Origin of the sequence: Paenibacillus plantarum, assembly GCF_013141695.1 — a bacterium.
Classification (GTDB): domain Bacteria; phylum Bacillota; class Bacilli; order Paenibacillales; family NBRC-103111; genus Paenibacillus_E; species Paenibacillus_E plantarum.
Window position 1 is genome coordinate 1 of sequence record NZ_WHNY01000034.1, and the last position, 55,323, is coordinate 55,323.

The 55,323-nt window shown below is 44.3% G+C and carries 68 protein-coding genes; 55 read left to right on the forward strand and 13 right to left on the reverse strand.

What is annotated here, in order from left to right; all coding sequences use genetic code 11:
* Positions 1-960: 960 nt before the first annotated feature.
* The 8 genes from GC096_RS10265 to GC096_RS10300 all read left to right on the forward strand — a co-directional run bounded on the left by GC096_RS10265 (position 961) and on the right by GC096_RS10300 (position 8,274).
* Positions 961-1,551, forward strand: a complete 591-nt coding sequence (locus GC096_RS10265) for a transposase (RefSeq protein ID WP_171630153.1) — start codon at positions 961-963, stop codon at positions 1,549-1,551.
* A 111-nt stretch (positions 1,552-1,662) separates the two neighbouring features.
* Positions 1,663-1,887: a membrane protein insertion efficiency factor YidD gene (yidD, locus tag GC096_RS10270; protein ID WP_216626085.1), complete on the forward strand. Its 225-nt coding sequence runs from the start codon at positions 1,663-1,665 to the stop codon at positions 1,885-1,887.
* 408 nt (positions 1,888-2,295) lie between these two features.
* Positions 2,296-4,296, forward strand: coding sequence for a methionine--tRNA ligase (gene metG, locus GC096_RS10275; protein ID WP_171630154.1), 2,001 nt, complete (start codon positions 2,296-2,298; stop codon positions 4,294-4,296).
* Positions 4,297-4,380: 84 nt separating this feature from the next.
* Entirely contained in the window at positions 4,381-4,845 is a 465-nt protein-coding gene (locus GC096_RS10280; protein ID WP_216626086.1) for a hypothetical protein, read from the forward strand.
* 165 nt (positions 4,846-5,010) lie between these two features.
* The gene (locus GC096_RS10285) at positions 5,011-5,925 is read left to right on the forward strand and encodes a metal ABC transporter substrate-binding protein (protein ID WP_171630156.1); all 915 of its coding nucleotides are present in this window, start codon (positions 5,011-5,013) and stop codon (positions 5,923-5,925) included.
* A gap of 39 nt (positions 5,926-5,964) precedes the next feature.
* Complete coding sequence (locus GC096_RS10290) at positions 5,965-6,744, forward strand: metal ABC transporter ATP-binding protein (RefSeq protein ID WP_171630157.1); 780 nt, start codon at positions 5,965-5,967, stop codon at positions 6,742-6,744.
* A 12-nt stretch (positions 6,745-6,756) separates the two neighbouring features.
* On the forward strand, positions 6,757-7,557 hold the full coding sequence (locus tag GC096_RS10295) for a metal ABC transporter permease (protein ID WP_056614758.1): 801 nt from the start codon (positions 6,757-6,759) through the stop codon (positions 7,555-7,557).
* A gap of 3 nt (positions 7,558-7,560) precedes the next feature.
* Positions 7,561-8,274, forward strand: coding sequence for a cytochrome c biogenesis CcdA family protein (locus GC096_RS10300; RefSeq protein WP_171630158.1), 714 nt, complete (start codon positions 7,561-7,563; stop codon positions 8,272-8,274).
* A gap of 5 nt (positions 8,275-8,279) precedes the next feature.
* Here the strand turns inward: GC096_RS10300 and splB are convergent, their stop codons facing one another.
* The gene (splB, locus tag GC096_RS10305; protein WP_171630159.1) at positions 8,280-9,341 is read right to left on the reverse strand and encodes a spore photoproduct lyase; all 1,062 of its coding nucleotides are present in this window, start codon (positions 9,339-9,341) and stop codon (positions 8,280-8,282) included.
* Between the two features lie 271 nt (positions 9,342-9,612).
* Here splB and mntR point away from each other — a divergent pair, with 271 nt between their 5' ends.
* Together mntR and GC096_RS10315 are read left to right on the forward strand one after the other, a co-directional pair.
* Positions 9,613-10,038 (forward strand): transcriptional regulator MntR, encoded by a 426-nt coding sequence (gene mntR / locus GC096_RS10310; protein ID WP_056614749.1) that lies wholly within the window; start codon positions 9,613-9,615, stop codon positions 10,036-10,038.
* 111 nt (positions 10,039-10,149) lie between these two features.
* Entirely contained in the window at positions 10,150-11,127 is a 978-nt protein-coding gene (locus tag GC096_RS10315; protein WP_171630160.1) for a patatin-like phospholipase family protein, read from the forward strand.
* Here GC096_RS10315 and GC096_RS10320 read toward each other — a convergent pair.
* Positions 11,124-11,381: a hypothetical protein gene (locus GC096_RS10320; RefSeq protein WP_171630161.1), complete on the reverse strand. Its 258-nt coding sequence runs from the start codon at positions 11,379-11,381 to the stop codon at positions 11,124-11,126. The genes GC096_RS10315 and GC096_RS10320 overlap by 4 nt on opposite strands.
* Positions 11,378-12,268, reverse strand: coding sequence for a DUF1385 domain-containing protein (locus GC096_RS10325; RefSeq protein ID WP_171630218.1), 891 nt, complete (start codon positions 12,266-12,268; stop codon positions 11,378-11,380). The genes GC096_RS10320 and GC096_RS10325 overlap by 4 nt, the downstream gene beginning before the upstream one ends.
* A 199-nt stretch (positions 12,269-12,467) precedes the next feature.
* Here GC096_RS10325 and GC096_RS10330 point away from each other — a divergent pair, with 199 nt between their 5' ends.
* The 5 genes from GC096_RS10330 (at position 12,468) to GC096_RS10350 (ending at position 16,566) form a co-directional block, all read left to right on the forward strand.
* Positions 12,468-12,959: a YqhR family membrane protein gene (locus GC096_RS10330; RefSeq protein ID WP_171630162.1), complete on the forward strand. Its 492-nt coding sequence runs from the start codon at positions 12,468-12,470 to the stop codon at positions 12,957-12,959.
* Between the two features lie 79 nt (positions 12,960-13,038).
* Positions 13,039-13,470, forward strand: a complete 432-nt coding sequence (aroQ, locus tag GC096_RS10335) for a type II 3-dehydroquinate dehydratase (protein ID WP_171630163.1) — start codon at positions 13,039-13,041, stop codon at positions 13,468-13,470.
* 61 nt (positions 13,471-13,531) lie between these two features.
* Entirely contained in the window at positions 13,532-14,605 is a 1,074-nt protein-coding gene (locus GC096_RS10340) for a M24 family metallopeptidase (RefSeq protein WP_171630164.1), read from the forward strand.
* 15 nt (positions 14,606-14,620) lie between these two features.
* Positions 14,621-15,184, forward strand: a complete 564-nt coding sequence (gene efp / locus GC096_RS10345) for an elongation factor P (protein WP_171630165.1) — start codon at positions 14,621-14,623, stop codon at positions 15,182-15,184.
* Positions 15,185-15,309: 125 nt separating this feature from the next.
* Complete coding sequence (locus GC096_RS10350; RefSeq protein ID WP_171630166.1) at positions 15,310-16,566, forward strand: aspartate kinase; 1,257 nt, start codon at positions 15,310-15,312, stop codon at positions 16,564-16,566.
* Between the two features lie 10 nt (positions 16,567-16,576).
* On the opposite strand, the gene GC096_RS10355 is transcribed toward GC096_RS10350, so the two are convergent.
* From GC096_RS10355 to comA, 3 genes are all read right to left on the reverse strand, one after another.
* Positions 16,577-17,041, reverse strand: coding sequence for a DUF441 domain-containing protein (locus GC096_RS10355; RefSeq protein WP_056616992.1), 465 nt, complete (start codon positions 17,039-17,041; stop codon positions 16,577-16,579).
* Between the two features lie 78 nt (positions 17,042-17,119).
* Positions 17,120-17,839, reverse strand: coding sequence for a 2-phosphosulfolactate phosphatase (locus tag GC096_RS10360; protein WP_171630167.1), 720 nt, complete (start codon positions 17,837-17,839; stop codon positions 17,120-17,122).
* Positions 17,840-17,842: 3 nt separating this feature from the next.
* Entirely contained in the window at positions 17,843-18,646 is an 804-nt protein-coding gene (comA, locus tag GC096_RS10365) for a phosphosulfolactate synthase (RefSeq protein WP_171630168.1), read from the reverse strand.
* 202 nt (positions 18,647-18,848) lie between these two features.
* Here comA and GC096_RS10370 point away from each other — a divergent pair, with 202 nt between their 5' ends.
* The 26 genes from GC096_RS10370 to spo0A all read left to right on the forward strand — a co-directional run bounded on the left by GC096_RS10370 (position 18,849) and on the right by spo0A (position 40,451).
* Positions 18,849-19,112 (forward strand): YqhV family protein, encoded by a 264-nt coding sequence (locus GC096_RS10370; RefSeq protein ID WP_171630169.1) that lies wholly within the window; start codon positions 18,849-18,851, stop codon positions 19,110-19,112.
* A 72-nt stretch (positions 19,113-19,184) separates the two neighbouring features.
* Entirely contained in the window at positions 19,185-20,153 is a 969-nt protein-coding gene (spoIIIAA, locus tag GC096_RS10375; RefSeq protein ID WP_171630170.1) for a stage III sporulation protein AA, read from the forward strand.
* A gap of 21 nt (positions 20,154-20,174) precedes the next feature.
* Positions 20,175-20,693, forward strand: coding sequence for a stage III sporulation protein SpoIIIAB (gene spoIIIAB, locus GC096_RS10380; RefSeq protein WP_171630171.1), 519 nt, complete (start codon positions 20,175-20,177; stop codon positions 20,691-20,693).
* A gap of 58 nt (positions 20,694-20,751) precedes the next feature.
* A complete protein-coding gene (spoIIIAC, locus tag GC096_RS10385; RefSeq protein WP_056614718.1) occupies positions 20,752-20,955 on the forward strand; it encodes a stage III sporulation protein AC in 204 nt (67 codons plus the stop codon).
* Positions 20,956-20,964: 9 nt separating this feature from the next.
* On the forward strand, positions 20,965-21,354 hold the full coding sequence (gene spoIIIAD / locus GC096_RS10390; protein ID WP_056614713.1) for a stage III sporulation protein AD: 390 nt from the start codon (positions 20,965-20,967) through the stop codon (positions 21,352-21,354).
* Positions 21,355-21,379: 25 nt separating this feature from the next.
* Positions 21,380-22,579, forward strand: a complete 1,200-nt coding sequence (gene spoIIIAE / locus GC096_RS10395; RefSeq protein WP_171630172.1) for a stage III sporulation protein AE — start codon at positions 21,380-21,382, stop codon at positions 22,577-22,579.
* Between the two features lie 13 nt (positions 22,580-22,592).
* A complete protein-coding gene (gene spoIIIAF / locus GC096_RS10400) occupies positions 22,593-23,339 on the forward strand; it encodes a stage III sporulation protein AF (RefSeq protein WP_171630173.1) in 747 nt (248 codons plus the stop codon).
* Between the two features lie 4 nt (positions 23,340-23,343).
* Positions 23,344-23,985: a stage III sporulation protein AG gene (gene spoIIIAG, locus GC096_RS10405; RefSeq protein WP_171630174.1), complete on the forward strand. Its 642-nt coding sequence runs from the start codon at positions 23,344-23,346 to the stop codon at positions 23,983-23,985.
* A 39-nt stretch (positions 23,986-24,024) separates the two neighbouring features.
* Complete coding sequence (locus GC096_RS10410; RefSeq protein WP_171630175.1) at positions 24,025-24,762, forward strand: SpoIIIAH-like family protein; 738 nt, start codon at positions 24,025-24,027, stop codon at positions 24,760-24,762.
* Positions 24,763-24,919: 157 nt separating this feature from the next.
* Positions 24,920-25,417 (forward strand): acetyl-CoA carboxylase biotin carboxyl carrier protein, encoded by a 498-nt coding sequence (gene accB / locus GC096_RS10415; protein ID WP_171630176.1) that lies wholly within the window; start codon positions 24,920-24,922, stop codon positions 25,415-25,417.
* A 66-nt stretch (positions 25,418-25,483) separates the two neighbouring features.
* Positions 25,484-26,842, forward strand: a complete 1,359-nt coding sequence (gene accC, locus GC096_RS10420) for an acetyl-CoA carboxylase biotin carboxylase subunit (protein ID WP_171630177.1) — start codon at positions 25,484-25,486, stop codon at positions 26,840-26,842.
* A 157-nt stretch (positions 26,843-26,999) separates the two neighbouring features.
* Positions 27,000-27,413 (forward strand): Asp23/Gls24 family envelope stress response protein, encoded by a 414-nt coding sequence (locus GC096_RS10425; protein WP_171630178.1) that lies wholly within the window; start codon positions 27,000-27,002, stop codon positions 27,411-27,413.
* 85 nt (positions 27,414-27,498) lie between these two features.
* On the forward strand, positions 27,499-28,059 hold the full coding sequence (gene amaP, locus GC096_RS10430) for an alkaline shock response membrane anchor protein AmaP (RefSeq protein WP_171630179.1): 561 nt from the start codon (positions 27,499-27,501) through the stop codon (positions 28,057-28,059).
* A gap of 14 nt (positions 28,060-28,073) precedes the next feature.
* Positions 28,074-28,301, forward strand: a complete 228-nt coding sequence (locus GC096_RS10435) for a DUF2273 domain-containing protein (RefSeq protein WP_171630180.1) — start codon at positions 28,074-28,076, stop codon at positions 28,299-28,301.
* Positions 28,302-28,420: 119 nt separating this feature from the next.
* A complete protein-coding gene (gene nusB, locus GC096_RS10440; RefSeq protein ID WP_171630181.1) occupies positions 28,421-28,882 on the forward strand; it encodes a transcription antitermination factor NusB in 462 nt (153 codons plus the stop codon).
* 68 nt (positions 28,883-28,950) lie between these two features.
* Positions 28,951-29,817, forward strand: coding sequence for a bifunctional methylenetetrahydrofolate dehydrogenase/methenyltetrahydrofolate cyclohydrolase FolD (gene folD / locus GC096_RS10445; RefSeq protein ID WP_171630182.1), 867 nt, complete (start codon positions 28,951-28,953; stop codon positions 29,815-29,817).
* Between the two features lie 7 nt (positions 29,818-29,824).
* Positions 29,825-31,195, forward strand: coding sequence for an exodeoxyribonuclease VII large subunit (xseA, locus tag GC096_RS10450; protein ID WP_171630183.1), 1,371 nt, complete (start codon positions 29,825-29,827; stop codon positions 31,193-31,195).
* Complete coding sequence (xseB, locus tag GC096_RS10455) at positions 31,182-31,433, forward strand: exodeoxyribonuclease VII small subunit (protein ID WP_056614667.1); 252 nt, start codon at positions 31,182-31,184, stop codon at positions 31,431-31,433. The genes xseA and xseB overlap by 14 nt, the downstream gene beginning before the upstream one ends.
* Positions 31,429-32,343, forward strand: a complete 915-nt coding sequence (locus GC096_RS10460) for a polyprenyl synthetase family protein (protein WP_376769489.1) — start codon at positions 31,429-31,431, stop codon at positions 32,341-32,343. Before xseB ends, GC096_RS10460 begins: the two co-directional genes overlap by 5 nt.
* 114 nt (positions 32,344-32,457) lie before the next feature.
* Positions 32,458-34,350, forward strand: coding sequence for a 1-deoxy-D-xylulose-5-phosphate synthase (dxs, locus tag GC096_RS10465; RefSeq protein WP_171630184.1), 1,893 nt, complete (start codon positions 32,458-32,460; stop codon positions 34,348-34,350).
* A 33-nt stretch (positions 34,351-34,383) separates the two neighbouring features.
* Entirely contained in the window at positions 34,384-35,214 is an 831-nt protein-coding gene (locus GC096_RS10470; protein WP_171630185.1) for a TlyA family RNA methyltransferase, read from the forward strand.
* A 98-nt stretch (positions 35,215-35,312) separates the two neighbouring features.
* Positions 35,313-35,765 carry a hypothetical protein gene (locus GC096_RS10475; RefSeq protein ID WP_171630186.1) on the forward strand — a complete coding sequence of 151 codons (453 nt, stop codon included), beginning with the start codon at positions 35,313-35,315 and terminating at the stop codon, positions 35,763-35,765.
* A 2-nt stretch (positions 35,766-35,767) separates the two neighbouring features.
* A complete protein-coding gene (gene ahrC, locus GC096_RS10480; protein ID WP_056614653.1) occupies positions 35,768-36,217 on the forward strand; it encodes a transcriptional regulator AhrC/ArgR in 450 nt (149 codons plus the stop codon).
* 15 nt (positions 36,218-36,232) lie between these two features.
* Positions 36,233-37,960, forward strand: coding sequence for a DNA repair protein RecN (recN, locus tag GC096_RS10485; RefSeq protein WP_171630187.1), 1,728 nt, complete (start codon positions 36,233-36,235; stop codon positions 37,958-37,960).
* A 118-nt stretch (positions 37,961-38,078) separates the two neighbouring features.
* Positions 38,079-39,419, forward strand: a complete 1,341-nt coding sequence (gene spoIVB, locus GC096_RS10490) for a SpoIVB peptidase (RefSeq protein ID WP_171630188.1) — start codon at positions 38,079-38,081, stop codon at positions 39,417-39,419.
* Positions 39,420-39,653: 234 nt separating this feature from the next.
* Positions 39,654-40,451, forward strand: a complete 798-nt coding sequence (gene spo0A, locus GC096_RS10495) for a sporulation transcription factor Spo0A (protein ID WP_056614643.1) — start codon at positions 39,654-39,656, stop codon at positions 40,449-40,451.
* Between the two features lie 239 nt (positions 40,452-40,690).
* Here spo0A and GC096_RS10500 read toward each other — a convergent pair whose 3' ends face one another.
* Positions 40,691-40,792, reverse strand: coding sequence for a YjcZ family sporulation protein (locus GC096_RS10500; RefSeq protein WP_171630189.1), 102 nt, complete (start codon positions 40,790-40,792; stop codon positions 40,691-40,693).
* Positions 40,793-41,037: 245 nt separating this feature from the next.
* On the opposite strand from GC096_RS10500, the gene GC096_RS10505 reads away from it, so the two are divergent.
* From GC096_RS10505 to GC096_RS10515, 3 genes are all read left to right on the forward strand, one after another.
* The gene (locus GC096_RS10505; RefSeq protein ID WP_171630190.1) at positions 41,038-42,138 is read left to right on the forward strand and encodes an MBL fold metallo-hydrolase; all 1,101 of its coding nucleotides are present in this window, start codon (positions 41,038-41,040) and stop codon (positions 42,136-42,138) included.
* Between the two features lie 85 nt (positions 42,139-42,223).
* Positions 42,224-42,649, forward strand: a complete 426-nt coding sequence (locus tag GC096_RS10510; RefSeq protein ID WP_171630191.1) for a hypothetical protein — start codon at positions 42,224-42,226, stop codon at positions 42,647-42,649.
* A gap of 73 nt (positions 42,650-42,722) precedes the next feature.
* The gene (locus GC096_RS10515; RefSeq protein WP_056614631.1) at positions 42,723-42,953 is read left to right on the forward strand and encodes a hypothetical protein; all 231 of its coding nucleotides are present in this window, start codon (positions 42,723-42,725) and stop codon (positions 42,951-42,953) included.
* Between the two features lie 53 nt (positions 42,954-43,006).
* Here GC096_RS10515 and GC096_RS10520 read toward each other — a convergent pair whose 3' ends face one another.
* The gene (locus GC096_RS10520) at positions 43,007-43,273 is read right to left on the reverse strand and encodes a hypothetical protein (RefSeq protein WP_028554204.1); all 267 of its coding nucleotides are present in this window, start codon (positions 43,271-43,273) and stop codon (positions 43,007-43,009) included.
* A 144-nt stretch (positions 43,274-43,417) separates the two neighbouring features.
* Here GC096_RS10520 and GC096_RS10525 point away from each other — a divergent pair, with 144 nt between their 5' ends.
* Positions 43,418-43,675 (forward strand): hypothetical protein, encoded by a 258-nt coding sequence (locus GC096_RS10525; protein WP_171630192.1) that lies wholly within the window; start codon positions 43,418-43,420, stop codon positions 43,673-43,675.
* On the opposite strand, the gene brfA is transcribed toward GC096_RS10525, so the two are convergent.
* Positions 43,633-43,878 carry a ribosome rescue factor BrfA gene (gene brfA / locus GC096_RS39695; protein ID WP_512699182.1) on the reverse strand — a complete coding sequence of 82 codons (246 nt, stop codon included), beginning with the start codon at positions 43,876-43,878 and terminating at the stop codon, positions 43,633-43,635. The two genes, GC096_RS10525 and brfA, sit on opposite strands and share 43 nt — an antisense overlap.
* 105 nt (positions 43,879-43,983) lie before the next feature.
* Between brfA and GC096_RS10530 the strand changes: the two genes are divergently transcribed.
* A complete protein-coding gene (locus GC096_RS10530) occupies positions 43,984-44,163 on the forward strand; it encodes a hypothetical protein (protein ID WP_171630193.1) in 180 nt (59 codons plus the stop codon).
* A gap of 60 nt (positions 44,164-44,223) precedes the next feature.
* On the opposite strand, the gene GC096_RS10535 is transcribed toward GC096_RS10530, so the two are convergent.
* Positions 44,224-44,409, reverse strand: a complete 186-nt coding sequence (locus GC096_RS10535) for a hypothetical protein (RefSeq protein ID WP_145655418.1) — start codon at positions 44,407-44,409, stop codon at positions 44,224-44,226.
* Between the two features lie 133 nt (positions 44,410-44,542).
* On the opposite strand from GC096_RS10535, the gene steA reads away from it, so the two are divergent.
* The gene (gene steA, locus GC096_RS10540) at positions 44,543-45,700 is read left to right on the forward strand and encodes a putative cytokinetic ring protein SteA (RefSeq protein ID WP_171630194.1); all 1,158 of its coding nucleotides are present in this window, start codon (positions 44,543-44,545) and stop codon (positions 45,698-45,700) included.
* A 39-nt stretch (positions 45,701-45,739) separates the two neighbouring features.
* Here steA and GC096_RS10545 read toward each other — a convergent pair whose 3' ends face one another.
* Positions 45,740-46,003, reverse strand: a complete 264-nt coding sequence (locus GC096_RS10545) for a DUF2627 domain-containing protein (protein ID WP_056614619.1) — start codon at positions 46,001-46,003, stop codon at positions 45,740-45,742.
* 287 nt (positions 46,004-46,290) lie between these two features.
* On the opposite strand from GC096_RS10545, the gene lpdA reads away from it, so the two are divergent.
* The 4 genes from lpdA to GC096_RS10565 all read left to right on the forward strand — a co-directional run bounded on the left by lpdA (position 46,291) and on the right by GC096_RS10565 (position 51,200).
* Positions 46,291-47,715 (forward strand): dihydrolipoyl dehydrogenase, encoded by a 1,425-nt coding sequence (gene lpdA / locus GC096_RS10550; RefSeq protein WP_171630195.1) that lies wholly within the window; start codon positions 46,291-46,293, stop codon positions 47,713-47,715.
* 108 nt (positions 47,716-47,823) lie between these two features.
* On the forward strand, positions 47,824-48,834 hold the full coding sequence (locus GC096_RS10555) for a thiamine pyrophosphate-dependent dehydrogenase E1 component subunit alpha (protein ID WP_171630196.1): 1,011 nt from the start codon (positions 47,824-47,826) through the stop codon (positions 48,832-48,834).
* Positions 48,835-48,836: 2 nt separating this feature from the next.
* On the forward strand, positions 48,837-49,817 hold the full coding sequence (locus GC096_RS10560; RefSeq protein WP_171630197.1) for an alpha-ketoacid dehydrogenase subunit beta: 981 nt from the start codon (positions 48,837-48,839) through the stop codon (positions 49,815-49,817).
* 48 nt (positions 49,818-49,865) lie between these two features.
* A complete protein-coding gene (locus tag GC096_RS10565; protein ID WP_171630198.1) occupies positions 49,866-51,200 on the forward strand; it encodes a dihydrolipoamide acetyltransferase family protein in 1,335 nt (444 codons plus the stop codon).
* Between the two features lie 4 nt (positions 51,201-51,204).
* On the opposite strand, the gene prli42 is transcribed toward GC096_RS10565, so the two are convergent.
* The gene (prli42, locus tag GC096_RS10570; RefSeq protein WP_157256922.1) at positions 51,205-51,309 is read right to left on the reverse strand and encodes a stressosome-associated protein Prli42; all 105 of its coding nucleotides are present in this window, start codon (positions 51,307-51,309) and stop codon (positions 51,205-51,207) included.
* Positions 51,310-51,381: 72 nt separating this feature from the next.
* Here prli42 and GC096_RS10575 point away from each other — a divergent pair, with 72 nt between their 5' ends.
* Complete coding sequence (locus GC096_RS10575) at positions 51,382-52,512, forward strand: M20/M25/M40 family metallo-hydrolase (RefSeq protein WP_171630199.1); 1,131 nt, start codon at positions 51,382-51,384, stop codon at positions 52,510-52,512.
* A gap of 67 nt (positions 52,513-52,579) precedes the next feature.
* Here the strand turns inward: GC096_RS10575 and mciZ are convergent, their stop codons facing one another.
* Entirely contained in the window at positions 52,580-52,771 is a 192-nt protein-coding gene (gene mciZ, locus GC096_RS10580; protein WP_171630200.1) for a Z-ring formation inhibitor MciZ, read from the reverse strand.
* Between the two features lie 94 nt (positions 52,772-52,865).
* Here mciZ and GC096_RS10585 point away from each other — a divergent pair, with 94 nt between their 5' ends.
* From GC096_RS10585 to spoIIM, 3 genes are all read left to right on the forward strand, one after another.
* Positions 52,866-53,420 carry an NUDIX hydrolase gene (locus GC096_RS10585; RefSeq protein ID WP_171630201.1) on the forward strand — a complete coding sequence of 185 codons (555 nt, stop codon included), beginning with the start codon at positions 52,866-52,868 and terminating at the stop codon, positions 53,418-53,420.
* A complete protein-coding gene (locus tag GC096_RS10590) occupies positions 53,421-54,602 on the forward strand; it encodes an endonuclease Q family protein (RefSeq protein WP_171630202.1) in 1,182 nt (393 codons plus the stop codon).
* 61 nt (positions 54,603-54,663) lie between these two features.
* A complete protein-coding gene (gene spoIIM, locus GC096_RS10595) occupies positions 54,664-55,305 on the forward strand; it encodes a stage II sporulation protein M (RefSeq protein WP_312886239.1) in 642 nt (213 codons plus the stop codon).
* Positions 55,306-55,323 lie beyond the last annotated feature (18 nt).

Below are 55,323 nucleotides of genomic sequence, written 5' to 3' on the forward strand. Positions count from 1 at the left end.
CCCTGACCCCCGAACCCGAACCCGACCCCGACCCCCGAACCCCGAACCCCAAACTCCAAGCCCCGACCCCCGACCCCCGACCCCCGACCCTCGAACCTCGAACCTCGAACCCCAAACCCCAAACCCCAAGCTCCAAGCTCCAAGCCCCGACCCCCGACCCCGACCCCGACCCTGACCCCGACCCTGACCCCGACCCCCGAACCCCGACCCCCGAACCCCGAACTCCAAGCCCCAAGCCCCAAGCCCTGCCCCCCCGAAACCATACTGACGCATCATCGAAATTCTTTTCTAAACTACCCTTAATTTTTTACGCGAATCCGTAATATCTACAATCTATTAAATTAAGAACAGATATCAGCAGAAAATTTAATTAACTTACTGTCACTAGTATCGGGGGGAGGGGGAGTATCCCGCCAAAATATAAATTCTGTGCTATCTACAAGTCGCAGTACAGCGGATTGAATTGTGCTATCTATGTAGTTTAACTAAAAATAGCTTATTTAAAAAAAGATTTATAATTTCATTTTTTCTTTATTTCTTCCCGAAATCCCCTAAAATCTAGAACCTTTGAACCATAAATCTTTAGACCCTTAAATCTCCTTAAATTCTTAGCTCTTTATTTCTATGTACTTTATTTCAATGTTTTTATTTCTATCTTTCTATTTTTCTGTATTTCTGTCTTTCTATTAAAATATCATCATAACTTTACATAATTTTTTACTTACTTTGTTTTACTCTTAGCATATTTCTGTATTTACTTATTTGTTTTCCTATTTACTTCCTTTAACTTCCTTGTTTTTTTGACTTGTACATATCACAGAATTTGTTTTATTGAGAATATATAGCCTCCAGATAACGACACTATATATGGAAAATATTATAAAAAAATATATACATGCGAACATTTGTTTGATATAATAGTCTTATAGAACATTAGTTCTCATGAGGGGTGAGAGGCGAATGAATATTAAATCACTTGCTAGTGAAGCGTCATCTTGTGAAACAGAAGTGGCGTGTGAGGATTTTCTTATGAGCTTGCGTTGGTCTAATGGATTTCATTGTCCTCGATGTGATCACCATGAAGCTTTTCAAATTCGTTCTCGTAGATTGTTGGAGTGCAAGGAGTGTAGAATGCAAATTTCGATAACCGCGGGCACAATCATGCATAAATCTAAACTCTCCTTGTTAACCTGGTTCAAAGCTATCCAGCTTTTATGTATGAACGGCGTTGAAGTTACTGCGTACGGATTGTCTGAAATGCTAGGTATTAATTATAGAAGTGCTAAGCTGTTGATTGATAAAATTTGTTATGCAATTAAGGTTGAAGAGAGCAGATTACTTGCATTGCGTAAAATGAGAAAGAAGGCTATTCGTTCTGAATCAATTAAATCAAAGTTTCCTACGCCGAAAATCATCGATGATTGGTGTGATCCATTTGATCTCAAAACATATATAGAAGTCAAATTATCTAAACTTACGCAGCAATCAGTGATGAAAACTTTTGTATCCATTCATTTATATTCAAGATTTCTGAAGTGTTTTCGGTTCTAAAGGAGTTGGAAGTCACAGTCACAGTCGTAGTAAGAGGATTTGACGGGATCCTTATTTTCAGTCAAGATGGTAGTGATAGTTACAACTTTACAAAGAATTAGGAGAATACTGATGAAAAGGGTTGTGCAAGCCCCTATCCATTTTTATCGGAAGTTTATTTCGCCACTCAAACCCCCAACATGTCGATTTTATCCAACTTGTTCGCAATATGCGTTAGAAGCCATTGAGGTTCACGGACCTATGAAAGGTTCTTGGTTATCCGTGAAACGGATTTGCAAATGTCATCCTTTTCACCCAGGTGGTGTGGATCATGTGCCAGCAAAGAGCGGAAATTAATATAGTGAATCTGTCGGCTTGACATGAGGCTGTTTTTTTCGATATATTGTGCTTAAAGATGCTAAATATTGTTTATTTCGATGAACGGATAAGTACAATCAGATGCCTATGAACAGAGAGCCGGGGCAGGTGAAAGCCGGTATAGGAGAATGTTTGGAATATGGTCCCGGAGAATAGGCCTTCGAGCTACTCAGCAGAAGAGTGTAAAGCAAGTGCTTACACAAACTTTGCTAGAGAGTAAGCTGGTCTCGTGTCCCAGCGTTAATGGGCAAGTCGTAATAGACTTACTGAGCCCCGAGCTTGTGAAAGGCGGGGGAACCTGGGTGGTACCGCGTGAGTTCAACTCTCGTCCCAAGATGGATGAGGGTTTTTTGTGTTTTCAACTAACCGCTATTGGAGGAATGAATAATGTCCGAACAAACAAAAACATTTTATATTACTACACCGATCTACTATCCAAGTGACAAGCTGCATATTGGGCATGCCTATTCGACTGTTGCTGGAGATGCAATGGCGCGCTACAAAAGGTTACAAGGCTATGATGTTAGGTATTTAACAGGTACAGATGAACATGGTCAGAAAATTGAACGTAAGGCGCAAGAAAAAGGAACAACACCACAGGCTTTTGTGGATAATATTGTTTCTGGGATTAAAGAACTTTGGGCGAAACTGGACATTTCTTATGATGATTTTATTCGTACAACGGAAGATCGACATAAGAATGCGGTAACTAAGATTTTTCAGCGTTTACTTGATCAAGGTGATATTTATTTGGGTGAGTATGAAGGTTGGTACTGTATTCCAGATGAATCTTTCTTCTTGGAGAGTAAGTTAGTCGATGGAAAATGTCCTGATTGTGGGCGTCCTGTGGAGAAGATGAAGGAGCAAACTTATTTCTTCCGGATGAGTAAGTATGCGGATAGACTCGTTCAATATTATGAAGAGAACCCTGATTTCATCCAACCGGAATCACGTAAGAATGAGATGTTGAATAATTTCATTAAGCCAGGTTTAGAGGATTTGGCAGTTTCGAGAACGACTTTTGACTGGGGAATTAAAGTTCCTGGAGATCCAAAGCATGTCATTTATGTTTGGATTGATGCGCTTTCCAATTATATTACAGCCCTTGGTTATGGTTCTGATGATGAGACAATTTTCAAAACGTATTGGCCAGCAGATGTGCATTTAATGAGTAAGGAAATTGTGCGGTTCCATACGATTTATTGGCCGATTATGTTAATGGCGCTTGATTTGCCTCTGCCGAGAAAAGTATTTGCACACGGCTGGTTGCTTATGAAGGATGGCAAAATGTCCAAGTCCAAGGGGAATGTTGTGGACCCTGTTACACTTATTGATCGTTATGGTTTGGATGCTCTTCGTTATTACCTCATGCGCGAAGTGCCATTCGGAGCAGACGGCACATTTACTCCTGAGAGTTTTGTGGAACGTGTAAATCATGATCTAGCTAATGATTTGGGGAATTTATTGAATCGTACGATTGTGATGATTGATAAGTATTTTGCAGGAAAAATTCCTGCCTATATTCCCGGTGCAACTGAATTTGACGAAAGTCTGTTGGAGACAGTTCGTACAACTGTTGCTAAGTATGAGGAATCGATGGAGAAAATGGAGTTCTCCATCGCGCTATCTGCGGTGTGGCAGTTGATTAGCCGCACGAACAAATATATCGACGAAACACAGCCGTGGTCGATGGTGAAGGACGAAGCCAAGCGTGAAACGCTAGGTTCGGTCATGTATGTGCTGGCGGAATCTCAGCGCATCTCTTCTGTTCTTCTTCGTCCTTTCTTAACGAAGACACCGGAACTGATCTGGGCGCAGCTAGGCTTAGCTGCGGACGATTTACCGCGCTTGACTGCGTGGGAGAGCGTGCAGTCCTTTGGGCATCTCCCTACAGGCACCAAGGTGCAGAAGGGAGAGCCGATGTTCCCTAGACTCGACGTAGCAGCAGAAGTCGCCTACATCGTCGAGGCCATGGGTGGCGGTGCTTCGGAGAGCACCGAAGAATCAAAGGCTGCAGCGCCAGCGTCCGCTGCAACTGCTTCTGTGCCAGCGCCGGAGCCCAAAGAAGAAATCGGGATCGACGATTTCGGCAAAGTGGAGCTGCGCGTGGCACAAGTGATTTCGGCGGAGCCTGTGAAAGGCGCCGACAAGCTTCTTAAGCTGCAGCTCGACCTCGGCTATGAGCAGCGTCAGGTTGTTTCGGGCATCGCGAAGTTCTACACGCCCGATGATCTTGTTGGACGCAAAGTTATTTGCGTCACGAACTTGAAGCCCGCGAAGCTGCGCGGCGAGCTGTCTCAAGGTATGATTCTCGCCGCTTCACATGGCGATCAGCTCACGCTAGCGACCGTTCCAGATTTAATGCCGAACGGTGCAATCGTGAAATAATACAGCCTTATGCACAAAGACCCTTTCCCAGATTTTCTGGGAAAGGGTCTATTGCTTTTTGTGACTAAGTTAAGGGTATTTTTGATGACAAAGGGCAAGCTAAAGGAAACTAACCACGGAGTGAATAAGATGCTTATACAACGTATAGGAAAAGGGATAACTTTAGTAATATTGATCATCACTTTATCAGCTTGTTCGTTATTCGGTGGAGGTCAGAAGAAAAAGGAAGAAGAAAAAAAACAAGCTGAAGCTAAAAATGAGAGTGTGATTGATCAAGAACTGAAAAAGCAGTATCAGATGTATAATGAAGTAATCAAATATCAAAAAGAGCAGGATGCTAAACTCATTAAGGAATCGGAAGAGCGTTATAAGAAGTTGAAAGAAGAATCAGATAAACCAATAAAAGGCAGCAGCGAGGAAAAACAAAAAGCCAGAGAAGCTAAGGTTGGGGAAGAAGGTTCTGGCGATTCGGGTTCAGGTGATTCTGGGGGTTCCGGAAACTCGAGTGATTCAGGAGATTCGAGCGATTCTGGAGGATCTGAAGAATAATCACTCTCGCATTATTATATAGGGAAATTAGAAATGGCCATGCTGTGAACGATGCAGCTGGCTTTTTTGAGTTTCCTCTCCAGATATATTGACTTCAATAAACCCACCTCGTATAATCAAAACGTTAATAAAAAAAATTACGATTTAGAGTGGGTGTTTATTCAAATGACAAGACATGCGAAGCGATATATCTACATAGCTTTATTGGTAATAGTTGCTTGCTGCATTGCGGGCTGCAGCAGTTCGAAAGCTGGATTAGTAGAGGGAAAAGTAAATGTTGTGACTAGTTTTTATCCCTTATATGATTTCACGAAACAAATTGGCGGCGATTATGTAAATGTAATAAATCTTGTCCCGGCTGGCGTGGAGCCACATGACTGGTCTCCAAAAAGCAGGGATATCAAAAATATGTCAGGGGCTCAAGTTTTCGTATACCAAGGCGCAGGCTTTGAAGGTTGGGTCAAAGATTTTCTAGGAAGTCTATCAAGTTCATCTAAAGTGCGTGTCGTAGAAGCAAGTCAAGGTGCTAATTTGATCACAACAGATGAAAATAAAAAAGAATTTGATCCACATGCCTGGTTAAGCCCGTTAAATGCACAAAAAATGGCTAATAATATTAAAACGGCTTTGATTGAAGCGGATCCAGCTCATAAGGATGCGTATGAGCAAAACTATCAGGCATACAACGCTAAATTAACAGAGTTAGACGGTAGATACAAAAAAGAACTCTCTACTACTACAAAAAAAGAAATTGCTGTATCTCATCATGCTTTTGCATATCTATGTAGAGACTACGGCTTGACTCAAATGTCTATCATGGGCTTATCACCGGATGCGGAGCCAACAGCGCAAGATCTCAAACAAATCAATACCTTTATTAGAGAGCATGAGCTCAAATATATTTTCTTTGAGGAGCTTGTCTCGGATAAGCTAGCAAAAACGTTAGCTAAGGATGCAAAGGTGGACACCCTTGTACTTAATCCACTAGAGGGTCTAACCGAAAAGCAAATGGATGCTGGCGAAGATTATATTTCGATTATGGACAAAAACTTGAAAAACCTACTTCTAGCGTTACAATAAAGTAAGTAGGACCATTCTTAGTAAGTCAGGGGTAATCAGATGGATACTAGTAATAAAATGTTATGCCATCAGAAAATCGTGTCAATCGATCAGATTTCATTTTCATATGAAAATAAGACAGTGATTAACAATCTCCAGTTTGATGTGTTTGAGCGTGATTTTGTTGGTGTGATTGGTTCTAACGGTGCTGGTAAAACGACACTTCTGAAAATGTTAGTTGGCCTATTGAAACCAACTAGTGGAGAAATCCGATTGTTTGATCGTCCATTGAGTCAATTCAAGGATTGGGAACGAATCGGTTATGTACCACAGAAGAATTCCTTTAATCCGTTATTCCCAGCGACAGTTAGGGAAGTTGTTCTTTCTGGCATGTATACCAAAAAGAACGTGTATCGCCGACTCTCCAAAGCTGATTTGCAAAAGGCTGAGGACGCGATGCTTGCGATGCGCATCGAGGATCTAGCCGATCGTCGTATTGGCCAACTCTCTGGAGGTCAACAGCAACGAGCCTTCTTAGCTCGTGCGATTGTGAACAACCCGGAGTTGCTCATTCTTGATGAGCCTACGGTAGGGATTGATGCCGAAACGCAGATCGGTTTCTTCCGAATGATCAAGCATATGCACCAGCATCATCATATGACCTTCATTATGGTTTCTCATGATATGGACATGATTCAGTCGTATCTGGGAACTGAGCCGCAGCAAGTGAGCGGCGGCATCAAGTTTTATGTGAAGCATACCCATGATCCCGAGGATTGCCGTGAGACGAATCTAACCCATTCACTCGGCCAGATTCGAGAGATGATCGGAGTTCAGTAAGGAGCGGGCATTTTGGACATATTTACAGAGTACTTTTTTCAACGTGCATTAATAGGTGGATTATTGATCGGGCTAACTGCGCCATTAATGGGCGTTTTTCTTGTTCTAAGACGACTATCTATGATAGGGGACACGCTAGCGCATGTTTCGATTGCTGGCGTAGCACTCGGTTTTTTGATCAATGTGTACCCACTCGGTGTGGGACTTGTATTTGCTTTATTGGCCTCATTTGCAATAGAACGACTACGCAAGGCATATAAAACCTACGCAGAGCTCTCCATAGCCATTATTATGTCAGGCGGCGTTGCGTTGGCAACGTTACTTTTTACCCTTGGCAAAGGGTTTAATATGAATGTCATGAGCTACCTATTCGGCAGTATTTACACGCTAGATTCCACTGATTTATGGGTGGTACTTGTTGTGTGTGTATTAGTTATCGGAGTTATCGCTTTTCATTTCAAAGAATTTTTCTTGATGTTTTTTGACGAGGATGCAGCGAGTGTAAGTGGACTTCCTTTGAAATTTTATAATATGATGATTACAATGCTGACGGCACTTGTCATTTCAGTTGCTATCAAAATTGTAGGCGCCTTATTGGTCTCCTCCTTATTAACAATTCCAGTCGCATGTAGTCTGTTAATTGCTCGTAGCTTCAAACATTCCGTTTTCTTAGCGATTTTATTCTCGGAAATTGCTGTCATCGTTGGTCTTGTTGTAGCTGGGATTTGGGATCTGGCACCAGGAGGGACGGTTGTACTGAGCCTTATCGCTATTTTAATTGGGATTATTTTAAAAAGAGGATTGAGGATATAAGTCATGGATTCAGTTAATGTATGGATCGCCCTATGGGCGGGTATAGCATCTTTCATTTCACCTTGTTGTTTGCCTTTATATCCTTCGTTCTTATCCTACATAACAGGAATTTCGGTCAGTGAACTTAAGTCAGGGAGAACAACTGTACAGGTTAGACGTCAAACCATGCTGCACACGTTAAGTTTTATCGTTGGATTCTCCATTATTTTTTATGCTTTAGGGCTGACAGCAGGCTTTGTTGGCAGTTTCTTTATTGACTATCGGGACTTGCTTCGTCAAATCGCTGCACTCTTAATATTTGTAATGGGATTATTTTTACTCGGTATTTTTCAACCGCAATGGCTAATGAGAGAACGTAAACTGTCTATCAAATTTCGGCCAGCCGGATATGTTGGCTCCGTCTTTGTTGGTATGGGTTTTGCTGCGGGTTGGTCACCTTGTGTTGGACCTATTCTGTCAGCCATACTTGCTTTAGCAGCTACAGAACCAGGAACATGGTTTCAATTAACCACTTCTTACTCGCTTGGATTCGCGATTCCTTTCTTCGCACTATCCTTTTTCATCGGTTCAACCAAATGGATTCTTCGCTATTCCAACCTACTTATGAAAATTGGTGGAGGCTTGATGATCGTCATCGCCATTCTACTTTATACAGGTAAAATGACGCAAATCACCCTTTGGTTGAACTCCATTACACCAGATTTCTTGAAGTTTTAAGGGGTTCATGTAAAATATTCAATCTTCGCTTGAGGGAATTTCTCGAAAATTTGTTCTGTGATAAATTCTCTCAACGCGGTAGCTTGTTCATCTTTGTACACATATTTACCTTTCCCATATTTGCCCCATTTGTACTTTCTCTTATCTTCGTCCATTTCCAGCTTTGTTTTGGGGTATCGCTTTTCAATAATATTCTTGGCTGTTTTCGTGAAACGATGCTGAATCATCTCGAAAGTAAGATCATGTGTGGCTTCAGCAGGCAGGGTGTTGTAGAGTTTCTCAATTAGTGTTGCATAACCTTCCTCCCAGCCTTCATGCCAAATAATAGGTGCAATGATGAAACCAAGTGGATATCCAGCCTTGGCAACTTTGCCTGCCGCTTCAATGCGCTCATGAAATCGAGATGTGCCAGGCTCGAAGTTTTTGATTACATAATCTGCATTCACACTGAAGCGAAAACGGGTATGCTTGTTATGTTTGGCATCTAATAAAGGCTCTACGTGATGGTACTTGGTGACAAAACGTAGACGGCCGTGCTCTTGTTCGCCCATAAACTCAATTAACTGTTTAAGTGAGCCAGAGATATGCTCAAGCCCTACAGGATCTGACGTGCACGCGGCTTCGAAACGAGTAATTTCAGGTTCGCGCTCCGCGATATAGCCCTTGGCTGCCTCGAGAATATCGTCTATATTGACATAGACGCGAATATACGGCTTCGCACCCATCGTTGTTTGCAAATAACAGTAATGACAGTGTCCCATGCAGCCTGTTGCGATCGGTATCGCGTATTCGGCGGATGGCTTGGATGTTTCGAATTTTAACGTTTTTCGTATACCTACGACTAAGGTTCGCTTGGCAATCCGGTATTTATCTAATTCTGTTTCGCCGGGCAAATCGCGGATTTGATTATGCGAGGTCGTCATATGAATCTCAAGGCCTTCTTGTTCTGCCCATTTATAAATTTGCTTACCTTTGGGATAATTCAGAGCATCTGGTTCAAAATAAACAAGCTCTGGCACGAAAATCGTCGTGCTAGGCTGCGGTCTTGTAAGCACCTCAGTAGACATGGGGGCCTCCTTTGCAAATCGAAATGACAAACTATTATTTTAGTGTGCCAAAGTGAAGTGCTTTGAAATCATGGGAGATTTGACCGCATCTGGGTAGATGGATTATGATAGGAAAGCAGTATGGATGAGAAAACCTTTATCGAGGCCACTCGAAGATGAGCGACCGCGTTTAGAGGAAGGTTTTATCGCCAATAAAAAACAGTTTTCGGATACCGAAAACTTATACTTTTTTATGTGGAAAGAAATTCGCACAGCAGGGGGAAATATAGCAATGGCTACGCCAAGTATGGAAGATTATTTGGAGAGAATATACAAGCTTATCGATGAGAAAGGTTACGCTCGTGTTTCCGACATTGCTGAAGGGCTTGAAGTGCACCCCTCCTCCGTAACTAAAATGATTCAAAAATTAGATAAAGATAATTATTTAATTTATGAAAAATATCGCGGTCTTATCCTAACGCCCAAGGGGAAGAAGATGGGCAAACGTTTGATGGATCGTCATGAGCTTTTGGAAAATTTTCTAACGACAATTGGTGTCCATGAGGACAATATATATAAGGATGTCGAAGGCATAGAGCATCATTTAAGCTGGGATTCGATTACGTGTATTGAAACCTTATTAGAATACTTTCGGAGAGATCCAAGCAGAGCAGATGAGCTTATGAATGTTCGTAAAGAATTAGAGGCAGAGAACTAGGCAGAGACCGTTTACGGTACTCTGTCTTTTTTTTATGGGAATAGAAACAAACAGCTCTCGCATACATACCTAAGAAGCCCTACGAAATAGAGCTATGGGAGGATGCAGGGTATGAAGATTAACGGCGTGTTTGAAGGTGGGGGCGTCAAAGGGATCGCATTGGCGGGTGGTGTGAGCGCGGCCATAGAACTAGGATATACCTTTCATAATGTCGCAGGTACAAGCTCTGGTGCGATTGTGGCTGCTTTATTGGCAGCTGGCTACTCGGGGGAAGAAATGAGGGAGCTGATCCTTAGAGCGCCTTTCAAGTCGTTTATGCAACGTTCTCCTATTTTCAACACGAAGATCATAGGTCCCGCAGCACGCTTGTTGCTCAAAAAAGGGCTATATTCTGGCGAAGCCTTGGAACATTGGATCAATCAACAACTCGCGGCGAAAGGCGTTCGCACGTTTGCTGATCTGGAGCCAAACCAGCTCCGGATTATTGCCTCAGATATTACACAGGGCAAGCTATTGGTTCTACCTAATGATATAGCGCAATATGGCATCGATCCTGGCAAGCTCTCGGTTGCCAAAGCGGTGAGAATGAGCACGAGCATTCCATACTTCTTCGATCCAGTTAGAATCCGGCGGAATATAAAAAGCTCCGAGAAGGCTAAGCCATTCTCAGAGCAGTTTAATTATATCGTGGACGGTGGTTTGTTAAGCAACTTCCCGCTTTGGGTGTACGACAATGAAATGCCACGTGCGAAGCTCATTCCTGTTATTGGTTTCCAACTCGTTGGAAAGAGTGATACGCCAACACATACGATCCGAGGACCAATTACGATGCTAGAAGCGCTCTTTAGCACAATGCTTAGTGCCCATGATGAACGCTACATTGAACAGAAGAATCGCTTCCGAACCGTAAAAATTCCTACGTTAGGTGTTGGGAATACACAATTCACCATCTCCAAGGAATTAAGCATGTCACTGTACGAGTCGGGCTTCTTGTCGGCCAAAGCGTATTTCAAAAGTTGGTCGGCCAGTACCTACGAAGAAAATTATGAGAAATATGTGATGCGACCTCCACATAAATCTTTAACTTAGTGGTATTTAGGGAGATCATCCTTATCGGAATCTTTCGTCCCGTTGATAACGCGGAATTTCGCGTTCTTCGTTTTACCTTTTACAGTTCCACGAGGGATGGAAGGTTTCTTCCAACGGGAAGGTGGGAATTTATACAGTAGGAAAATGGCCCCAAGCACAAGGATAGGAATGAATAACACACGTAGACTAACGATCAAGCCTATTGCAATCAAAATGCCTATGGCAATTTCAATCGGAGAAAACTTTCTTCTCATGCCCGTCCCTCCATAATTCGTTTTTCCGCTTCTAGCATGCGGTTAAAAGATGCAATGGACACCTCGACTTGACTGTCTTCAGGTTCTTTGGTTGTAAGTAATTGTAGCCAAAGACCAGGATACCCTAAATAACGAAGAACTGGTACTTCACGAAGGGAATTCGTAAAACGTAATACCTCATAAGAAACCCCGATAACCAGTGGTAACAAAATGAGACGCTGTACAATACGCTCGACCATGCCGTCGTAATGAAGGAATGAGTAGATGACAACACCAATTAAAACGGTAAATACGATAAAGCTGCTTCCACAACGATAATGAAGAGTGTTGAACTTTTGCACGTTGCTAACCGTTAATTCCATACCTGCTTCATAAGCGCTGATCACTTTATGCTCTGCGCCATGATATTGAAACAATCTCCGAATCATAGGTGTAAGAGAGATGAAGTAAATATATCCCACCAGCAAAATGATTTTGATTACACCTTCTATAAGATTATGAAGAATCTGATTGCTAAATACATTTTGAAACAAAAACTGTTCAATAATAGCTGGAACTAAAGTAAAAATGAATTTCCCGAATAAAAATGAAAGGACACCGACAAAAGCAACGCCTAGAACCATGGAGATGCCAGAGAACATGCCAGCTTTCTCTGCTTTCTTCGGCATGTCAGCTTCACCTTCTTGCTCGGCGAATGACTCAGCTGAGAAATTCAGATGCTGTGCACCTTTGGCACTGGACTCAATAATTCCTACAATTCCTCGTACAAAAGGAATTTTCTTAAGTGCTTGAACCCACGGAATCACTTTCTTTGGTACTTCCAAAAAATCAAGGGAACCGTCTTTTTTGCGCACAGCAGTTACATGCACATTTCTTCCTGCGAACATGACGCCCTCGATGACGGCTTGTCCTCCGTATATACTGTTTTGTTCTGCCACAAGATTCACCTTCTCATCTTTCTCGAATTCAGTTTCTCACTTTCTTATTGTAACGGATTCAGGTGTTGAATGCTACCGATTGCGACAGAACATACTATGATTGCCAATGAATAGACAAGCCTTATCGGTAGAGAAAGGAAGATCGCAGATGACAAGTGCGCATACCGCGAAGAAAAAACAGACGAATCGTTGGGTATTTGTACTATATATCGGTTTTTTTGCAGGGTTAATTTGGGGTGCCCTCAAAATCGTGGAGAATTACTTTAAGTTCACAACCATAGGCATTGGTTTTCTTGTTGAACCTTTTTTCAAGCACGATTTTTTTAATACGTGGATGGGATTATTCATGGGGTGGATCACATTTGCTCTATTCTCGATATTCGCGGCTTTCATCTACATGGTCACCATGTGGAAATTACGCAGTCCTTTTTGGGGGATAGGCTATGGTGCACTGTGGTGGGCGATCATTTATCTCATTGTAGGACCAATTACGGGAATGGTGTATTGGATTTCAGAGTTGGAGCTAAATACAATCATCAGTGATGTCTGTTTATTCCTCGTATGGGGGATGTTTATTGGGTATTCGATTGCCATTGAATATACAAGCGCTAGAACGACAGAGGCTATACCCAAGACATGAAAGTTATGGTAAAATATCAAAGGTTAATTAGCCGTAAGCAGCTAGTTGCCTATGACGATTGTTTCGGGAGGATTTCGAATTGAAAAGGGTTCTAGTTTTGAATGGTCCGAATTTGAATATGCTTGGCATACGTGAACCTGGTGTATATGGAACCGTCACACTTTCTTCCATCATTGAAGGTTTGCAAGAGCTTGGAACCGAGCTTTCGCTTGAATTGGAGAGCTTCCAATCTAACCATGAAGGCGAGATTATTGACAAAATTCACGCTGCCTATGGTACAAAGGATGGGATACTTATGAATCCTGGTGCCTTCACGCATTACAGCTATGCGATACGTGATGCGCTGTCTACGGTTCAATTGCCAACGGTAGAGGTTCATATTTCGAATATTCATAAACGTGAAGAATTTCGTCATCATTCGGTCATTGCACCCGTTGTAATTGGTCAAATATGTGGATTTGGCGCAGATAGTTATGCGCTTGGTTTACGAGCATTACTACCCCATCTGTAAGCACTTGCTTACGAAGCTAGTTTTGTTAAAGCAAAACTTATAAGAAGGAATGGTGATTTGGATGCAGGAGAAACGTATTGAACGTCTACGCGAGGCTATGCAGCAGCAGGAATTACCGGCACTACTCATCACGAACGCATATAACCGTACATATGTATCTGGTTTCACTGGTTCATCTGGCTATGTACTGATTACGTTAGACCGTGCCATCTTATTAACTGATTTCCGTTATATGACGCAAGCGCCGCAACAAGCCAAATTGTTTGAAGTGGTTGAACATAAAGCAAAGGCGATCGACACCGTAACAGAACTCTTGCAGAAGCAAGGGATCAAGAAACTTGGTTTCGAGCAAAGCGATGTTTCTTATGGCGATTTTTTAACCTATCAACAAGGACTTCCGGGCATCGAATTCGTGCCAACTTCACGTCTTGTTGAATTGATTCGTATGGTAAAAGACGAAGCAGAACTGCAAGTGATGCAGGAAGCGGCTGATTTGGCCGATCAAACTTTCTCACACATCCTTAACTTCATTAAGCCTGGTGTCAAAGAGTTAGATATTGCCCTAGAAATTGAAGTGTTTATTCGTAAAAACGGAGGCACCTCGACATCCTTCGAGACGATCGTCGCGTCTGGTGAGCGTTCAGCGTTACCTCACGGTAAAGCAAGTGATCGCATTCTCCAATTAAACGAATTTGTCAAATTGGATTTTGGAGCGTATTATAAAGGTTATTGCTCTGACATCACAAGAACGGTTATGCTAGGAAAGCCGACAGATAAACATAAAGAAATTTATGATATTGTGTTGGAAGCACAGTTGAATTGTTTGGCAAACCTGAAACCAGGCATTACGGGTAGAGAAGGCGATGCGTTCGCACGCGATGTCATCGTGAAGCGCGGCTATGGCGATTATTTCGGTCACGGGACCGGGCATGGGCTGGGGATGGAAGTGCACGAATCTCCGCGTGTGTCGAAAACCGAAGATATGATTTTAACTCCTGGTATGGTTGTTACTGTTGAGCCTGGTATTTATCTCCCTGATTTTGGCGGAGTTCGAATTGAGGATGACGTAGTAATTACTGAGACCGGCATTAAAATACTTACACATTCTACCAAAGATTTTCTTATCATTGACTAGCGGAGGGATTTACAAGTGATATCAGTAAACGATTTTAAAACAGGTCTTACCATTGAAGTTGAGCATGATATTTTCACAGTTCTAGATTTCCAACACGTTAAACCAGGTAAAGGTGCAGCATTCGTGCGCTCCAAGCTCAAAAACCTACGCAACGGTAACACGGTTGAGCGTACGTTCCGTGCAGGTGAGAACGTTGGACGTGCTCACATCGAAAACCGTGAAATGCAGTACTTGTACGCAGCTGGCGACGAGTACACGTTCATGGATACGGAGACTTACGATCAGATTTCGCTTGCCCACGAGCAATTGAAATGGGAATTGAACTTTTTGAAAGAAAACATGAACATCAAAATCATGAGCTATCAAGGTGAAATTCTAGGGATTAACCTTCCGAAGAGCGTTGACTTGAAAGTTGTTGAAACCGATGCAAGCGTTAAAGGAAACACAGCACAAGGCGCATTGAAAAATGCGAAAGTGGAAACAGGTCTTAATGTAATGGTGCCACTTTTCATCAACGAAGGCGATGTTCTTTCCGTTGATACAGATGACGGCAAATACCTTTCACGCGCGAGCAACTAAAAAGATAAGCCTTTCGGACTCATCGGAGTCCGAAAGGCTTTTTTTCTTTTCTTACCACAGCCCGCCAAATGTATGCTATAATATTGAATTGTTATGCACTAGTATGCGTTAGGAGTGGGTCAGCTTTGTCTCTTATAGTGATGAAATTTGGCGGTAGCTCTGTCGGTGATGCGGAGCGAATGAAACGAGTTGCAAAAAGAATCGTGGAGCGTAAACAAGCTGGACACAGCTGCGTTGTTGTCGTTTCTGCGATGGGTGATACAACGGATGATTTAATCGACTTGTCCAAGCAAATTTACGATGGAGCCCCACCGGCTCGTGAAATGGATATGTTGTTGACGACGGGCGAGCAAGTTTCCGTAGCGCTTTTATCGATGGCCATACATAATCTTGGTGAACAAGCGGTTTCGTACACCGGGTGGCAAAGTGGCATTTATACGGAGCCTGTACATGGGAAAGCAAGAATTAGTGATATTCAACCTCATCGTGTTCTGAACGCGATTGAGCAAGGGAATGTGGTCATCGTAGCTGGTTTCCAAGGGATGACTGAAGCGGGTGAAATTACAACGTTAGGCCGCGGCGGATCCGATACAACAGCAGTCGCACTGGCTGCAGCGATCAAAGCGGATCTTTGTGAAATTTATACCGATGTTGATGGCATTTATTCAACAGATCCTCGAATTGTGAAAGTAGCTAGAAAGCTTGCTGAAATTTCCTATGATGAAATGTTGGAGCTTGCTAACCTTGGAGCTGCAGTTCTTCATCCTCGCGCAGTCGAGTATGCGAAAAATTACAACGTGACCCTCGTGGTGCGTTCAAGCTTTAATTACAATGAAGGCACCAATGTGAAGGAGGAAGCAGTGATGGAGCAAGGAATCGTCGTTCGTGGCATCGCATATGACAAAAATGTAGCAAGAATTAGTATTCTGGGTGTTCCTGAGAAACCAGGTCAGCTTGCTAAAGTATTCTTAGCACTTGCTGAAGTGCAAATTGACGTGGACATTATCGTTCAAAGCGGTGTGATTAACGGATCTGCGGATTTCTCTTTCACAACGACATTGGCGGATCGTGAGAAAGCGCTAGATGTCATTGAACAAATTCGTGCTGAGGTTGGTTTCCGTGAAGTAACGTCCGAAGTTGATCTTGTTAAAGTTTCGATAGTGGGTGCTGGTATGGTTAGCTCACCGGGGGTTGCCGCTACGATGTTCAAAGTCATTTCTGATCTTGGCATTACGATCTCATTGGTAAGTACATCAGAGATTAAAATGTCTTGTGTCATTGACAATACGAACTTAACCGATGTGATCCGTGCTCTTCACACAGCATATGGCTTAGACACAGCTGAGCAAGCTTATGTTGGTGGTCCAGAAGATCGCAGATAATTTGGAATTCTTAATGAAGTTTGTCTGCAATGAAATAAGCAATCTTCAATAGAAATGCCGTTATTCCGGCAGCCATTAAGGGTCCTACCGGAATGCCACGCATAAATAAGATGCCAAATATAGAACCAAGGACAAGACCCACAATTAATTGTGGGTCTACTTTTAGTAACTCCAAGCCTTTCCCATTCATATAGGTGGCAATCGCCCCTCCCACGAGGGCGATGATGCCAGGCCATGTAGTGAAGACAGAGAGGATATCTTTCATCGAAATACGGTCACTTGCAAATGGAATCAATACACCGATTGTTAGGAACAGCAAGCCGAGCTCAAGACCTCTACGTTCCATGGTAGGGAAATAGCGATCGAGACCAATTAACTTAATGGCCAGTAAAAGACAAGCCGCAGTTGTAATGATCGGCGAACGGCCTATGAGTCCAATAATAATTAGAATAACTAAGAGCATATCACCATTCATATACATAACCCCTTGTCCTCATCATCGTCATTTAAGTTTATGAAAGGGGCTTGTATTTAGAACGCATGGTAAGGTGGACTATCGCCCAAAAGGAACCATCTGATCGTTTTCCAGAACGGGAACGCATTCCGCACTATTCGTCTTGGCACAAAGTTCGACATCCGCGAGGAAGCCGGACTTTTTCATTTTTTTACCATTGCTGCAAGAGAGAATGGTCTCGAGCAAGTGATCCTTAGCTTCGAGATAGCAACCTCGCATTGCTAGACCGAAGTCATTCGTTATCATGTGCTGCTCACCTAGTAGAATCGCGATTTCATTCAGGATGAGGCCGGCACAGAGGCCGTCCTCCAAAGAGAATACATCTTGTGTACCTGCACAGACGATCACGGTGTCCCGTTTAAGGTCGATAGCTGCCGCAGCAGAGGCTTTGCCGTTAATGATGGCTCCCGCAAGCACACGATCGGCTTTAATCGCTTTTTGAATCCCTCTTGTGCCATTAGTAGTCGTCAAGATGATGCGTTTGCCTTGAACGACTTCGCGCGTGTACTCAAGTGGTGAATTGCCAAAATCAAAGCCAGGAATTTTTTTGCAATAGCGCTCTCCACCAAGTAGATCACCCTCTCTCGCCAATTCCTTCGCTTTTATAACCGTATCAACAGGGACTACACCCTTGCTGCCATTCATCAATGCGGTGATGATTGTGCTGGTTGCACGTAAAACATCAACGACAATGACGGTTTTATGGAGAAACTCGTCACTTCTTGCTTCGCCGATGTTGGCGATCACCTCGATATGCATGTGTTAATCCTTTCTGGCACCCAAGGACAACGTATCTGAACGTAGTCCTCTCCTCAAAGCTTCTAACGCAATAACTTCATCTGGGGAAATATTGCCCAAGTGAATATCGGGACCGAGGGAGTTAATCAGGTGCACTTGTTGGCTTTTTAGCGGTGCCTCCCACAAGAGCTTATCACCTGAAATGGAAGCAAGCACGCTTTGCAGTTCCTCATCTTTGCATTTCCCTTCCCCATCGAAAATGCCAACACCCATGCCAGACTCACGCGCTTCAATCGTGACAAGGGAAGCACCTAATTCCGAATCGATTAAGACCGTATCAATTAATTCTGCTAATTCTATGGAGGAGCCCCATCCTTTTTTTCCATACTCCGTAACGACTTCTAACCCTTCATCTAACCCTCTGGTAATTAACTTATTCCGTTGTCTACGATCCATTTGAATGGTGCCGTCAGATATTTCAACGCCATTAAAGCCGAGTGCAAGGATCATGTCAAAAAATGAATCTACTGCATGCTGGGTTACAGCCACTTCCAGAAAAGTACCTCCTGGGTAAATGAGAATGTTATTCTCTTTGGCTAGGTTTATTTTGCTTCGCAGAATGGATTGTGGATAAAGCGGTGAAGTCCCGAATCCAAGTTTGATCATATCCACGTGGCTGCTAGAGGTTTGGAGCAAATCCTGAAAGGCAATCATGCCAAGCCCCTTATCCATCACCATCGTTTTCCCCAACGTTCTTGGTTTCTGTTGCCTTGTTCCTGTAGGGTCGGCTAGAACGGGGTTCCATTTTAATTGAGAGGTCACTTCCATCGGTATTTCTCCTCACTGTCCTTCGAAGGATCAATTATGTGTACAGCATATGCATGAGCACAAATGGAGGTGCCCAGCATGCCTAAAATGAGACGAGCTCGCATAAGGTAGGGAAAAGCGTATGCTTCCGAAGCTAGTTTTGATGTTGCACTAGTCCGCTTCGCTTGCATGAGCTAGAAATCTTTTGGGAGGTGTTATGTACATGAACAAGATTGTACTCACGATGGCTTCCTTGCGGGTGATGTCAGGGAGCATCGAAATTATTGCTGCTATTCTTATGATCAGATTGGCGACGATCGAGAAGGCGCTGTTGGTGAATTCAGCTCTAGCACTAGTAGGTCCTCTAGTACTATTAACTACGACAACAATTGGATTAGTAGGCGTAGCAGACAAACTATCATATGGGAAGATGTTGTGGATCATAGCAGGGGTCAGTTGTTTGTTTATTGGGATTATTAAAAAGTAATCGGTCATATTTCTTTCTAGTAAGCATAGAAATGAATATAGAAGACTGGACAACTTGGAGGGCTGTCTCCCAATGCTAGCGAGTATTACACATTTGTTGCCGCAGAACATCCGATTCATGTTGAGCGAACTTCCTCCGAGCGTACAAGCTAGTGTGGAGGAGATCAGGGTGAGAGAGTCACGTCCTCTTGAAATTAGTTGGGCGGACCGATATGCCTTCATTAGCGAGCGTGGTCAAATGATCACTCAGGAAGCTTTGGCTTACAAACCAACCAGGCAAGATTGTATGACATTACTTGAGATCCTAACGAATCACTCGTTGTACACGTTTGAGGAAGAACTGCGAAGAGGCTATATCACCGTTTCAGGAGGTCATCGAGTTGGACTTGCTGGTCGTACGATTCTCGATCAAGGTCAAGTGAAGCAAATACGCGATGTGAGTTCCTTTAACATTCGGATCGCGCGCGAAATTCAAGGTGTGGGTCAGGAGATTTTACCGTATTTGGTAGATCCGAGCCTGGGAAATATTCATCATACCCTGATCATCTCTCCGCCGCAGCAAGGGAAGACCACCTTAATTCGTGATTTGGCCAGACTGATTAGCCGAGGCGAGTGGGGAGCTAGGAATAGCTCACTAACAGGAAAAAAAGTAGGCATCGTAGATGAACGCTCCGAATTGGCTGCTTGTGTGAAAGGCGTACCGAGATTCGACTTAGGACCTCGCACAGATGTGTTAGATGGCTGTCCGAAGGCTGAAGGGATGATGATGATGATTCGTTCCTTATCACCTGAGGTGCTCATCGTGGATGAGATTGGAAGAGCCCAGGATGCGAATGCGATTCATGAAGCGGTTCACACGGGGATTCGTGTGCTAGCGACAGCACATGGAGCAAGCTATGAAGATGTTCATGGACGACCAGTACTTCGGGAGTTGATGGAGGCAGGTGTGTTTACGAAATACGTGATCCTGCAGCGAAGAAAAGGTGCTTCTGCTTCCTTTCGGATCTTGGATCATCAAGGTAAGGCAATGGGAGATGGATGACGAACGCAAAGGACGATGGGGATGCTGAAATTCGTTGGAGGGGTACTGATCTTCGGAGCAGCGTCGATGTATGGGTTTCTGCAAGCTGCGCACTATGTAAGGCGACCCAAGCAAATTCGTATACTGATTGGCGCGCTTGGCCGAATGGAGACGGAAATTGCCTATGCGCTTACGCCGCTTCCTGAAGCTTTCGCTTCATTAAGCAAGCAAGTTGCTGATCCACTTTCGACTTTATTTCGCTTAATGTCAGAACGTTTACTGGGAAGCAATGGGGAATCGACGAAGGATCTATGGCAAAAGACAGTCAAAGAAGTCTGGGCAAGAACCTCTATGCGGCAAGCAGAGCAAGAAGTGATTCTTGGGCTCGGCCCTGTGCTAGGGCTATCAGATCGAAGTGACCAAATCAAACACTTGCGTCTTGCGATGAGCCAACTTCAATCGGAAGAAACGGATGCCAGGGATGAGCAACAGCGCTACGAGAAAATGTGGAAAAGCTTAGGCGTCCTCATCGGAGCGTTAATCGTAATTTTAATGTATTAGTGGGGGATCATGTATCCGTGCTTGACAAGTTCCTTGAAGGCGGAGTGAGGTGCCAGGAATGAATGTAGATGTGAACGCCATTTTCCAAATCGCAGGCATCGGAATCATCATTGCGATGATCCATTCGGTGCTGAAACAGATGGGAAAAGAGGATATGGCACACTGGGTCACGGTCATAGGCTTCGTGGTCGTGCTTTTTATGGTCGTTAGTATGCTGGATAACTTGTTCAAAGAAATTAAAACTATTTTCCTATTCCAATGAGGTGGTCTGATGGAAATCATCCAAATCGTAGGTTTAGGACTCATCGTCACGATCTTGACGCTCATCATCAAGGAACAGAAGCCGATGTTCGCCTTTCTATTAGCTGCTTTTACAGGCATAGTCATATTCTTGTTTTTAATTGGCAAAATTTCTTCGGTTATCCAAGTCCTTGAGGACTTAGCAGTGAAGTCGAACGTAAACCTCGTTTTCCTCAAAACGATTCTGAAAATTATAGGGGTTGCTTACATCGCCGAGTTTGGCGCTCAGATCGTCAGAGATGCCGGGCAAGATTCCATAGCTTCCAAAATCGAGCTGTCGGGTAAGGTACTCATTATGGTTATGGCTATTCCCATCATAACAGTCATTATCGAAACCGTAGTTAAATTGCTCCCTGCTTAGAAGATTCACCTAAGGAGTGACACGCATGCATCTACTTTATTCGCACCAGAAGCTGAACAACCGGTGGATCTTATTATTTATTCTAACGATGGGTCTTTGGCTCGGTTTGTCGGGTTCCTTAACGGCCGAATCGCCTACTGACATCATCATCCAAGAACAAGCGAACCGCTTGAATACGGAGCCGGTTGAGCAATATTGGGATAAGCTGATGAAGGAATATGGCGGGTATTTCCCGGAGAGCAAACCTCCAACCTTCATGGAACTTCTTCTTGGGACCAAGGGCATTAGCATGAAGAGTATCTTTAAAGGGCTTCTGAGCTATGTATTTCATGAGATTATCATCAATGGCAAGTTACTAGCTTCCATCGTTGTTTTGACCGTCTTTAGCATGATTCTGGAGACGCTGCAAAGCTCTTTTGAACGAAATACGGTCAGCAAGCTAGGTTACACAATCACGTATATGGTATTGATCATCATTGCCATCAATAGCTTCAGTGTTGCGATCGGGTACGCCAAGACAGCCATTTCGTCTATGATTCAATTCATGTTCGCCATCATGCCTTTGTTACTAACTTTATTAGCGTCCATGGGCAATGTAACTTCAGTGGCCATTCTTCATCCTCTGATCGTATTCATGATCCACTCGGTGGGAACAGCGATATATGTGTTTGTTTTCCCGCTCTTGTTTTTCTCGGCTGTACTGCACATTGTAAGCTCACTCAGCGACAAGTTTAAAGTTACCCAGCTAGCCAATCTGTTGCGCACCGTCAGTTTAAGTATGCTAGGCGTGTTCGTAACGGTTTTCCTTGGTGTCATCTCTATTCAAGGGACAGCAGGTGCGGTTAGAGATGGTGTAGCGATTCGAACAGCAAAGTACATTACTGGGAATTTCGTGCCTGTTGTAGGACGGTTGTTCTCGGACGCAACGGAAACGGTGATAGGGGCTTCTCTCCTTGTCAAAAATGCAATAGGACTCGTTGGCGTTGTCATCCTCGTTCTCTTGTGCGCGTTTCCAGCGATCAAAATCTTAACGCTAGCTTTTATCTACAACTTATCAGCTGCGCTGATGCAGCCCTTAGGTGACAGCCCGATCATTGCTTGTCTGCAAACGATTGGCAAAAGCTTAATTTACGTTTTTGCAGCGCTAGCGGCAGTAAGCTTAATGTTTTTTCTTGCCCTGACCATCATGATCACAATTAGCAATGTCTCCGTCATGATGAGGTGAAAGGAGCTAGGCGATGGATTGGTTAGCAGGATGGCTGAAAACCGTCATTATGGTCATTATGCTCGCGACGTTTGTTGATCTTCTACTCCCAAGCAATACGATGCAGCGGTATGTGAAGACGGTTTTGAGCCTATTCATTCTACTGACGCTACTCACCCCTGTGCTTCAGCTGTTCCAGAAGGACTGGGATATGGATCAGCTGCTCAGCCAAGCGGAGAAGGAGCAGAGTGAGAAAACGATGCTTGCGGGTGGTTTTGGCGGCAATCAAACACAAATGAAGTCATTGGCAGCCATCACGAAAGATGCCAATAAGATTCAAGATGCAGAACAGAAGAAAACACAACAATTAGTACAAACACAATTAGCTGGGCTAATTAAAGAGGATTTGCAGAAACAAACGGAATGGCCGGTACAGGAGGTACAAGTTCATGTAGATGTAGACAATAATGGGAAACCCAGCATTACCAATGTGAAGGTGACCCTTGATGATATAGAAACGAAGAAACAAACGACACCGAAGAATAACAGCATAGCTGCGATGGAGCCTGTCAAGCCTGTAGATCCCATCAAAATTGGGTCTACCGCGATAGCACAAGATCGTCAGACATCTGCTCAAGGCGACTTGCAGTCAAACCTTAAAGCATTGCCTAGCGAACAAGAAAAGGATCGACTCAAGCAAGATATTTCACGGAATTGGTTAGTGGATCCTGCCAAAATCGAGATCGAAAAGATACAAAGCAAAGGATGGATGGCGAGGTGAATCGATGGGAACATTGCTGCAATGGATGGAGCACAAATTCGGCGGCGGACCAGGTGGACCTAAACGTAAGAATACGTTGCTTTGGGTCATCATGGTTGGGCTTTTAGGAGCCGCGCTAATGATCATCAACGCATTTATAAATGTCAAAGATCTGGATCCCATCAACACAGGCAGAGCGTCTCCACCAGCGGAAAGTAAAGAAACCTTTGCAGGAAGCGTGTCGAAGGAAAACGCAAGCTTTCATGATTATGAACAAGCTTATGGTGACCAACTGAAGGGCATCCTGCAACAAATTGTCGGTGTTGGCGAAGTGGAAGTGCTCGTTACTATTGAATCTACGGAGGAAATGACCGTAGACAAAAATTATAACGATAATCAGAACATGACGACAGAACGTGACAATGGTGGCGCAACACGCAACATATCCCAGGTAACGCGAAGTGGTGAAGTCGTGATTTATCAAGTATCAGGTGACCAGAAGCCGCTTGTGCTCAAATACATTAAACCCAAAATTAGAGGTGTCATTGTTGTTGCAAAAGGTGCAGAAAATCTCACGGTGAAGAAAATGATCATGGAAGCCGTTGAGCGAGGAATGGATGTTCAAGCGAGTAAGATTTCGATTTTACCGCGCAAAACAGGGAATTAATTCAGCAAATTATCTAACTATTCTAAGGAGGAATAAACAATGAATGCAAAAAGACAAACAATTTGGCTCGTATCGATGCTTAGCTTGATGGTGGTACTATCCGCTTATTATCTCTTTACTGAGGACGTTAACAAGCTGGATCTCGCATCATCTGATGCCATCAAGCAATCGCAAGAAGTGAAAATTGATATGGCGCAAGTGGATCCAGTTACAGGTGCAAAAACGGATGTAAAAGCAACATCTGGAACAGGAACACAATCCGACACGAAAGCGACAACACCGCAAACTTCTACAAAAACAGACACTAAAGCGACTACGACACAAGATAGCTCCAAAACTACGACAAAAGATGCAACCAAACCAACAACGTCCAAAACAGATGATCAAGTGTTGAAACAAGTAGAGGAGCAAGCCAAAACGACTTCTGCTAATGACTATTTCACGAATGAACAAGTAAAACAAAACAACTACTTCAGCAAAGTTTCCACGGATCTGATGACCATCATTTTGGATACGAAGAAAACGCCTGAAGTGGTAGCAAAAGCAACGAACGATTTGTCTGCCTTGTCAGATCTGCAAGATAAAATTGAAAATCTTCAAGATCTTTTGATTCAAGATTTCCCGCAAGCCGTCATTAATCAAGATGGCAACAAATGGAAAGTAACGGTTCAAGCAGATAAATTGGAAAAAAGCCAAGGTGTTTCCATCGTCGACATGGTTGTAAAAGAACTGGGAGCTATGCCAGAAAATATCAAGATCCAATACGTACGTCCGTAGGGATTCTAGTGAAGTTTTTGCTTCACAAATGGGTAGTGGAAAGGGTCCGGATAAACTGGACTCTTTCCATTTCGTGCGTTTATGGGTATAATACATACGTTGCGGCTATGAAAACGCATTTTTTAAGGGTTCACCAACGTCTAAAGGAGTGACTTGAATGTTTAAATTGAGTGAAATCAAAGAGTTAATTAAACTCGTCGATCAATCCTCTTTACAAGAACTTGAAATTGAAAATGAAGGTGCACGCCTTTCTATTCGTAAACCGAATAAAGTGGAGCCTTTGTATGTATCCGCTCCAGTTCAACACACATACGCACCGATTGGTCAACCAAACTACACCAATACAGCGCCAGCAGCAGCTGCTCTAGAAGTGCCAGTAACTGCTAACGGACAAGCCAAGCAAGAGGATTCATCTTTACATAAGATCGTATCTCCGATGGTAGGGACATTCTATCAATCCGCTTCGCCAGGATCAGCGCCATTCGTAAGCGTTGGCTCTAAAGTAACGGACAAGAGTGTTGTTTGTATTGTGGAAGCTATGAAATTAATGAATGAAATAGAAGCCGAAGTGAAAGGCGAGATCGTTGAAATTCTCGTTGAGAACGGACAGCTAGTTGAGTACGGACAACCTTTATTTTTGGTTAGACCGGAATAGTTGCGTTTGCAAGCTTATGCTGACAGCGCAAGCTTTTCGCAGGAAGAGCTCTTAGGAGGGCAAATCATGAAATTTCATAAAATACTTATTGCGAACCGCGGAGAAATTGCAGTTCGTATTATCCGAGCATGCCGTGAACTAGGCATCTATACGGTTGCTGTGTACTCGGAAGCAGATCGAGAAGCATTACACGTTCGTTTGGCAGATGAGGCTTATTGCATCGGGCCAACAGCGTCCAAAGACAGCTATTTGAACTTCACTAACTTGATGAGTGTTGCAACGTTAACGGAATGCGATGCGATTCATCCTGGATATGGGTTCCTTGCTGAAAATGCAGACTTCGCAGAAATTTGCGAGAGCTGCAATATCACTTTCATTGGTCCTTCGCCAGACGCGATCTCCCGAATGGGAGATAAAGCGGTTGCCAAGCAAACGATGAAGGAAGCAAGAGTTCCAATTATCCCAGGTTCTGACGGGTTGGTTGAGGATATTGATGATGCTGTGGTTATTGCACGCGATATCGGGTATCCGATTATTATTAAAGCAACAGCAGGCGGCGGCGGTAAAGGAATCCGGATTGCAGAGAACGAGGAAACACTTGTTCAACAAATTACGGCAGCGCAACAAGAAGCTCAGAATGCCTTCGGTAATGCAGGGATCTACTTAGAAAAGTATTTAACTGGTATGAAGCATGTTGAGATTCAAATCCTTGCTGATAAACACGGCAATGTCGTTCACTTAGGCGAACGTGATTGCTCTGTACAGCGTCGTAGACAAAAGCTTGTCGAAGAGGCACCTTGTCCGATCCTTACAGAGGAAACGCGTAAAGCTATGGGGCAGGCAGCAGTGCGTGCAGCGAAAGCCGTGAATTATTCCGGAGCGGGAACCTTGGAATTCTTGTTAGGTCCAGACGGTAATTTTTACTTTATGGAAATGAATACACGTATCCAAGTTGAACACCCTGTTACCGAAATGATTACGGGGATCGATATTATTCAAGAAATGATTCGCGTTGCTGAGGGGAATCAGTTGTCATTCAGACAAGAGGACGTTCGCATCAACGGATGGGCCATCGAATGCCGTGTCAATGCAGAAGATCCGAATCGGAACTTCATGCCTTCTCCAGGGCAAGTGAAATTTTATTTGCCTCCAGGTGGATTCGGTGTTCGTGTGGATAGTGCCGTGTATCCTGGGTATACGATCCCGCCACACTATGATTCCATGATCGCGAAGCTTATCGTCTGGGGAAGTACGCGTGAAGAAGCGATTAACCGTATGAAAAGAGCTCTTAATGAGTTCGCGGTGGACGGCGTAAACACGACGATTCCTTTTCATTTGAAACTGCTTGAGCACAAGAAATTTATTAGTGGCGATCACGATATTAAATTCTTAGAAGAGCACGACGTGAATGATCCAGAATCGTAGACAATCATTTGTCATATTTTTACCGAAATGTTATACTAATAAATTAAGATGGCTTATCCCATTTATATTTTTAGCTTATGATGCAAGATTCTTACAATCACAAGTTTAAGCTTTTCAAGCCAGTTTTGCTGGCGCAAAACTTTTAGGAGGTGCCACAATGAGCACAATCGCTCCGGATTACGTCAAGACAGACATGGGCAGCATCCAGATTGCCCCCGAGGTTATCGAAATCATTGCCGGATTGGCAACGGTGGAAGTGCAAGGAGTAGCGGGGATGAGTGGCGGATTAGCTGGCGGCATTGCTGAATTACTTGGACGCAAGAATTTGTCCAAAGGCGTAAAGGTAGAGGTCGGACAACGTGAAGCTGCCATTGACGTCTCCATCATTATCGAGTATGGAAATCGTATCCCAGAAGTTGCAAATGATATTCAGAACAATGTGAAGATGGCTATTGAATCAATGACAGGTTTGAATGTTGTTGAGGTCAACGTACACATTCATGATGTTCACTTTAAACAGGCGGAAAAACCGATTGACGAAGAACCAGCGGCTGCCAATCGTGTGAAGTAGGCGGTAAAGCTGAGCCATATGGATCAATTGAAACCCCCTACAGGTTGCAGGGGGTTTCCTCTAACTTAGGAAGGGGACAAGCGTAGTGGGTAAAATTGTGGACAGGCTCTTGCTACTTTTCTATAGCCTGATTATTTTCGTCGCATCGATCTTTGTATTGTTCACAGCATCTAGCTGGATCCCACTCGATCAAGCAAGTACAACGCTTAGCCATTTCTATTACGAGAAGAGCTACGCTTATCCGGGTATTATCATTAGCTTGATTATGCTGCTGATTTCCGTACGATTTTTGATCGTAACGCTTCGTCGTGGACGTTCCCAAGCACCATCAATTGATCAACGCACCGATTTTGGGGATATTCGAATTTCCATCGAGACGGTTGAGAATCTTTCGCTGAAAGCAGCGGGTCGCACGAAAGGTGCCAAGGACTTGCGTGCACGAGTTAGAGTGAATCAATCAGGTTTAGAAATAACGATTAGAACCATTGTAGATGGGGAAAGCTCGATTCCGGAACTGACTGAAGACATGCAAGGTACAGTGAAAAGTTACATAGAAGATATTACCGGTATTCCTGTAGCTTCCGTAACCGTATTCGTAGCGAATATCGTGCAATCTGCCCCAACGTTTAAAAGCCGGGTCGAATAGAGGTGAATCCACATATGTGGAATGAACTGTGGGAATTCCATAGGGGCAAAGTAATCGGAGTGACAGCGGGTATATTTTTCGGTTTCATTTATTTATTTTTTGGTTTTTGGGATATGTTGATCTTTGCATTTATCGTTCTTGTTGGTTTTTATGTTGGAAATAAGCTGGATCGCAAAGAAAGTTTCGTCATGCTGGAAGACATTTGGCGCTATCTCACACAAAAATGGAGAATGTTTCGCTAAAATCCCTGGTTCAACCATGGATTTTTTTGTTTGGATTGGATCCAATTTGACGTATACTAGGAGAAAGAGTTTTTAGGAGAAGGTCGCTTTGCAGGAGTAAAGCACTTAGGAGGAACAGAATGAAACGCAGAATTGCACGTGAAATTGCTATACAAAGCTTATACCAAATCCAAATGAATGAGGCTACTCCTCAGGAGGCTGTTCAAGTTGCGATTCATGAAGCTGAGCATGATAATGAAACGCAACTGGATTTCTCCGGAGATAAGATAGATCCTGTCTATATTGTTGAACTTGTTGAAGGAACTTACAAGAACAAAGTAAGCATCGACGAGTTATTGGAGGAGTATCTGAAGGGGTGGGCAATGGACAGACTGTCTCGTATCGATCGAGAAATTCTGCGTCTTGGTGCCTATGAGATGCTGTATCGCGATGATGTTCCACCGAAGGTTGTTGTCAATGAAGCCATTGATTTGGCCAAGCATTATGGAACTGAAGAATCAGGGAAATTCGTAAATGGTGTGTTAGGAAAAATGATCAAAGAAATCGACGAGCTGAAAGAGAAAGTTCTGCGTACGCTTTGAACAACTTTATTGAGATCAACGGCATAGTTAAATATAAGTAAGGCTTAAACGGCTAAGGGGGAAATAACATGTCAGCACAAGTAATTAATGGGAAAGAACTCGTGAGCTCAATTCGTGAGGAAATTAGATCTGACGTAGCAGTACTTACAGCTCAGGGAAACCAGCCAGGTCTTGTCGTTGTTATTGTAGGTGAAGATGCAGCTTCGCAAGTGTATGTGAGAAACAAAGCGAAAGCTTGCGATGATGTAGGTATTTATTCCGAAGTACACCGTCTGCCTGAAGAGACGACACAAGCAGAATTAATTGCACTCATCCATGGTTTTAATGCGAATAATCGAATTAACGGGATTCTTGTTCAATCTCCACTGCCTAAACATATCAATGAAGAAGCAGTTGTTGATGAAATTGATCCAGCGAAAGATGTAGATTGCTTCCACCCGATCAATGTAGGTAACCTGATGATTGGTAAAGACGGTATGAAGCCTTGTACCCCGCACGGTGTTATTGAAATCCTTAAGCGGACTGGCGTAGAGATCGCAGGCAAACATGCAGTGGTAGTAGGAAGAAGCAACATCGTTGGTAAACCGATGGCTATGCTGTTGTTGCGTGAGCATGCAACGGTATCTGTGGTACATTCCCGTACGCCTAACATGGAAGAGATCACCAAACAAGCTGATATTCTTGTTGTAGCAGTTGGGAAAGCGCATTTGATCAAAGCCAATCATGTGAAACTAGGTGCAGTCGTTATTGACGTTGGGATGAATCGTCCTGCAGACGGCAAATTAACCGGTGATGTTGATTTTGAAGCTGTGAAAGAGATTGCAAGTGCGATTACACCTGTTCCAGGTTGTGTAGGCCCAATGACGATTACGATGCTGCTTCGCAATACAGTTGACGCGGCTAGCCGTGCAGCTAAAGCGAATGTGAGCGTATAGTCACCTTATGGCGAGAAATGAGACCAAGATTTTATCCGTAAAAGATTTAAACCGTTATATAAAGCTATTGCTGGAAGGTGATTCACGACTCCAGGATGTGTGGGTACGAGGCGAAATTTCGAATTTCACGCATCATTCTAGCGGTCATATGTATTTTACATTGAAGGATGCGGATGGTCGGCTGAAAAGCATCATGTTTGCTTCGCATAATCAGAAGCTGGGATTTATCCCGAAAGAAGGTACGAAAGTTATTGCTCGCGGCAATATTTCCGTTTATGAGCGAGATGGTGCCTATCAGTTTTATGTGACGGCGATGCAGCCTGATGGTATCGGCAGCTTGTATTTGGCTTTCGAGCAGCTGAAAAAGAAGCTCGAAACAGAAGGGTTATTCGCGCCAGAGCGCAAGAAACCGATTCCTCGGTTTCCACGCGCCATTGGCGTGATCACGTCCCCGACGGGGGCCGCCATTCGTGATGTCATCATCACGCTGCAGCGGCGTTTCCCGTCGATCCCGATCTTGCTGTACCCTGTCCTCGTACAGGGTACGCAGGCGGCACCTTCGATCGTGAAAGCGATCGAAGCCATGAACCGGCTCGGTGAAGCCGACGTGCTCATCGTGGGCCGCGGCGGCGGCTCGCTGGAAGAGCTGTGGGCCTTCAACGAGGAGATCGTTGCGCGGGCTATCGCAGCCTCCGCGATCCCAATCATCTCGGCCGTCGGCCACGAGACGGACTTCACGATCGCCGACTTCGTCGCCGATCTCAGAGCGCCGACGCCTACGGCGGCGGCAGAGCTCGCGGTGCCGCACCACCTCGAGCTGAAGCAGCAGCTATCGCAGCAGGCTCAGCGCCTGCATTACGGGCTGCTGCAGCAGCTGCGCCGCAAGCAGGAACGGCTCGAGCGCGCGAAGCGCTCGCCGTTCCTGACGAACCCCCGCAGGCAGCTGCTCATGCAGCCTGCGGAGCGACTCGACCGGCTGGCGGAGCAGCTCGGTTATCGCATGCGTCAGCGCCTTACGGAGCTGGCGCAGCATCGATTGAGGCTGGAGCGTCGCTTATCCAGCTTCAATCCAACGGAGCAGGCCGTGATGGCGAGACGACGTTTGGACACGTCCAAACGTCAGATGCTCACGGCCATGCAGACCCTCCTGCGCTCGAAGAAGCAGGAGTGGCAGTCCAGCGTCCGTCATCTGGACGCCCTCAGCCCGCTGAAAGTTATGCAGCGGGGTTACAGCCTTGCTTATGACGAACAAGAAAAGAATCTTGTGAGATCGATAACGCAAGTAAACATCGGTGATCGATTATCCATACGTCTTAAGGACGGTAAAATACAATGTCAAGTTTCGGGGATGGAGGCGAACATTGATGTCAACAAGTGAAACTGAAGTAAGTTTTGAAGTAGCAATTGAGCAGCTAGAGCGTATAGTAAGTCAGCTGGAGAGCGGCGACGTTCCTCTAGAGAAAGCCATTGAACTGTATCAAGAAGGTGTAAGACTCTCCCATATTTGCGGCGTTAAGCTGGAGCAAGTGGAGAAAAAAATTGAGATGCTGGTTGAAGGGGAAGCTGGGGTAACAAGGAAGCCTTTCCAGCCTGTCTTGGAAGATAAGGGGAATTAGTTTGAATAACACGACGTCTACTATTCATACATACATCGCTTCCCATGCTGAATTGGTCGAAGCCGCATTGCGTCAATCATTGCCAACTGCTTGGGAGGTACCGGCTTCGTTACGTGAGTCCATGGACTACTCCTTGATGGCAGGTGGCAAACGACTGCGTCCTATTATGGTTCTTGCTGCTGCAGAGTCGCTGGGGGGCTCCCTGGAGTCTGCTATGCCTGTTGCATTGGCCATCGAAATGGTTCATACCTATTCGTTAGTTCATGATGATCTGCCAGCAATGGATAATGATGATTATCGGAGAGGCAAGTTAACGAATCACAAAGTTTATGGTGAGGCAATGGCTATTCTTGCTGGCGATGCGCTGCTTACGCACGCCTTCTTCTGCGTTGCGCAATCACACAAAAGGTTTGGTGTTCCTGCTGAACGCGTATTAGCCATTACAGAAGAGCTTGCCGTACTGGCAGGAGCTCGTGGCATGGTTGGCGGCCAAGCAGCGGATATGTTAGGCGAGCAAGGTTTAACCAAGTTAGAAGAGCTTACTTATATTCATACTCACAAAACGAGTGATCTTATTGTGTTCTCATTGCGTGCCGGTGGACATATTGCTGGGGCGACCGAAGCGCAATTGGAAGCGCTCAGTGAGTTTGGACATGCACTTGGACTTGCTTTTCAGATTCAAGATGATATTTTGGATATTATCGGAGATGAAGCGAAACTAGGTAAGCCTGTGAAGAGCGATGAGAAGCAGCAAAAGGTGACATTCCCTTATTTTATCGGCATGGAAGCTTCTGAACAGAAAGTGCAAGAGCTGACGAATCAAGCGAAAGATGCCTTAATTCGTTCGAACATACCGAACCCGGAACGATTGCTGCAGATCGCAGATTACCTGATGAAACGGGATCATTAAACGTACGTATACAAGTAGTATGCTGTTTCGGAAGGTAGTTTCACACGAAATACCCAATAATATGATATAATGGTGAAATCTTAGTATTTTCACATTGAAAGTGAGGAAACAAGCGTGCTGCTCGAACAAATCAATCGGCCTGCAGATTTGAAGCGGTTATCCTTGACGGAGCTCGAAGAATTGGCAGGAGAAATCCGTCAATTTCTAATTGAGAAGCTTTCCGTTACTGGTGGACATCTAGCCCCGAACTTAGGCGTGGTTGAACTCACGATAGCTTTACACACCATGTTTCACAGCCCGTATGATAAACTGATTTTTGATGTTGGTCACCAGGCGTATGTACACAAAATATTGACTGGTCGTAAAGACAAGTTCGATACGTTACGCAAATATAAAGGGCTCTGCGGGTTTATTAAACGTTCCGAGAGCGAGCATGATGTCTGGGAAGCCGGACATAGCAGTACTTCCCTGTCAGCTGCCATGGGTATGGCAATGGCACGTGATCTCAAGGGCGAGCATAATAAGGTTGTTGCCATCATTGGTGATGGTGCGCTTACAGGCGGCATGGCATTAGAAGCCATGAATCATATTGGTCACGAGAAGAAGAATATTACGGTCATTCTGAATGACAATGAAATGTCGATTGCGCCCAACGTAGGGGCTCTTCATAATTATTTAAGCAAAATTCGTTCGGACCGTCATTATTTGAAAGCTAAAGAGGAAGTCGAATATTTACTGAAGAAAATTCCTGCCATCGGTGGAACGCTAGCTAAAACAGCGGAGAAGCTGAAGGATAGTCTTAAATATTTTGTTTTAAATGGCGTGTGGTTTGAAGAACTAGGCTTTACTTATATTGGTCCTGTAGATGGACATAACCTCCAAGTACTCATGGATACGTTGAAACAGGCTGAGAAAGTTGCAGGTCCTGTGCTCATTCATATCGTTACGACGAAAGGAAAAGGGTATAAACCTGCAGAGAACGATTCCCATACTTGGCACGGCTTAGGGCCATACAAAATGGAGTCTGGTCAAGTTCTTAAGTCTTCTGGACCGCCAATGTATACGCAAGTTTTCGGAGACACTTTAATTGAGCTTGGCGAGAAGGACTCTCGTGTGGTTGCAGTTACACCTGCAATGCCTGGTGGATCCGGATTATTGAAGTTTGCAAAGCAATTTCCAAATCGGATGATTGATGTTGGTATTGCGGAGCAGCATGCGGCTACGTTATGCGCAGGACTCGCGAGTGAAGGCTTGAAGCCGGTATTCGCTGTATATTCTACGTTCTTGCAGCGTGCGTATGATCAAGTTGTTCACGATATTTGTCGTCCTAAATTAAATGTTACCTTTGCCATTGACCGTTCTGGCTTCGTTGGTCCGGATGGTGAAACCCATCAAGGGGTTTATGATATTTCATTTTTACGAACAATTCCTAACATGGTCTTAATGATGCCGAAGGATGAGAAGGAATTGCGTGATATGATGCAAACGGCGCTTGAATATAATGATGGTCCGATTGCTTATCGTTATCCGCGTATTAATGGCACTGGCGCTAATATTGATGAAGCTCCAAAGGCCATTCCGCTCGGTACTTGGGAAACTGTACGTGAGGGTGATTATGCAGCAGTTCTCGCTGTTGGACCTATGGTTCAAGTGGCAGAGGAAGCAGCAGCTCAGCTAGCGCAAGAAGGTATTGAACTTCGTGTCGTTAATGCAAGATTTATTAAACCATTGGATGAAGCTTATTTGCTGCAGTTAGCTAAGGAATCCATGCCAGTGATCACAATGGAAGAGGGCTCAATCCAAGGTGGTTTCGGAAGTGCGGTATTGGAGTTCTATGCAGAGAAGCGAATTGTTGGTTTGCAGGTTGAATTGATGGGGATTCAAGATTACTTCGTAGAGCATGGCAGCGTGCCAGAACAACGCGAAGAAGTTGGGTTAACTGCCCACCACTTGATTTCCGAAGTGAAGAAGCTAGTCCCACGCAAGGTCTTACGGGCGAAGGTCTAGTAACCGATTTTGAATAGGAGCAACACATTATATATGTCCTCGGATAAAGAACGATTAGACTTATTGCTACTTGAGCAAGGATATTTTGAAAGCAGAGAAAAGGCAAAGGCCGCCATTATGGCAGGCCTTGTTTTTGCAGATGAAGAACCAGCTGACAAAGCGGGGATGAAGATCAGTCGCAAAGCTGTACTGAAAGTAAAGGGTGCTCTCCATCCTTACGTGAGTCGTGGCGGATTAAAGCTGGAGAAAGCGTTAAAGCATTTCGCAATCGACTTACATGATGCTGTCATGCTCGACATTGGAGCTTCTACGGGCGGATTCACAGATTGTGCGCTGCAAAATGGTGCGGCCTCCGTCTACGCTGTGGATGTTGGCTACAATCAATTGGATTGGTCACTGCGCAATGATGAGCGTGTTCATGTTATGGAAAGAACGAATTTCCGTTACACGAAATTGGAGGATTTGAACGGTCCAAGACCTAGTTTTGCCAGTATTGACGTTTCGTTCATTTCGCTTCGTATTATCCTGCCACCACTGAAGGAAATCTTAGGGGATCAGGGTCATGTTGTTGCTTTAATTAAGCCGCAATTCGAAGCTGGTCGAGAGAAGGTTGGGAAGTCGGGCGTTGTTCGCGATACGGATGTACATATAGACGTTCTGACAACGGTGCTTTCATTTGCTGAGGAGCTTGGCTTTCGCTTGAAAGGACTCACTTACTCGCCAATAACGGGTGGTGAAGGGAACATTGAATTCCTTGCGTATTGGTCGAGCAACGAGACGGAAGAGTCATTGGCAGCGCCAACTTCGATCAAAGCCCTTATTGCCGAGACGGTTAAAGAGTCTCAGAAATTACATGGAAAATAAACTCATCTTTGAGAACGCCTTTTGCGGCCCTGAGATGGGTTTTTTCACTTAAAGGATTTCCCTCCCGGTTTCACGAATACTATGGCGAGGTGAAGGACATGGAACAAGGCGATGTAAGAGTCATTTTGTTAATCCTGATCGTTGTTATTTGTATCATCTTTTGGCGATTTCAGAAGTGGTCAGCGGGTTCAAGTCGAAGAAGAGGGCGTATTCGAAGGCATGCGAATATCCCCGAGGACGATGTTGTTGAGCTGCTTGAGGCTGTTGGATTCGAAGTGCTTGCTGGGAAGACCAAAATTCCAATTACTATGACCGTCGGAGAGAGAGAGCAGCTGGAAAGCCGCTTATTTATCGATTATTTTGTGCAAAAGGAAGATGATATTTATCTCGTGAAAGTGGCAAGAGAACGCAAGCCACTTGAGATGACAGGGAGCGCTGTGCGTGACATGCTGCTGCCCTACACGCTCATTTATCCGGAGGCACAGGGTATCCTTTACGTTGATATGACCGTTAGCAAAATCAAAAAAATCACTTTTCACATAGAGGTGTAAGGATGAAGGGTCAAAGGCATGTAAAAATCAGAGAAATTATTACGAATCATGAGATTGAAACGCAGGATGAATTGGTTGAAGCGTTGCGCGCGGCAGGATTCCATGTCACACAAGCGACAGTTTCGAGGGACATTAAAGAACTCCATCTCATTAAAGTTCCGCTAGATGATGGCAGATATAAGTATTCCATGCCGGCTGATCAGCGATTTAATCCTATGCAGAGACTTCGTCGGGCATTAAGTGACCATTTTGTCAGCATTGATTATACGGATAATTTGGTCGTTATGAAATGCTTGCCAGGCACGGCAAATACGATTTGTGCTTTAATTGATAATTTGGAGTGGAATGGCGTTATGGGCACGATCTGTGGAGATGATACGATTCTTGTTATTTGCCGCGGGAAAGAGAATAGTGTAACTTTTGTAAATGAAGTCATGTCCTTATTATCATAAAATCAGGAGGCGTTCATGCTTACAGAACTTTCAATTCGTAATTTAGCTGTCATTGAACATGTACATATTCGATTTAAAGCAGGTTTTCACGTCCTTACAGGGGAAACTGGCGCTGGGAAATCGATCATCATAGATGCGTTAACTTTGATTGTTGGCGGTAGAGGTTCATCGGAATTAGTTCGTTATGGCGCTGATAAAGCAGAAATTGAAGCCATGTTTGACTTACCTGCTTCTCATCCGGTTTGGCATACGCTTACAGAGTTCGGGATTGAATCCGATGCTTCCGAGCATCTCATTATCCGCCGTGAAATTACGGCGACTGGCAAAAGCTCAAGTCGAATAAATGGTCAGCTTGTGAATATGACGATGTTGCGCAAGACGGGAGAGTGGCTCGTTAATATTCATGGTCAACATGAGCATCAATCCCTGCTTCATGTGGACGAGCATATTCATTCCTTGGATTTGTTCGGAGATGCCGAAATTGAGTCAGCGAAAAAGACGTACCAAGCTAGCTATGATCAGTATATGAAGCTTCAAAAAGAGCTGAATGATCTTCAAGAAACGAGCAAGCAGGCTCTGCAAATGTTAGACCTGTATCGGTTCCAGATTGAAGAGATATCATCAGCCAAGCTGAAATTAGGGGAAGACGAGACTTTAGCTGAGGAGAAGCGTAAGTTAGCAAATGCAGAGAAGCTTTATCAGAGCTCGTCCGAAGCCTATGATTTTCTCTATGCTACGAATCGAGGACTCGATGCTGCTGGCAAAGCAGTCTCACGCCTGCAGGATATCGTGCAGCTAGATCCGACGAATTTGAGCCCAATTCTTGAACAGGCGCAATCCGCCTTTTACCAGCTGGAAGACGCAGCTTATCAAATCAGAGATTATCGCGACAGCATTGAGTTCAATTCGTCTCGATTAGATTATATTGAACAAAGATTAGATACCATCACGTCTCTTCGCCGAAAATATGGAGAGAATATTAAAGAGATTCTGAGCTATTTAGAGAAGATCAAAAACGAAGTCGATACGATTGAAAATAAAGATGAAATTATTCGTAAATTAGAATACAAGCTTGTACTTGCTGAGAAACAAGTTGGTGTGCATGCGCTAGACCTGTCTAACCTGCGTAAAGGTATTGCAAGTGATCTCTCAGCTCAGATTGAACATGAATTACGTGATCTTCAAATGGAACGAACACAGTTTCGAGTGCAGATCGCTCATATTATCGATGACCGCGGCGTTGAGGTTGACGGCAATAAGGTTCGATTCTCCAGACAAGGCATTGATCAGGTTGAGTTCCTCATGGCTCCTAACCCAGGTGAACCGCTGCGTGGATTAAGTAAAATTGCTTCTGGTGGAGAGCTCTCCCGTATTATGCTCGCAATGAAGGCAATTTTTGCACGGATTGACCAAATTCCGGTGCTTGTTTTTGATGAAGTGGATACGGGGGTTAGCGGACGAGCGGCACAAGCGATTGCAGAGAAAATGTCCGTTCTATCACAAAGCTGTCAAGTCTTCTCCATTACTCATTTGCCTCAGGTTGCAAGCTTTGCAGATGTTCATTTCTATATTCGGAAAGAAGTGGATCATGAGCGAACATTCACGCGTGTTCAAGATATGCCAGATGCTGGCCGAATTGAAGAGCTTGCGAGGATGCTTGGCGGTGTAGAAGTGACAGAAACAACGCTTCATCATGCGGGAGAAATGCTTACCATGGCAAAAAATAAGAAAGCAAGGGCATGAAAGTATAGATAGTCATCATTTACAGTTATAAAAGAAGGGGACTGGGGTTAACTTATAGGTACGCAATTGACGAGGTTATTCGTCAGGGCTCAAGGAATTTTGAAGGAGCGTGTTGATAGTGCAATCCAACAAAAGAAAAAGATTGTTCGGACTCTTGCTCGTCTTCTTCGTTTGCTTGGTCAGTATGTCCCCGCCTTTTCAGAGCTTCGCCTCCTTTCCACAAGAACTCCGCTTGTTTAGCGGCCAAGGGAAGCAGCTTCAGTTAACGATGCCGGTCAGTGCCCAGGTCACGGTCAAGGATACGGATATTGTAAAGGTAAACGGCAACGCCGAGCACTCATTTCAAGTTAATTTGAACGAACCTATCTCTTTGCAATCCGACCATTCTGGGCAAACGGAAATGAAGCTCAAGCTGTTCGGAGCCATTCCAATCAAGACTGTCAAAGTGAATGTCGTACCTGATTTAAAAGTAATCCCAGGGGGCCAGACGATCGGTGTGAAAATTAAGTCCGCCGGTATCTTGGTAGTAGGTCACCATCTAGTGACTGTTGCCTCCGAACAAAAAGTTTCACCTGGGGAAGAAGCAAAAATTCAAGTTGGCGATTTAATTACCAAAATTAACGGCAAGGATTCTAAGGATGTTAGTAAGGTCGCAGAGTTAGTGGCCAAATCAGGCGAAAGCAAGAATCCTCTTGTTCTACAAATTTTAAGAAACAATCAAGAAATTGTTGTGAAGCTGCAGCCTGTATATGACGTCGTAGATAAGTCTTATCGCTTAGGTCTGTACATTCGCGACTCCGCGGCAGGGGTAGGGACGTTGACCTTCTACGCACCAGATCAAGGCGTCTACGGAGCTCTTGGACATGTCATAACGGATATGGATACTCAGACACCCATTATTGTAGGCGATGGTGACATTGTCTATTCGAATGTGACGTCGATTTCCAAAAGCCATAATGGAGATCCTGGGGAAAAGCATGCAACGCTTTACAAGGACAGCAAGGTGATTGGTAATATTGAGCGGAATACGGCTTTCGGGATTTTTGGGAAAATGTATGGAGCCCCTGATCACAGCTTAGATAAAGAAGCGATTCCCGTTGCCTTCGCAGAAGAAGTGAAAGAAGGACCTGCACAGATCTATACCGTGTTAGAAGGTCAAAAGGTTGAAAAATTCGATATCCAAGTAGTTCATGTTTCCAAACAAGATGTTCCGGGTACGAAAGGCATGGTTATCAAAATCACGGATCCACGCTTATTGGATAAAACAGGTGGCATTGTGCAAGGCATGAGCGGTTCTCCCATTATTCAAAATGGTAAACTGATCGGAGCGGTCACGCATGTATTCGTGAATGATCCGACTAGCGGCTATGGCTGCTTCATCGAATGGATGCTTCAGGACTCTGGAATCATCCTTCGGCCGACTTCGGGTAACACTGACAAAGAACTAAAGGTGAGTTAAAAACCTTTAGTTCTTTATTTCTTTTTAACCTTATTTTACCTGGGAATAGCGAGTTTAGTGACTTCATGTCGAATAATGTTGGAATTAGAAGTTAAATATTATAGTATATAAGAAACTCTAACAAAAGAAAAGAAAAATAATATTCGACAGAAGGATTTTAAAAAGAGCTGTCGAATAGTTTACATAAGAGAGATAAATACCAACTTGTTTCAGTAGCTAAAGGAGGAAATTCAGTTGCAAAAAATTCAGGTATTACTTGCAGACGATAACCGAGAATTCACCCATCTATTGTCAGAGTTCATTGGTGAACAAGAGGATATGGAAATTATGGGCGTTGCGTACAATGGTAACGAGGTTCTTCGGTTTTTGGAGCAACAGCGTGAGCTGCCCGATGTTCTCATATTAGATATTATTATGCCTCATCTGGATGGACTAGGTGTTCTGGAAAAAATGCGAGAGATGAATCTTCCTTCTCAGCCCAAAATCATTATGCTTACGGCATTTGGTCAAGAAAATATTACACAAAAAGCCGTGCAACTTGGAGCTTCCTATTACATATTAAAGCCATTTGATATGGAAACCCTTACGAATCGTATTCGTCAGCTTGCAGGTAATTCTTCAACCACGACTACGACTTCGTCAACGCCTCGTGCGAATGTCGTACATATGCCGAAAGGCAAAAATTTGGATGCTAATATTACGAGCATTATTCATGAAATTGGCGTGCCTGCACATATTAAAGGCTATCAATATTTACGTGAAGCCATTACGATGGTTTACAACAATATTGAAATCCTTGGTGCAATCACCAAAACCCTCTATCCGGCTATTGCTGAAAAATACAAAACGACGCCGAGCCGTGTCGAGCGTGCCATCCGTCATGCGATAGAAGTCGCTTGGACGCGCGGCAATATCGACAGTATTTCCTTCATTTTCGGATATACGATTAACATCTCGAAATCTAAGCCGACTAATAGCGAATTCATCGCGATGGTGGCGGATAAGCTCAGAATTGAGCATAAAGTTTCTTGAGACAGTTAGGAGCTTTATAATATATGTCAAATCAAGGACGCTCGAATTTGAGCGTTCTTTTTCATTTTTTTTAAAATATAAGATATTATATGTTTCACCATAATAAGTCGGCTATATTTCTCCATAAACGTTCTCGTCCCAAGTGGACGACATAGCCGTTTATTTTGATTGCATGAATGAGAGGGGAAGCAGAAAAACTACCTAGACAATCTAGGTAGTCCTTCTGTATTAGTTTTGAATTACCAAACAAATGCGCTAGTGATAATAACCAATAAGATGAAAAGTACCAAGACAGCTGCAGCGGAAGTATGATGATGACCAACGCCAATTCCACAACTCATTCGAATCAACCTCCAATTGGATATTTGGTTTGTGTTTCGAGATAGCTTATGACTATTTCTGTGGAATGTTTGGGCGAAACGACTGATTGTGCTATTGTCCCTGTCTGCTGAAATAAATATGAGGTACGGAAGGGGCAAGATGAAAACTTGGAACCTAGGGATACGTTGTTACGTTATTACATCGTAGCTTATTCTTTTCAACAAGAGATCGTGTAAGCGGAATTAGAAGCATGGAGGAAACGAGAATGGTATTGACGATAGTGATCATTGTGATTCTGATTGGTGTTTATTTTCTTTTTATGAATGTATATCCGGTATTCGGTCTAAGACCTTCTGAAGGTGATATTCGAAGGTTCGCTCAGTCTCCGCAATATGCGCAAAACAAGTTCGAAAATCCAGTCCCAGCGATGATGAATATGAGCTTTGGTACAACGCTTGGGATTTTGCGTGATATGATCAAAGGAAGCCCGCATCGACGTCCTAAGTTCGCGTTACCGATGGAGAAGCCACAGTTTAACGTGAATGGTGATACTAGCGTCACTTGGTTCGGACACTCGGCGAGCTTGTTAACAATTGATGGGAAAGCCTTGCTCCTTGATCCGATGTTCGGAAGAACGCCTTCACCATTTCCGTGGGTTGGTAAAAACAGATACAGCGGCGGAATCCCATTTGAGATTGCGGAGCTCCCGCAGATTGATGCCGTCATTCTATCACATGATCATTATGATCATTTGGATTATGGTTCAATTATGAAAATAAAACATAAAGTGAAACGGTTTTTTGTCCCACTAGGTGTAGGTGCTCATTTAATCCGCTGGGGAGTTCCAGCAGACAAGATTGAGGAGCATGATTGGTGGGAGGAAATGTCGTATGAAGGGCTGGAGCTGGCTTGTACGCCTGCCAATCACTTCTCAGGACGCAGTACGAATGATCGCGGGGCGACCTTATGGTGCTCATGGGTGATCAAAGGCAAGAACACCAGCCTATTTTTCAGTGGCGACAGCGGGTACACGCCTCATTTTAAGCAAATTGGGGATAAATACGGACCTTTCGATCTAACCTTGATGGAATGTGGTCAATATGATGAGCGTTGGGCGGATATTCACTTAATGCCGGAAGAAACGGTTCAAGCCCATTTGGATGTAAGAGGGAAAGTATTGCTGCCTATTCATTGGGGTGCCTTCACCTTAGCGATCCATGATTGGTTTGATCCTGTGACCCGCGCCGCGAAGGCTGCTGAGGCCAAAGGGGTTCAGATGGTCACGCCACCTATCGGACAGACCATTTTCTTAAAGGGATCCGATGTGCAGTCCTATCCGAAAGCGAATTGGTGGGTACAGTCATAGATCGTACTGAACTAGCTACTAGGGATTTCACATGGTATTATAGTTAGGTTAATAGTCAGATGTGAGCAGGAGAGAAGATAAGTCTATGTCGGAACAGAAAAGTGTACGGAAATTTCATTTTCTAGCCGTTGTGCTAGGAATAGCTATTGATAATGTCGGGACGATGTTATCGTCAGGGGTGATTGGCAGTCTATATTTTGCTAACCGGCCGTTGGAAGATCAAGATGTAAATGCGATTTATTCAAATGCAGCTCTTTTACTTTTATTTCTGGTCGTTGGCTTGTTCTGGACGTTCCTAGGTAGTTATTTCACGGCGAAGGTTGCCAAACGAGGCGAACTATTCAACGCAGCGATCATTGGGGTCATTGGCGCAGGGATTGGGTTTGATTCGATATTAACACAGGATGTAATCCCATTATGGTACGAATTGATTGGTTTAGTAGCCATCGTACCGGTATCGCTCCTGGGTGGATATCTGGCATTGAAGAGGAAGAAGACATCCCAATCCTAATTAGCTGATGGGTACATTAGACAGGATGATCTGCTGAATCTAGTGAAGTGAATTGTGCTTAGGAGGTGGAAGTATGCCTAAGTTCGCGAATGAGAGTGAAGAAGCGACGGCATTTCTACGCAAACAGACAGGCAGCAGTCAATTGGTGTGCTACACATATATTGATGCTGAGAATAGCTTAGAGAGTTTTTTTATTGTGAAAACAAGCAATAAGGTCATTCAAGTATCCTTTGCGGAGATTTCCTATGATCCAAGAAATTACCAGAGCTTACTCGAGGGGCTCTATCGTGTTATCTACGAATAAACAAGAAACCCCCTAGCCAATGCGGCTAAGGGGGTTTCTCATGTTCCTGCCAATTACTTAATGAACGTTAAAGCTTGATCAGCGATGGAGAACTTGTAGCGATCAAGGCAATTGCAAAGGTAATCTTTGCGGCAAATTGGGCAAGGTTCTTTCATCAAACGGTTCAAGTCCGTTACGCGGCCGATGCCAGTTTCAGCATCTCTTTCAAAGAAAAGACGGCATTTGTTGCGGTCTTTCAAGGAAACGACAACCTCGAAAAGTCCGTTCTTTTTATTATCACTGACTATTGTTGCATCAACTACCTGCGGATCGTAGGCCATATGTATTTCCTCCTAAGAGTTTGCTCAGCTAGACATTCCACATCGCAAATTCATAAATTAACATGCTTTTCTCTTTGTTTGCTCAGTTGCATTAGTATATTATATAAATAAAAAAGATTTTATTCAATAGGAGGTCATCTGGACATGATCATGGACTATTGTGAACAAGAAATTTCAGAAGGTCAGACATTCATTCACATCGGTTTACAGTTCGAGGATGAGCCAGATTCTTTATATGTGGCAGAGCTTGAGGTTGACGATCAAGGAGTAGTTAAGCATTGGCAGTTATTCTTCAATGGGTTTGATTGCAAATATAATTTCCGACCAACGGAGAAAGAAGAAATGATTCATTACGCAGCTCAACAAGGGATTTCCATTCGAGAAGTTGAAGACCCAGAATAAGAAAAGGAATTATCGCCATGTAAAGTATGGTTCAAATTCCTTGATTTGTGTTTATTCTGTTGTTTGTTTTGAAGTTCTATTCGTGTTGGAGTTGTTCGGGTTACGGGGTTCGTACCGTGCCAGTGCAATCGCTGTATCATAGGATCTAGCTTGCCTTCACGTAGATGGCGTTGACGCAGTTTTTGAGCTTGAGATCGAGACATCGTGATTCCTCTTTTCTGTTTGTAGTGTGTGTATACTTCTATTGTAACAGGTGATGTGGAAGTGGCAATGGAAAGTTTAGATGATAATGAAAAAGGGTGAACGACATGCGTATTCAAATCCAATTAGCGATAGATGGCGAAACGAAGAAAACAGATGTGCTCGAAATTGCCGAGTATAAACTTGGTGAAATGACGGATGATGAGATCGAGCAAGCGATCGAAGTGAAAATTCGAACCTGGGTTGATCGAATGGTTCAGGTGGAGTGGGAAGTTATTGATGAGTAGGACATAAAACGGCCCCGTAGGGATCTACCCCACGGAGCATCAGTGTACAACCTATGTATGTTAGTGAACGATGGTGCCTACTCCGGTCTTCTGTAAAGCATGTTCCCAGCTTGGGTAGTAATACAGGGCGTTTTTCATAAGATCAGGATGCAGCTTCTTCACATTTTTTTTGGCTAGAGATTCCCCTGTGCTGTGAAGCTGTACAATTTGGCCTAACACTTCGTCTGCGCTCATGTTTAGCTCCATAGATGTCCTCTCCTTTCTTTACGAATATAAACCAATGCTTGCCATTCAAAGCTTAAAATATACATAGAATTTTGTGGAATCGGGTAAATTAGATAGGCCATGAGACGACGTTAGGAAAGCTAGGTGTCTAACCATGAATTGGTCATCTTTATCTTTATTTGCCACAAAGCCAAACCTAATTTGCAAAGGGAAAATAGCTAAGAGAACAGATTCATTTGAAACATTTGAACAGCTTTCAAGCGGTCGTATACTCGTGCTTTCGCAGAGTGATATGGAGGAAGAACAGGCACAAGAACTGTTAGATCGAAGAGTGAAAGCCATCGTCCATTGTGGGCAAGCCATGAGTGGTCTATGCCCGACGGAAGGTCCGCTATTATTGTTGCAGCAGCATATCCCCATTATTGAAGTGGATGCCGTTCATGCTGATATCTTTTTGCACGAAGTAGAAATGATCATTTATCAGGATAGGCTCCATGTGGGCGGTCAATCTGTTCCATGCAAGCAATTTACGAGAGAAGATTGGCTGATAGCACAACGGGCTGCCCATGAGCAGGCGAGTGAACGGTGGGAACCCTTTATTGAACACACGTTGGCCTTTGCCATGCGAGAAAAGCAAGCTGTCAGAGAATCTTTACCCCACTTGCCGCTGCGCACACAATTCATGGGTAAACACATTTTAGTAGTGTCCAATGGAAAAGGGAATAAGAAGGATCTGCAAGCCGCTAGTGGATTTATAACGGCGTTTAAGCCGATATTACTTGGTGTTGGTGCAGGTGCGGATGTGCTATTATCTAGCGGTTATCAACCCGATGTCGTTGTTAGTGATGCAGATCAAATATCGAATCGCGTGTGGAAATGTGGTGCAGAAATCATTGTCCACACCTACCCAGATTCTCAAGGAATCCTTGATATTGGTTCACCTGATGGTCTAAGTAAGCATCATCATGTCTTGCCCTGTATAGGGAACAGTGAGGATGCTGCTTTATTGTTAGCCTATGAAAAAGGTGGAGAATGGCTGATTACCGTTGGTGTCCAATCGTATATGAGTGATTTTGTAGCCAAAGGCTTAGCAAATATGGGGAGTGCGTTGCTTGTTCGAATGAAAATTGGAGCTCGCCTCGTAGATATCAAAAGCTTACAAGCACTAACCCTTCAACCAACGGAGTGGCGGAGAGAAGTGCTTTCCACTGTTGGTCTATCTTGTGTTTTCATTGGATTAAGTCTATTGCAGCTGCACTGGATACTTAAACGAGCGAGTCATGTCGTGTGGAAGCTTGTTGGCGTAGAATGAGGGCTTGCTCGAAAAAAAGGACCGGACGCATTGTCCGGTCTATTTGTTGCGTTTTGGTTTGAATCGTGGAGCTAAATAGTTTCGCTTGCGATCTCTGAAAAAGGTCCAGCCGCCAATAAAGGCAACACCGATCAGAAACAATACCAAGCCTAAGAAGAATTTTCCCCATAACATACCGCTATTAGCAACTGTATCAAATTGTGCGAAAAAGGCATCTTTCATTGCGAGAAAGCCATAAGTAGCGGTTATTCCAGGAATAACGAGAAGTAGAATAGCAATAAAGCGATAAAAGGGTGCTTTCATAGTAACTCCTTACCTGACATGAAACATGTTTTTTCTAACATCATACCCCGAAACTGCTAGCGTGTCTAATTCCCCTCATAAGAATTAATAAGTTTCCGGTGCTCGGAAAAACAAATTCTTATTGGCGATTAAAAACAACAATTAAAACGCGGTCGCTCATCCTCGAATTACTTCGATAGAAGTTTTTCTCACAAATAAGACTATGACTTCGATCCCAAAAAAGGGTAATATAATAGATACGCACGTATACATATAACAAGTAATTTTTAATAGGAGGCTTCCCATGCATGAGTGAACATAGATATGATGTCGTGGTTTTAGGTGGCGGAATTGGCGGATATACCGCAGCAATTCGTGCTGCTCAGCTTGGAAAGTCTGTAGCGATTGTAGAACGCGATAAAATGGGCGGTACGTGCCTGCATCAGGGTTGTATCCCAAGTAAAGCTTTGCTTAGAAGTGCTGAAGTGTATGCCGCGATGAAGCATAGCGAGGATTATGGCATCACAGCTCAATCCATCTCGCTGAATTTTGACCAAGTATTAGGACGCAAGCAACGAATTGTCGATCAGCTGCATCAAGGACTTCAATTTCTGATGAAAAAGAATAAGATTACGATTCACCATGGCAATGGACGCATTATTGGACCTTCGATTTTCTCGCCGCGCAGCGGTGCTGTTTCAGTTGAGAAGGAGGATGGAGATATTGAAACGCTCCTTTCAAGCAATTTAATAATTGCAACGGGCTCTAGACCACGCAGTTTGCCAGGATTAGAAATAGACGGTACTTCAATTATCACAAGTGAAGATGCTCTGCGAATGGAAAGCTTGCCGAAGTCGATCATCATTGTTGGCGGTGGCGTGATTGGTGTTGAATGGGCTTCGATGTTAAACGATTTTGGCGTGGAAGTAACGATCGTAGAAGTTGATAAGCGTTTAGTCAGCTTAGAAGACGCAGATGTGTCCAAAGAGTTAGAACGTTTATTCAAGAAACGTGGGATTAAGGTGGAGACGGGTACGAAGGTGCTCCCGGAGTCTGTGAAAGTGGCAGATGGCAAGGTTACGATGCAAGTGGACAAGCAGGGTGAGGTACTGGAACTATCCGCAGAACGAGTTCTCGTTTCGGTTGGTCGTGTGGCGAATGTCGAAGCGATGGGTCTTGAGAATACGGATGTCAAAATTGATAAAGGCGTCATTCGCGTCAATCGCTATATGCAAACAACGGAATCCCACATCTACGCGGTTGGTGATGTCATCGGCGGACTTATGCTGGCACATATGGCCGGCCATGAGGGAATTCTGGCTGCAGAACATATTGCTGGTCATCAGCCAGATGAAATTCAAACGCACCTTGTATCCAAATGTACCTATACAAGACCTGAGATTGCCAGTGTTGGTTGGACCCAGCAGCAGGCGATTGATCAAGGTCGCCAAGTGAAAGTTGGCAAATTTAGTTTCAAAGGAATAGGGAAAGCTCTAGTTTATGGGGACTCCGATGGCTTCGTGAAAGTGATTGCAGATAAAGACACGAATGATATTCTCGGCGTTCATATGATTGGCCCTCAAGTAACCAACAGCATTACAGAAGCAGCGCTAGCTCAGATGTTGAACGCAACGCCTTGGGAGGTTGGACAGACCATCCACCCGCATCCAACACTTTCGGAAGCTTTGGGTGAAGCGATGCTTGCTGTGGATGGCATTGCAATTAGCGGATAAAAATTGTAATCATAAACGTTTGCGTTTATAATATGCTTATAGAGTCAAGTACTAGGACCAGGTATTAAGTTTTAGTAGCCATTTAATCTCACTAAGGAGGCAAACTCCATGTCCATTGGTCAGCTATATAAGCACAGAAGTTTAGGATTATCCGATGATGAAGCCGTACGTATGTATACGGTTATGAGCCTTGTAACTAAATTCGACGAGCGTGCCTTCATGCTGCAACGCGCAGGTAAAATTCCGTTTCACGTATCCGGTATGGGACAGTATGCCGGACAAGTTGGAATGGCTTTTGCGATGCAAGCTCAGAAAGACTATTTTTTGCCCTATTACCGTGATTATGCGTTTGTTTTATCGGTGGGAATGACAGTGAAAGATCTCATGCTCGCCATTTTCTGTAAAGCAGAAGATGTGAATAGCGGCGGCAGACAGATGGCAGGCCATTTCGGTGATCGTAAAAATCATATCGTAACGGCATCTTCACCTGTTACCACCCAAGTTCCGCATGCAGCGGGGATTGCTTTGGCAGCCAAGATGAAAAAACAGGATTTCGTTACTTTCGTCTCATTCGGAGAAGGTTCCAGTAATCAAGGAGATTTCCATGAGGGCTGTAATTTTGCAGGTGTACATAAGCTGCCGGTTATCTTCGTTTGTGAAAATAATCAGTATGCGATCTCTGTCCCACTTCATAAACAGGTGGCAGGCAAAATCGCGGATCGTGCAGTTGGATATGGCTTCCCAGGTGTTCAAGTCGATGGTACCGATGTTTTGGAAATGTACCGCGTAACGAAAGAAGCAAGAGAAAGAGCCCTTCGCGGAGAAGGTCCAACATTGATCGAGATGCTGTGTTATCGCATTATGCCGCACTCCACCTCGGATGACGATATGTTGTACCGTACGAAGGAAGAAGTCGAAGAGAACCGCAAGAAGGATGGCATCTTGAAATTCAAGGAGTATCTCATCGCTTGTGAGCTGTGGAGTGAAGAGCAGGACCTAGCGCTTCAAGAACGTCAAAAGCAAGAAGTCAATGATGCAACGAAGTATGCTGATCTTGCCCCTTATCCGAAGCCGGAAGATACGCTTCTTCATGTTTACGCGGAAGGAGATGGCAAATAGAGATGGCTGTTATAACGTATTTGGAAGCAATCCGCTCTGCGATGCAGGAGGAAATGCAACAGGACGACAACGTATTCGTCTTAGGTGAGGACGTAGGAAAAGGCGGCGTTCTCAACACGACCAAGGGGCTTCGCGATCTATTTGGCGAAGAACGCGTGATGGACACGCCGCTTGCAGAGTCGGCAATCGTTGGTGTTGCCATCGGCGCAGCGATGTATGGGATGAAGCCGATTGCTGAAATCCAATTTGCCGATTTTATTTTCCCGGCAACGAATCAAATCCTAAGCGAAGCGGCGAAAATCCGCTATCGTTCCAATAATGACTGGAGCTGCCCGATTGTCATTCGCGCTCCTTATGGCGCAACAGGCGCTGGTGCTTTGTACCATTCGCAATGTCCAGAATCGGTGTTCTTCGGAACGCCAGGCCTCAAAATCGTAGCACCTTCGAATCCGTATGATGCCAAGGGTCTGTTGAAAGCGGCTATTCGCGATGGCGATCCTGTGCTTTATTTTGAACATAAGAAGTGTTACTTGGCCTTATCGGCTGAAGTTCCTGAAGAAGACTACATCGTACCTATCGGCAAAGCTGACGTGAAGCGTCAAGGAACGGATATTACTGTCATCGCTTATGGCATGGTAGTCAATTATGTGCTTCAAGCCGCAGAGGAGCTGGCCAAGGAAGGTATTTCGGCACATGTCCTTGATTTGCGTACCTTGCAGCCGCTCGATCGCGATGCGATCCTAGAAGCCGCTAGAAAAACAGGCAAAGTACTCATTACCCATGAGGACAACAAGACCGGTGGTGTCGGAGCGGAAGTATCTGCGATTATCGCGGAAGAGATGCTTTTTGAGTTAGATGCGCCGATCGCAAGATTATGCGGCCCTGACGTTCCAGCTGTAGGCAGTAATCCTCCGATGGAGAAGTTTTTCCTTCTGAATGCTGATAAGTTGAAGGATGCTATGCGTCAGCTTGCTTTATTCTAAATATTTGTTCTTATTCGTTGATCTTTTCCGAAATTAGGAGGTACTTGTATGAACCAAACCGGCCGCCTCACCGAGGTTACTGTTCCGCATTTGGCGGAAAGTCTCGTTTCGGCTACAATCGGCAAATGGCTGAAAAAGCCAGGCGATTATATTGAACAATATGATGTTCTTTGTGAGCTATTCACTGAGAAAGTAAATACAGAAATGCCTAGCCCTATTGAGGGCAAGCTGATCAAAATTATTGTCGGCGACGGTGAAACGGCTGCCGTTGGTGAAGCGATTTGTGTCATTGAGGAGCCTGTTAGCTCCTCAGCGGCGGCTTCAGCAGCGCCAGTTGCTGTCACGGATACAGCTGTTGCGTCCGAAGACGCGGATCAAAGCATGCGTGGACGCTTCTCTCCAGCGGTCCACAGACTTGCCCAAGATAACCGTGTCGATTTGTCACGCGTTGCAGGGACAGGCCTTGGCGGACGTATTACGCGCAAGGATGTAGAGACCTTCATCGCATCAGGTGGAGCTAACGCGGCACCTGCGGCTGTTCAAGTAGTCTCAGCAGCATCGCCCGCAGCAGCATCTGTTGTCCAAGAAGAACCAGTTAATCAGCCTGTTCGCAGCTCGGGTATCCATTTGTCGGCGAGTCCACAAACACCACTGATCGAAGCAGAAGGCCACAACTTGGATGCTCGAAACGAGCATTTCATTGATGTAACACCTATGCGTAATGCGATTGCTACGAAGATGCGTCAAAGCGTCACCGAAATTCCACACGCTTGGACCATGATCGAAGTGGATGTAACGAATCTAGTTGTCCTTCGGAACAAAGTGAAGGACGAGTTCATGCGCCGCGAGGGCATCAACTTGACTTACCTCGCGTTTATGCTGAAAGCTGTCGTTAACGCGATCAAAGATTATCCGATTATTAATTCCGTATGGGCTGTTGATAAAATAATCGTGAAACGCGACATTAATATTTCCTTGTCAGTTGGAACGGAAGATTCCGTTATGACACCGGTGATCAAGAAAGCAGATCAGAAGAATATCGCAGGACTTGCAAGGGAAATTGATGAGTTGACGAAGAAAACGCGTGCGGGGAAATTAGCTCTTACGGATATGGTTGGCGGTACATTTACCGTTAATAATACAGGCTCCTTCGGTTCGATTCTGTCGTACCCAATCATTAACTATCCGCAAGCGGCGATTGTGACGTTCGAATCGATCGTGAAGAAGCCTGTCGTTATTCAAGATATGATAGCGGTGCGCTCCATGGTTAACCTTTGTTTGTCGCTAGATCACAGGATTCTGGATGGTGTGATCTGTGGAAGGTTCCTACAAAGAGTGAAAGAAAATTTAGAAAGCTACAACGCGGATACTAAAATTTACTAACTTTTTATGACGTGAAAAATAATCCGGCTGTAAACAATAAACTGGATAACAGCATAACGAAGAGCATAATGTAAATAACGACTTTGAACCATTTCTTATTCTGTAGCACGGGATTCACTCCTTTTTCATCCAAGCTTGTACCGTTTTATTGTAACTCAAAGTGTGTATCGGAGGAAAGTACATGATTCAACAAGATCGTTTAGTCCAAGAATTCATTTCCCTCGTTCAAGTGGATAGTGAAACGAGATTTGAGCAAGACATCTGTGTTGTGCTCAAAGAGAAATTCAGCAAGTATGGCTTACAGGTTGTTGAAGATGCGTCGATGTCCAAGAGTGGACACGGTGCAGGTAACTTGATCTGCACATTGGAAGCGACAGACAGCAATCCGGCGATTCCTACCATTTTCTTCACATGCCATATGGACACGGTTGCTCCAGGGAATGGCATTAAGCCGCAAATCGGTGAGGATGGTTATATTCGCTCTGATGGCACAACGATTCTTGGCAGCGATGATAAAGCTGGTATTGCTGCCATGCTCGAAGGGATTCAAGTTCTGAAGGAACAGAACATTCCGCATGGCCGTATTCAGTTCGTCATTACCGCAGGTGAAGAAAGTGGCTTGAAAGGTGCTCGTGCCATGGAACGCAGCTCTATGGAAGCTGAATATGGCTTCGCATTAGATTCCAATGGAAATCTAGGCGCTATTGCTACTGCGGCTCCTGGGCGTGCAGAGATTGAAATCATTTTCCATGGCAAAACAGCGCATGCTGGTGTAAATCCAGAAGATGGCATCTCGGCCATCCAAGTGGCTAGCAAAGCCGTTTCTCGCATGTCACTAGGTAGAATCGATAATGAGACGACAGCTAATATTGGCAGCTTTTCTGGTGTTGGCCCGTTGAATGTCGTATGCGATAAAGTGAAGATGGAAGCGGAAGCACGTAGTATTGTTCAGCACAAATTGGAAGCGCAGATCGAAGCGATGAAACAGGCTTGCGAATCCGCTGCTAAAGAAGCGGGCACGACCTGTGAATTCCATGCGGATATCGTCTACGCATCCTATATGCATGATGATTCTGCACCGATTGTGCAATTAACTTCACGTGCGATGAGCACGATAGGGTTAACGGCAAGCACGTTCCACTCAGGTGGCGGCAGCGATGCGAATGTTTTCAACGGGATGGGAATTCCTACTGTGAATTTGGCCGTTGGTTATTTAGACATTCATACGGTCAAAGAGCGCATTGCGATCAAGGATCTCGTCAAAACAGCTGAACTCGTCGTGGCGCTTGTGAAAGAAGCTGCTAAGGTTTAGATCCAGAAAATAAATAAAAACCGATTCGTCCGCCAACTGGCGCGGCTAATCGGTTTTCGTTTTTGTTTCATGCATGGATGATTCGAAGTTTATGTGAAGGTCCTTGTGAGGAAGTCTTCTGAGATATGTACATGCCTGCTAAATAATCAACCAATGGTATCTTCGGATCTCCTTGTTGCAGCATTTGCTGAAGCTGATATTTGATCTCCCATGCTTTACCTACAAGTCGAATTTGTTTGGCACTCACATAGCTCTTCATCTCACAAACCCTCTTTTCAGGAAAATATTTGATATAATGAACGATATGCGGCATGTGGACAAGTTAGACCAATTAATGAGGATGAGGTGCACGAATGACGGACCATAAGAAATTTGAAGAAGTGACGATAAGCAGCGAAATGATTTTCAAGGGTAAAATAATTTCCTTGCAAGTAGATCAAGTGACATTGCCCAATGGAGGAACAGCTTCTCGCGAGATCGTTAAGCATCCAGGCGCAGTAGCGGTGATCCCGCTCCTAGGGGATAAAATGATCGTCGTAGAGCAGTACCGTAAGCCGCTTGAGAAGAGTCAGGTGGAAATCCCTGCGGGGAAGCTCGACAGCGGTGAGGAGCCTTTGAGAGCGGCCTTGCGTGAGCTTGAGGAAGAGACAGGTTATAAGACAGATAACATTCGATTGGTAAGTTCATTCTCCACGTCGCCTGGGTTTGCGGATGAGATCATCCATTTATTCATAGCGGAAGATTTAGTAAAGGGTACAGCGAACCCGGATGAGGACGAATTCCTTGATTGTGAAGCGATCACCTTAGAACAAGCTCAGCAGTATATGCGTGAGGGACGTATCAGTGACGCCAAAACGATCATGGCGGTGTATGCTTGGCAGCTATACAAGTTAACGGGTCAAATCTAAATGTTGAAGGATTACTATGTTGATCTGCATATTCATATTGGCCGGACGGAGAAAGGTCAAGCTGTCAAAATTAGCGCAGCGAATAATCTCACCTTTTTCAATATTGCCCATGAAGCTGCGAACCGCAAAGGGATGGAGATGATCTCCATCATCGATACGCACTCTCCGTCAGTCCAAGAGGAAATTATGATGTATTTGGATAAGGGAGACATGGCGGAGCTCGAGGGTGGTGGGATTCGGTATCGGGATACGTCCATCATCCTGGGGAGTGAAATTGAAGTGAGAGACCCTGGAATGGGGCCAGCTCATGTTTTGGCCTATATGCCAAACCTTCAAGTAATGCAGGAGTTTACGGGATGGATGAGCCGGCATATGAAAAATGTGGAGCTTAGTTCTCAGCGCATCTACGTGCCTGCTCGTGACCTTCAGGAAGAGGTATTGGGCCGAGGAGGCATCCTGATCCCTGCACACATCTTCACGCCGCACAAAAGCGTGTACGGCAGCGCTACAAGCTGCATGAACGAGTTGCTTGATGTGAAGCAGATACCTGCCGTTGAACTCGGGCTAAGTGCGGATTCGGATATGGCTGGGTATATCTCTGAGCTCGATGATTTCACTTATATAACGAATTCAGACGCCCATTCCTTGGCCAAAATAGGTCGTGAATACAACCAGATGAAACTTGCTGAGCCAACGTTTGATGAGTTAGTTAAAGCGCTTCGACGTCAGGATGGACGAGGTGTCACAGCCAACTATGGCCTGAATTCGCGATTAGGCAAATATCACCGAACCTATTGCAGCCTATGTGAGGCTGTACTGGACGATGGAGAAACGGCAGTGGAACGCTGTGTGAATTGCGGCAGTGCCAAAATTGTGCGCGGCGTCATGGATCGAATCATGGCGATTGCAGATCGGGAGATGTCTTATCAGCCAGCGCATCGACCACCGTACCATTTTCAAGTCCCCTTAGAGTACATCCCAGGAATGGGTCCGAAGAAGCTTGACCAATTGCTAAGTCATTTCGGAACGGAAATGCAGGTCCTGCACCATGCAACGCCGGAGGCGTTAGCTAGTGTCGTTGGGGACGAGATTGCTGCGTACCTTATAAGTGCTCGAAAAGGGACCTTAAGTCTCGAAGTTGGCGGCGGCGGAAAGTATGGCAAAGTGAAAAATCATTCATAGTTTTACCTTTTCACTCATAAGCTTGTCTTTGTAGAGGTTGTACAAGGAGGGAGTGGCGAGTGTGAATAGGAACTTAACGATGAAACAATATATGAAGGATAATTTGCCGTTATTTATATTCGTCTCTGTGCTCTTTGTTATTGGCGTTGTTTTCGGTGCCGTCATGGTTAATGCGCTTTCCTTGGAACAGAGGACGGAAATGACCCGCCATTTGGGCAGTTTTTTTCATGAAATTAATGAAGGCATCGAAATTGACAGCCAGCAATCGTTTAGTCAAGCATTCGGTATGCATATGAAGTGGATACTATTAATCTGGTTATTTGGCTTGTCGATAATAGGTTTGCCGTTGATCTTAGTATTGGATTTTCTAAAAGGTGTGCTGATTGGCTTCACGGTTGGATACCTCGTGGGTCAAATGTCGTGGAAAGGGATGCTTTTTGCGCTTGTGGCCGTTGTTCCTCAAAATTTGATCGTTATACCAGCGATTTTATTCTGCAGCGTGGCTGCGATGTCATTCTCGCTTTATATGATAAAGCATAGAATTATGAGTCGCAGTGGTAACATTTACCAACCCTTCATGAGATATACAACCATCACTTTAGTGATGGGAGGCTTCCTTTTAGCCGCTGCTTTATTAGAAGGATACTTCTCCCAATACATGATGAAATGGGTAACCCCAATGCTGGTGGGGGTTTATGGGTAATGAAATGAATTGTGATTG

Excerpts from the sequence above, each read along its gene's own strand:
- GC096_RS10265 (WP_171630153.1), top strand. The coding sequence starts at position 961 with ATGAATATTAAATCACTTGCTAGTGAAGCGTCATCTTGTGAAACAGAA.
- yidD (WP_216626085.1), top strand. The coding sequence starts at position 1,663 with ATGAAAAGGGTTGTGCAAGCCCCTATCCATTTTTATCGGAAGTTTATT.
- metG (WP_171630154.1), top strand. The coding sequence starts at position 2,296 with ATGTCCGAACAAACAAAAACATTTTATATTACTACACCGATCTACTAT.
- GC096_RS10280 (WP_216626086.1), top strand. The coding sequence starts at position 4,381 with ATGACAAAGGGCAAGCTAAAGGAAACTAACCACGGAGTGAATAAGATG.
- GC096_RS10285 (WP_171630156.1), top strand. The coding sequence starts at position 5,011 with ATGACAAGACATGCGAAGCGATATATCTACATAGCTTTATTGGTAATA.
- GC096_RS10290 (WP_171630157.1), top strand. The coding sequence starts at position 5,965 with ATGGATACTAGTAATAAAATGTTATGCCATCAGAAAATCGTGTCAATC.
- GC096_RS10300 (WP_171630158.1), top strand. The coding sequence starts at position 7,561 with ATGGATTCAGTTAATGTATGGATCGCCCTATGGGCGGGTATAGCATCT.
- splB (WP_171630159.1), bottom strand. The coding sequence starts at position 9,341 with ATGTCTACTGAGGTGCTTACAAGACCGCAGCCTAGCACGACGATTTTC.
- mntR (WP_056614749.1), top strand. The coding sequence starts at position 9,613 with ATGGCTACGCCAAGTATGGAAGATTATTTGGAGAGAATATACAAGCTT.
- GC096_RS10315 (WP_171630160.1), top strand. The coding sequence starts at position 10,150 with ATGAAGATTAACGGCGTGTTTGAAGGTGGGGGCGTCAAAGGGATCGCA.
- GC096_RS10320 (WP_171630161.1), bottom strand. The coding sequence starts at position 11,381 with ATGAGAAGAAAGTTTTCTCCGATTGAAATTGCCATAGGCATTTTGATT.
- GC096_RS10325 (WP_171630218.1), bottom strand. The coding sequence starts at position 12,268 with ATGTTCGCAGGAAGAAATGTGCATGTAACTGCTGTGCGCAAAAAAGAC.
- GC096_RS10330 (WP_171630162.1), top strand. The coding sequence starts at position 12,468 with ATGACAAGTGCGCATACCGCGAAGAAAAAACAGACGAATCGTTGGGTA.
- GC096_RS10340 (WP_171630164.1), top strand. The coding sequence starts at position 13,532 with ATGCAGGAGAAACGTATTGAACGTCTACGCGAGGCTATGCAGCAGCAG.
- GC096_RS10355 (WP_056616992.1), bottom strand. The coding sequence starts at position 17,041 with ATGAATGGTGATATGCTCTTAGTTATTCTAATTATTATTGGACTCATA.
- GC096_RS10360 (WP_171630167.1), bottom strand. The coding sequence starts at position 17,839 with ATGCATATCGAGGTGATCGCCAACATCGGCGAAGCAAGAAGTGACGAG.
- comA (WP_171630168.1), bottom strand. The coding sequence starts at position 18,646 with ATGGAAGTGACCTCTCAATTAAAATGGAACCCCGTTCTAGCCGACCCT.
- GC096_RS10370 (WP_171630169.1), top strand. The coding sequence starts at position 18,849 with ATGAACAAGATTGTACTCACGATGGCTTCCTTGCGGGTGATGTCAGGG.
- spoIIIAA (WP_171630170.1), top strand. The coding sequence starts at position 19,185 with ATGCTAGCGAGTATTACACATTTGTTGCCGCAGAACATCCGATTCATG.
- spoIIIAB (WP_171630171.1), top strand. The coding sequence starts at position 20,175 with ATGCTGAAATTCGTTGGAGGGGTACTGATCTTCGGAGCAGCGTCGATG.
- spoIIIAC (WP_056614718.1), top strand. The coding sequence starts at position 20,752 with ATGAATGTAGATGTGAACGCCATTTTCCAAATCGCAGGCATCGGAATC.
- spoIIIAD (WP_056614713.1), top strand. The coding sequence starts at position 20,965 with ATGGAAATCATCCAAATCGTAGGTTTAGGACTCATCGTCACGATCTTG.
- spoIIIAE (WP_171630172.1), top strand. The coding sequence starts at position 21,380 with ATGCATCTACTTTATTCGCACCAGAAGCTGAACAACCGGTGGATCTTA.
- spoIIIAF (WP_171630173.1), top strand. The coding sequence starts at position 22,593 with ATGGATTGGTTAGCAGGATGGCTGAAAACCGTCATTATGGTCATTATG.
- spoIIIAG (WP_171630174.1), top strand. The coding sequence starts at position 23,344 with ATGGGAACATTGCTGCAATGGATGGAGCACAAATTCGGCGGCGGACCA.
- GC096_RS10410 (WP_171630175.1), top strand. The coding sequence starts at position 24,025 with ATGAATGCAAAAAGACAAACAATTTGGCTCGTATCGATGCTTAGCTTG.
- accB (WP_171630176.1), top strand. The coding sequence starts at position 24,920 with ATGTTTAAATTGAGTGAAATCAAAGAGTTAATTAAACTCGTCGATCAA.
- accC (WP_171630177.1), top strand. The coding sequence starts at position 25,484 with ATGAAATTTCATAAAATACTTATTGCGAACCGCGGAGAAATTGCAGTT.
- GC096_RS10425 (WP_171630178.1), top strand. The coding sequence starts at position 27,000 with ATGAGCACAATCGCTCCGGATTACGTCAAGACAGACATGGGCAGCATC.
- GC096_RS10435 (WP_171630180.1), top strand. The coding sequence starts at position 28,074 with ATGTGGAATGAACTGTGGGAATTCCATAGGGGCAAAGTAATCGGAGTG.
- nusB (WP_171630181.1), top strand. The coding sequence starts at position 28,421 with ATGAAACGCAGAATTGCACGTGAAATTGCTATACAAAGCTTATACCAA.
- folD (WP_171630182.1), top strand. The coding sequence starts at position 28,951 with ATGTCAGCACAAGTAATTAATGGGAAAGAACTCGTGAGCTCAATTCGT.
- xseA (WP_171630183.1), top strand. The coding sequence starts at position 29,825 with ATGGCGAGAAATGAGACCAAGATTTTATCCGTAAAAGATTTAAACCGT.
- xseB (WP_056614667.1), top strand. The coding sequence starts at position 31,182 with ATGTCAACAAGTGAAACTGAAGTAAGTTTTGAAGTAGCAATTGAGCAG.
- GC096_RS10470 (WP_171630185.1), top strand. The coding sequence starts at position 34,384 with ATGTCCTCGGATAAAGAACGATTAGACTTATTGCTACTTGAGCAAGGA.
- GC096_RS10475 (WP_171630186.1), top strand. The coding sequence starts at position 35,313 with ATGGAACAAGGCGATGTAAGAGTCATTTTGTTAATCCTGATCGTTGTT.
- ahrC (WP_056614653.1), top strand. The coding sequence starts at position 35,768 with ATGAAGGGTCAAAGGCATGTAAAAATCAGAGAAATTATTACGAATCAT.
- recN (WP_171630187.1), top strand. The coding sequence starts at position 36,233 with ATGCTTACAGAACTTTCAATTCGTAATTTAGCTGTCATTGAACATGTA.
- GC096_RS10500 (WP_171630189.1), bottom strand. The coding sequence starts at position 40,792 with ATGAGTTGTGGAATTGGCGTTGGTCATCATCATACTTCCGCTGCAGCT.
- GC096_RS10505 (WP_171630190.1), top strand. The coding sequence starts at position 41,038 with ATGGTATTGACGATAGTGATCATTGTGATTCTGATTGGTGTTTATTTT.
- GC096_RS10510 (WP_171630191.1), top strand. The coding sequence starts at position 42,224 with ATGTCGGAACAGAAAAGTGTACGGAAATTTCATTTTCTAGCCGTTGTG.
- GC096_RS10515 (WP_056614631.1), top strand. The coding sequence starts at position 42,723 with ATGCCTAAGTTCGCGAATGAGAGTGAAGAAGCGACGGCATTTCTACGC.
- GC096_RS10520 (WP_028554204.1), bottom strand. The coding sequence starts at position 43,273 with ATGGCCTACGATCCGCAGGTAGTTGATGCAACAATAGTCAGTGATAAT.
- GC096_RS10525 (WP_171630192.1), top strand. The coding sequence starts at position 43,418 with ATGATCATGGACTATTGTGAACAAGAAATTTCAGAAGGTCAGACATTC.
- brfA (WP_512699182.1), bottom strand. The coding sequence starts at position 43,878 with ATGTCTCGATCTCAAGCTCAAAAACTGCGTCAACGCCATCTACGTGAA.
- GC096_RS10530 (WP_171630193.1), top strand. The coding sequence starts at position 43,984 with ATGCGTATTCAAATCCAATTAGCGATAGATGGCGAAACGAAGAAAACA.
- GC096_RS10535 (WP_145655418.1), bottom strand. The coding sequence starts at position 44,409 with ATGGAGCTAAACATGAGCGCAGACGAAGTGTTAGGCCAAATTGTACAG.
- steA (WP_171630194.1), top strand. The coding sequence starts at position 44,543 with ATGAATTGGTCATCTTTATCTTTATTTGCCACAAAGCCAAACCTAATT.
- GC096_RS10545 (WP_056614619.1), bottom strand. The coding sequence starts at position 46,003 with ATGAAAGCACCCTTTTATCGCTTTATTGCTATTCTACTTCTCGTTATT.
- lpdA (WP_171630195.1), top strand. The coding sequence starts at position 46,291 with ATGAGTGAACATAGATATGATGTCGTGGTTTTAGGTGGCGGAATTGGC.
- GC096_RS10555 (WP_171630196.1), top strand. The coding sequence starts at position 47,824 with ATGTCCATTGGTCAGCTATATAAGCACAGAAGTTTAGGATTATCCGAT.
- GC096_RS10560 (WP_171630197.1), top strand. The coding sequence starts at position 48,837 with ATGGCTGTTATAACGTATTTGGAAGCAATCCGCTCTGCGATGCAGGAG.
- GC096_RS10565 (WP_171630198.1), top strand. The coding sequence starts at position 49,866 with ATGAACCAAACCGGCCGCCTCACCGAGGTTACTGTTCCGCATTTGGCG.
- GC096_RS10575 (WP_171630199.1), top strand. The coding sequence starts at position 51,382 with ATGATTCAACAAGATCGTTTAGTCCAAGAATTCATTTCCCTCGTTCAA.
- mciZ (WP_171630200.1), bottom strand. The coding sequence starts at position 52,771 with ATGAAGAGCTATGTGAGTGCCAAACAAATTCGACTTGTAGGTAAAGCA.
- GC096_RS10585 (WP_171630201.1), top strand. The coding sequence starts at position 52,866 with ATGACGGACCATAAGAAATTTGAAGAAGTGACGATAAGCAGCGAAATG.
- GC096_RS10590 (WP_171630202.1), top strand. The coding sequence starts at position 53,421 with ATGTTGAAGGATTACTATGTTGATCTGCATATTCATATTGGCCGGACG.